The 55,846-nt window shown below is 70.8% G+C and carries 54 protein-coding genes, 1 tRNA gene and 1 other RNA gene (2 of these 56 only partly in view); 27 read left to right on the top strand and 29 right to left on the bottom strand.

What is annotated here, in order from left to right:
- From H7I87_RS12915 to ctaC, 3 genes are all read right to left on the bottom strand, one after another.
- Window positions 1-715, bottom strand: partial view of an MmpS family transport accessory protein gene (locus tag H7I87_RS12915; protein WP_033713330.1) — the 5' portion only. Its footprint begins 248 nt before the window's first position; only the first 715 of its 963 coding nucleotides appear in the window; its start codon is at window positions 713-715; its stop codon lies off the left edge, out of view.
- Between the two features lie 189 nt (window positions 716-904).
- Complete coding sequence (locus H7I87_RS12920; protein ID WP_003872269.1) at window positions 905-1,324, bottom strand: cytochrome c oxidase subunit 4; 420 nt, start codon at window positions 1,322-1,324, stop codon at window positions 905-907.
- 13 nt (window positions 1,325-1,337) lie between these two features.
- Window positions 1,338-2,420, bottom strand: coding sequence for an aa3-type cytochrome oxidase subunit II (gene ctaC / locus H7I87_RS12925; RefSeq protein ID WP_033713329.1), 1,083 nt, complete (start codon window positions 2,418-2,420; stop codon window positions 1,338-1,340).
- Window positions 2,421-2,541: 121 nt separating this feature from the next.
- Here ctaC and asnB point away from each other — a divergent pair, with 121 nt between their 5' ends.
- The gene (gene asnB, locus H7I87_RS12930; RefSeq protein ID WP_033713328.1) at window positions 2,542-4,473 is read left to right on the top strand and encodes an asparagine synthase (glutamine-hydrolyzing); all 1,932 of its coding nucleotides are present in this window, start codon (window positions 2,542-2,544) and stop codon (window positions 4,471-4,473) included.
- A 21-nt stretch (window positions 4,474-4,494) separates the two neighbouring features.
- On the opposite strand, the gene H7I87_RS12935 is transcribed toward asnB, so the two are convergent.
- The gene (locus tag H7I87_RS12935; RefSeq protein ID WP_009976513.1) at window positions 4,495-5,469 is read right to left on the bottom strand and encodes a carbohydrate kinase family protein; all 975 of its coding nucleotides are present in this window, start codon (window positions 5,467-5,469) and stop codon (window positions 4,495-4,497) included.
- A gap of 179 nt (window positions 5,470-5,648) precedes the next feature.
- On the opposite strand from H7I87_RS12935, the gene H7I87_RS12940 reads away from it, so the two are divergent.
- Window positions 5,649-6,326 carry an Rv0361 family membrane protein gene (locus tag H7I87_RS12940; protein WP_003872273.1) on the top strand — a complete coding sequence of 226 codons (678 nt, stop codon included), beginning with the start codon at window positions 5,649-5,651 and terminating at the stop codon, window positions 6,324-6,326.
- Window positions 6,327-6,352: 26 nt separating this feature from the next.
- Here H7I87_RS12940 and H7I87_RS12945 read toward each other — a convergent pair whose 3' ends face one another.
- Both H7I87_RS12945 and H7I87_RS12950 read right to left on the bottom strand, forming a co-directional pair.
- On the bottom strand, window positions 6,353-6,709 hold the full coding sequence (locus H7I87_RS12945; protein ID WP_003872274.1) for a HesB/IscA family protein: 357 nt from the start codon (window positions 6,707-6,709) through the stop codon (window positions 6,353-6,355).
- A gap of 97 nt (window positions 6,710-6,806) precedes the next feature.
- Window positions 6,807-7,883, bottom strand: coding sequence for a glycerate kinase family protein (locus H7I87_RS12950; protein WP_003878146.1), 1,077 nt, complete (start codon window positions 7,881-7,883; stop codon window positions 6,807-6,809).
- Between the two features lie 191 nt (window positions 7,884-8,074).
- Between H7I87_RS12950 and H7I87_RS12955 the strand changes: the two genes are divergently transcribed.
- From H7I87_RS12955 to H7I87_RS12970, 4 genes are read left to right on the top strand one after another with little or no spacing between them, the layout of a single operon-like run.
- Complete coding sequence (locus tag H7I87_RS12955) at window positions 8,075-8,767, top strand: DUF3043 domain-containing protein (RefSeq protein ID WP_009976511.1); 693 nt, start codon at window positions 8,075-8,077, stop codon at window positions 8,765-8,767.
- Between the two features lie 27 nt (window positions 8,768-8,794).
- Window positions 8,795-9,331 (top strand): bifunctional adenosylcobinamide kinase/adenosylcobinamide-phosphate guanylyltransferase, encoded by a 537-nt coding sequence (locus H7I87_RS12960; RefSeq protein WP_011724706.1) that lies wholly within the window; start codon window positions 8,795-8,797, stop codon window positions 9,329-9,331.
- Window positions 9,328-10,380 carry a nicotinate-nucleotide--dimethylbenzimidazole phosphoribosyltransferase gene (cobT, locus tag H7I87_RS12965; RefSeq protein WP_179868808.1) on the top strand — a complete coding sequence of 351 codons (1,053 nt, stop codon included), beginning with the start codon at window positions 9,328-9,330 and terminating at the stop codon, window positions 10,378-10,380. The genes H7I87_RS12960 and cobT overlap by 4 nt, the downstream gene beginning before the upstream one ends.
- A complete protein-coding gene (locus H7I87_RS12970; protein WP_033713318.1) occupies window positions 10,377-11,132 on the top strand; it encodes an adenosylcobinamide-GDP ribazoletransferase in 756 nt (251 codons plus the stop codon). Before cobT ends, H7I87_RS12970 begins: the two co-directional genes overlap by 4 nt.
- A 207-nt stretch (window positions 11,133-11,339) precedes the next feature.
- Here H7I87_RS12970 and H7I87_RS12975 read toward each other — a convergent pair whose 3' ends face one another.
- Both H7I87_RS12975 and gcvT read right to left on the bottom strand, forming a co-directional pair.
- Window positions 11,340-12,455, bottom strand: coding sequence for a branched-chain amino acid aminotransferase (locus tag H7I87_RS12975; protein ID WP_011724704.1), 1,116 nt, complete (start codon window positions 12,453-12,455; stop codon window positions 11,340-11,342).
- A gap of 54 nt (window positions 12,456-12,509) precedes the next feature.
- Entirely contained in the window at window positions 12,510-13,613 is a 1,104-nt protein-coding gene (gcvT, locus tag H7I87_RS12980) for a glycine cleavage system aminomethyltransferase GcvT (protein WP_063966980.1), read from the bottom strand.
- A 50-nt stretch (window positions 13,614-13,663) separates the two neighbouring features.
- Between gcvT and H7I87_RS12985 the strand changes: the two genes are divergently transcribed.
- Window positions 13,664-15,211, top strand: a complete 1,548-nt coding sequence (locus H7I87_RS12985) for a leucyl aminopeptidase (RefSeq protein WP_024637207.1) — start codon at window positions 13,664-13,666, stop codon at window positions 15,209-15,211.
- Window positions 15,212-15,410: 199 nt separating this feature from the next.
- Here the strand turns inward: H7I87_RS12985 and H7I87_RS12990 are convergent, their stop codons facing one another.
- On the bottom strand, window positions 15,411-15,860 hold the full coding sequence (locus tag H7I87_RS12990; protein WP_011724700.1) for an SRPBCC family protein: 450 nt from the start codon (window positions 15,858-15,860) through the stop codon (window positions 15,411-15,413).
- Window positions 15,861-16,008: 148 nt separating this feature from the next.
- Between H7I87_RS12990 and H7I87_RS12995 the strand changes: the two genes are divergently transcribed.
- Window positions 16,009-16,350, top strand: a complete 342-nt coding sequence (locus H7I87_RS12995; RefSeq protein ID WP_003878156.1) for a hypothetical protein — start codon at window positions 16,009-16,011, stop codon at window positions 16,348-16,350.
- Between the two features lie 44 nt (window positions 16,351-16,394).
- Here the strand turns inward: H7I87_RS12995 and H7I87_RS13000 are convergent, their stop codons facing one another.
- A complete protein-coding gene (locus tag H7I87_RS13000) occupies window positions 16,395-18,173 on the bottom strand; it encodes an SDR family oxidoreductase (RefSeq protein ID WP_011724699.1) in 1,779 nt (592 codons plus the stop codon).
- Between the two features lie 223 nt (window positions 18,174-18,396).
- On the opposite strand from H7I87_RS13000, the gene sucB reads away from it, so the two are divergent.
- The 5 genes from sucB to H7I87_RS13025 are packed head-to-tail and all read left to right on the top strand — an operon-like array spanning window position 18,397 to window position 23,579.
- Complete coding sequence (gene sucB, locus H7I87_RS13005; protein WP_011724697.1) at window positions 18,397-20,187, top strand: 2-oxoglutarate dehydrogenase, E2 component, dihydrolipoamide succinyltransferase; 1,791 nt, start codon at window positions 18,397-18,399, stop codon at window positions 20,185-20,187.
- Between the two features lie 16 nt (window positions 20,188-20,203).
- A complete protein-coding gene (locus H7I87_RS13010) occupies window positions 20,204-21,127 on the top strand; it encodes a TIGR01777 family oxidoreductase (RefSeq protein WP_003872327.1) in 924 nt (307 codons plus the stop codon).
- Between the two features lie 49 nt (window positions 21,128-21,176).
- Entirely contained in the window at window positions 21,177-21,878 is a 702-nt protein-coding gene (gene lipB / locus H7I87_RS13015) for a lipoyl(octanoyl) transferase LipB (protein WP_011724696.1), read from the top strand.
- On the top strand, window positions 21,875-22,798 hold the full coding sequence (lipA, locus tag H7I87_RS13020; RefSeq protein WP_011724695.1) for a lipoyl synthase: 924 nt from the start codon (window positions 21,875-21,877) through the stop codon (window positions 22,796-22,798). The genes lipB and lipA overlap by 4 nt, the downstream gene beginning before the upstream one ends.
- A 28-nt stretch (window positions 22,799-22,826) precedes the next feature.
- Window positions 22,827-23,579 carry a DUF4191 domain-containing protein gene (locus tag H7I87_RS13025; protein WP_009976486.1) on the top strand — a complete coding sequence of 251 codons (753 nt, stop codon included), beginning with the start codon at window positions 22,827-22,829 and terminating at the stop codon, window positions 23,577-23,579.
- A gap of 58 nt (window positions 23,580-23,637) precedes the next feature.
- Here the strand turns inward: H7I87_RS13025 and H7I87_RS13030 are convergent, their stop codons facing one another.
- Window positions 23,638-24,060: an RDD family protein gene (locus tag H7I87_RS13030; protein WP_009976485.1), complete on the bottom strand. Its 423-nt coding sequence runs from the start codon at window positions 24,058-24,060 to the stop codon at window positions 23,638-23,640.
- A gap of 244 nt (window positions 24,061-24,304) precedes the next feature.
- Here H7I87_RS13030 and glnA (H7I87_RS13035) point away from each other — a divergent pair, with 244 nt between their 5' ends.
- Window positions 24,305-25,741 (top strand): type I glutamate--ammonia ligase, encoded by a 1,437-nt coding sequence (gene glnA / locus H7I87_RS13035; RefSeq protein ID WP_003872332.1) that lies wholly within the window; start codon window positions 24,305-24,307, stop codon window positions 25,739-25,741.
- 167 nt (window positions 25,742-25,908) lie between these two features.
- Here the strand turns inward: glnA (H7I87_RS13035) and H7I87_RS13040 are convergent, their stop codons facing one another.
- The 7 genes from H7I87_RS13040 to H7I87_RS13070 form a co-directional block, all read right to left on the bottom strand.
- Window positions 25,909-26,769, bottom strand: coding sequence for a TIGR03619 family F420-dependent LLM class oxidoreductase (locus H7I87_RS13040; protein WP_019733333.1), 861 nt, complete (start codon window positions 26,767-26,769; stop codon window positions 25,909-25,911).
- The gene (locus H7I87_RS13045; RefSeq protein WP_023861489.1) at window positions 26,766-27,410 is read right to left on the bottom strand and encodes a PaaI family thioesterase; all 645 of its coding nucleotides are present in this window, start codon (window positions 27,408-27,410) and stop codon (window positions 26,766-26,768) included. Before H7I87_RS13045 ends, H7I87_RS13040 begins: the two co-directional genes overlap by 4 nt.
- Window positions 27,407-30,403 carry a bifunctional [glutamine synthetase] adenylyltransferase/[glutamine synthetase]-adenylyl-L-tyrosine phosphorylase gene (locus H7I87_RS13050; RefSeq protein WP_009976481.1) on the bottom strand — a complete coding sequence of 999 codons (2,997 nt, stop codon included), beginning with the start codon at window positions 30,401-30,403 and terminating at the stop codon, window positions 27,407-27,409. The genes H7I87_RS13045 and H7I87_RS13050 overlap by 4 nt, the downstream gene beginning before the upstream one ends.
- 65 nt (window positions 30,404-30,468) lie before the next feature.
- Entirely contained in the window at window positions 30,469-31,809 is a 1,341-nt protein-coding gene (gene glnA / locus H7I87_RS13055) for a type I glutamate--ammonia ligase (RefSeq protein ID WP_003872336.1), read from the bottom strand.
- 82 nt (window positions 31,810-31,891) lie between these two features.
- Window positions 31,892-33,460, bottom strand: coding sequence for an alpha/beta hydrolase (locus H7I87_RS13060; protein ID WP_033725164.1), 1,569 nt, complete (start codon window positions 33,458-33,460; stop codon window positions 31,892-31,894).
- Between the two features lie 150 nt (window positions 33,461-33,610).
- On the bottom strand, window positions 33,611-35,173 hold the full coding sequence (locus H7I87_RS13065) for an alpha/beta hydrolase (RefSeq protein ID WP_019734527.1): 1,563 nt from the start codon (window positions 35,171-35,173) through the stop codon (window positions 33,611-33,613).
- Between the two features lie 51 nt (window positions 35,174-35,224).
- On the bottom strand, window positions 35,225-36,616 hold the full coding sequence (locus tag H7I87_RS13070; protein WP_033725902.1) for a WS/DGAT/MGAT family O-acyltransferase: 1,392 nt from the start codon (window positions 36,614-36,616) through the stop codon (window positions 35,225-35,227).
- 150 nt (window positions 36,617-36,766) lie between these two features.
- Here H7I87_RS13070 and panB point away from each other — a divergent pair, with 150 nt between their 5' ends.
- The gene (gene panB, locus H7I87_RS13075; protein WP_023861483.1) at window positions 36,767-37,624 is read left to right on the top strand and encodes a 3-methyl-2-oxobutanoate hydroxymethyltransferase; all 858 of its coding nucleotides are present in this window, start codon (window positions 36,767-36,769) and stop codon (window positions 37,622-37,624) included.
- 201 nt (window positions 37,625-37,825) lie between these two features.
- A complete protein-coding gene (locus tag H7I87_RS13080; RefSeq protein WP_023881491.1) occupies window positions 37,826-39,001 on the top strand; it encodes a glycoside hydrolase 5 family protein in 1,176 nt (391 codons plus the stop codon).
- Between the two features lie 12 nt (window positions 39,002-39,013).
- On the opposite strand, the gene H7I87_RS13085 is transcribed toward H7I87_RS13080, so the two are convergent.
- Complete coding sequence (locus tag H7I87_RS13085) at window positions 39,014-39,430, bottom strand: heme-binding protein (RefSeq protein ID WP_023861481.1); 417 nt, start codon at window positions 39,428-39,430, stop codon at window positions 39,014-39,016.
- Between the two features lie 189 nt (window positions 39,431-39,619).
- Between H7I87_RS13085 and H7I87_RS13090 the strand changes: the two genes are divergently transcribed.
- Both H7I87_RS13090 and H7I87_RS13095 read left to right on the top strand, forming a co-directional pair.
- Window positions 39,620-39,871, top strand: a complete 252-nt coding sequence (locus H7I87_RS13090; protein WP_003872343.1) for a hypothetical protein — start codon at window positions 39,620-39,622, stop codon at window positions 39,869-39,871.
- A 115-nt stretch (window positions 39,872-39,986) separates the two neighbouring features.
- Window positions 39,987-41,627, top strand: a complete 1,641-nt coding sequence (locus tag H7I87_RS13095; RefSeq protein WP_011724672.1) for a CYTH and CHAD domain-containing protein — start codon at window positions 39,987-39,989, stop codon at window positions 41,625-41,627.
- Between the two features lie 28 nt (window positions 41,628-41,655).
- Here the strand turns inward: H7I87_RS13095 and rnpB are convergent.
- Window positions 41,656-42,049: RNase P RNA component class A (gene rnpB / locus H7I87_RS13100), an RNA gene on the bottom strand.
- An 85-nt stretch (window positions 42,050-42,134) separates the two neighbouring features.
- On the opposite strand from rnpB, the gene H7I87_RS13105 reads away from it, so the two are divergent.
- Window positions 42,135-42,845, top strand: a complete 711-nt coding sequence (locus H7I87_RS13105) for a 2OG-Fe(II) oxygenase (RefSeq protein ID WP_024637506.1) — start codon at window positions 42,135-42,137, stop codon at window positions 42,843-42,845.
- Here H7I87_RS13105 and H7I87_RS13110 read toward each other — a convergent pair.
- A complete protein-coding gene (locus H7I87_RS13110) occupies window positions 42,830-43,480 on the bottom strand; it encodes a class I SAM-dependent methyltransferase (RefSeq protein ID WP_009976469.1) in 651 nt (216 codons plus the stop codon). The genes H7I87_RS13105 and H7I87_RS13110 overlap by 16 nt on opposite strands.
- A gap of 46 nt (window positions 43,481-43,526) precedes the next feature.
- On the opposite strand from H7I87_RS13110, the gene H7I87_RS13115 reads away from it, so the two are divergent.
- The 3 genes from H7I87_RS13115 to H7I87_RS13125 are packed head-to-tail and all read left to right on the top strand — an operon-like array spanning window position 43,527 to window position 45,530.
- The gene (locus H7I87_RS13115) at window positions 43,527-44,096 is read left to right on the top strand and encodes a helix-turn-helix domain-containing protein (protein WP_011724660.1); all 570 of its coding nucleotides are present in this window, start codon (window positions 43,527-43,529) and stop codon (window positions 44,094-44,096) included.
- 47 nt (window positions 44,097-44,143) lie between these two features.
- A complete protein-coding gene (locus H7I87_RS13120) occupies window positions 44,144-45,313 on the top strand; it encodes a cytochrome P450 (protein WP_011724659.1) in 1,170 nt (389 codons plus the stop codon).
- A gap of 7 nt (window positions 45,314-45,320) precedes the next feature.
- Window positions 45,321-45,530 (top strand): ferredoxin, encoded by a 210-nt coding sequence (locus tag H7I87_RS13125; protein WP_019734319.1) that lies wholly within the window; start codon window positions 45,321-45,323, stop codon window positions 45,528-45,530.
- 25 nt (window positions 45,531-45,555) lie between these two features.
- On the opposite strand, the gene H7I87_RS13130 is transcribed toward H7I87_RS13125, so the two are convergent.
- The 4 genes from H7I87_RS13130 to cobC are packed head-to-tail and all read right to left on the bottom strand — an operon-like array spanning window position 45,556 to window position 49,599.
- A complete protein-coding gene (locus H7I87_RS13130; protein WP_019734318.1) occupies window positions 45,556-46,707 on the bottom strand; it encodes a bifunctional RNase H/acid phosphatase in 1,152 nt (383 codons plus the stop codon).
- Window positions 46,704-47,441: a zinc ribbon domain-containing protein gene (locus H7I87_RS13135; protein WP_019734317.1), complete on the bottom strand. Its 738-nt coding sequence runs from the start codon at window positions 47,439-47,441 to the stop codon at window positions 46,704-46,706. Before H7I87_RS13135 ends, H7I87_RS13130 begins: the two co-directional genes overlap by 4 nt.
- A complete protein-coding gene (locus H7I87_RS13140) occupies window positions 47,438-48,574 on the bottom strand; it encodes a Nif3-like dinuclear metal center hexameric protein (protein ID WP_063967061.1) in 1,137 nt (378 codons plus the stop codon). The genes H7I87_RS13135 and H7I87_RS13140 overlap by 4 nt, the downstream gene beginning before the upstream one ends.
- Entirely contained in the window at window positions 48,571-49,599 is a 1,029-nt protein-coding gene (cobC, locus tag H7I87_RS13145) for an Rv2231c family histidinol phosphate aminotransferase CobC (RefSeq protein WP_063967060.1), read from the bottom strand. Before cobC ends, H7I87_RS13140 begins: the two co-directional genes overlap by 4 nt.
- A gap of 90 nt (window positions 49,600-49,689) precedes the next feature.
- Here cobC and H7I87_RS13150 point away from each other — a divergent pair, with 90 nt between their 5' ends.
- From H7I87_RS13150 to H7I87_RS13160, 3 genes are read left to right on the top strand one after another with little or no spacing between them, the layout of a single operon-like run.
- A complete protein-coding gene (locus tag H7I87_RS13150) occupies window positions 49,690-50,358 on the top strand; it encodes an HAD-IA family hydrolase (protein ID WP_176217699.1) in 669 nt (222 codons plus the stop codon).
- A complete protein-coding gene (locus tag H7I87_RS13155; RefSeq protein WP_003878184.1) occupies window positions 50,351-50,842 on the top strand; it encodes a low molecular weight protein-tyrosine-phosphatase in 492 nt (163 codons plus the stop codon). The genes H7I87_RS13150 and H7I87_RS13155 overlap by 8 nt, the downstream gene beginning before the upstream one ends.
- Entirely contained in the window at window positions 50,842-51,672 is an 831-nt protein-coding gene (locus H7I87_RS13160; protein WP_011724657.1) for an SURF1 family cytochrome oxidase biogenesis protein, read from the top strand. The genes H7I87_RS13155 and H7I87_RS13160 overlap by 1 nt, the downstream gene beginning before the upstream one ends.
- Here the strand turns inward: H7I87_RS13160 and H7I87_RS13165 are convergent.
- A complete protein-coding gene (locus H7I87_RS13165) occupies window positions 51,654-52,598 on the bottom strand; it encodes a cobalamin biosynthesis protein (protein ID WP_011724656.1) in 945 nt (314 codons plus the stop codon). The genes H7I87_RS13160 and H7I87_RS13165 overlap by 19 nt on opposite strands.
- 52 nt (window positions 52,599-52,650) lie before the next feature.
- Here H7I87_RS13165 and H7I87_RS13170 point away from each other — a divergent pair, with 52 nt between their 5' ends.
- Window positions 52,651-53,466, top strand: a complete 816-nt coding sequence (locus tag H7I87_RS13170) for an oxygenase MpaB family protein (RefSeq protein WP_011724655.1) — start codon at window positions 52,651-52,653, stop codon at window positions 53,464-53,466.
- Between the two features lie 6 nt (window positions 53,467-53,472).
- Here H7I87_RS13170 and H7I87_RS13175 read toward each other — a convergent pair whose 3' ends face one another.
- A complete protein-coding gene (locus H7I87_RS13175) occupies window positions 53,473-54,591 on the bottom strand; it encodes an epoxide hydrolase family protein (RefSeq protein ID WP_011724654.1) in 1,119 nt (372 codons plus the stop codon).
- A gap of 89 nt (window positions 54,592-54,680) precedes the next feature.
- Between H7I87_RS13175 and H7I87_RS13180 the strand changes: the two genes are divergently transcribed.
- Entirely contained in the window at window positions 54,681-55,481 is an 801-nt protein-coding gene (locus tag H7I87_RS13180; RefSeq protein ID WP_062895295.1) for an adenosylcobinamide amidohydrolase, read from the top strand.
- Here H7I87_RS13180 and H7I87_RS13185 read toward each other — a convergent pair.
- A tRNA-Val gene (locus tag H7I87_RS13185) sits at window positions 55,441-55,512 on the bottom strand. The two genes, H7I87_RS13180 and H7I87_RS13185, sit on opposite strands and share 41 nt — an antisense overlap.
- A gap of 47 nt (window positions 55,513-55,559) precedes the next feature.
- Window positions 55,560-55,846, bottom strand: partial view of a peroxiredoxin gene (locus tag H7I87_RS13190; RefSeq protein ID WP_009976451.1) — the 3' portion only. Its footprint extends 175 nt past the window's final position; 287 of the gene's 462 nt are visible here — the last part of the coding sequence; its start codon lies off the right edge, out of view — the gene reads right to left on this strand; its stop codon occupies window positions 55,560-55,562.

Here is a 55,846-nt window from a genome sequence, read left to right on the forward strand (position 1 = left end):
CCGAGTAGGTGACCTGGCGCGGACCCGTCGGGGTGGTGGGCGGCGGCGGGGCCGCGGCCGTCGAGGTGGCCGGCGGCGGGGCCGGGGCGGGCGCGGGCGGGGGCGGCGGTGCCGGAGAGGGCGTCACCGTCACAGTCTGGGTCTCCGTTGCAGTCGGGGGCGGCGGTTCGGTCGTGGGTGGCGGCGGCGGGGGCGGTGGGGGCGGCGACGGTTTGGTGGTGGTGATCTCGTCCTGCAGCGGCGGCGTGGACGCGGTGGTGGTGTTCGGGTTGGCCAGCTTGGTGGTGTCGGTCCGGGCGAACAGCAGCGACACCGACACCACCAGCGCGATGGCGGCCACGATGGCCGCCACCCCGACCACCCACGGCCAGCGGGCGGTGCCGTGTTCCTCGTCCAGCTCGGCCGGTTCGTCGTAGTCGTCGTAGTCGTACAGGCGCAGATCGGCCGGCACGTAGGGGCCGCTGGTGAAATGCTCGGACTCCGGGGCCGAATAGGCCCGCGAGTAGGCGTCGGTCTGACCCGTCTGGTCGGCCGCGTCGAATTCGACGCTGTCGTCGAAGGGTTCGACCGCGTCCTCGTGATCTCCCCCGGCCGGGAAGTCCTCACCCGGGAACTCGTCGACGGGCGGGCCGCCGGGATCCGGCTGGTGGTCGATCGGGTCGGCAGCAGGATCGGGTTCCTCAGGTTCCCATCCCGGGGGTCTAGACCCGCTCATCTCTGCCTTTGCCTACCCTGTTCGAACTGCATCGCCTGCGCGTAAAACTCCGCGGTCACTTCATTGCGGGCGCGCCGGGAAACTTCCCATTTGCCTGGGCAAAACACTACCCAACCGCAAAGGGGCAGAGACGCCGTGGCGAACTGCGCAGCCGATCACGTGATCGGATTGTGACCTTTATGCCGCGAATCAGTGCTTCTCAGGACCCAGGTAGTACTCGAAGACCAGCCCGGCGACCGACGACAGGATGAACATCACCCCGGCCACGATCAGCCAGGGCAACCACAGCGCGATGCCCACCGCGGCCACCGAACCCGACAGCGCGATCAGGATCGGCCACCAGCTGTGCGGGCTGAAGAAGCCCAATTCGCCTGCTCCGTCGCTGATCTCGGCGCCCTCGTAGTCCTCGGGGCGGGTGTCGATGCGGCGGGCCACGAAGCGGAAGAAGGTGGCCACGATGAGCGCCAGGCCGCCCGTCAGCGCCAGCGCGGTGGTCCCCGCCCACTCCTCGCCGCCGGTGGCGAACAGCGCGGTCAGCACGCCGTAGAGCAGTGCGGTCAGAAAGAAGAACCCGGCGATGAACTCGAACAGCCTGGCTTCGATATGCATGTGGTGTCCTAACCTACTGGCTTCCGGCCAACTGACCGCGCTTGGAGTCGAACGGGTGCGTGGTCACCGCCACCGGAGACTGACCAATCGCCTGCAGCGCCTCGGCGTTGCTCTTGCCGTCCATCCGCTGCTGCAGGTAGGCCTTGAAGTCGTTGGGCGACACCACACGGACCTCGAAGTTCATCATCGAGTGATAGGTGCCGCAGAACTCGGCGCAGTGGCCGACGAACGCCCCGGGCGAGTTGATCTCCTCGACCTGGAACACGTGGATCGAGTTGTTCGCCTCGGCGTTGGGGATGACGTCGCGCTTGAACAGGAACTCGGGCACCCAGAAGGTGTGCACCACGTCCGCGGACGCCAGGTCGAATTCGATGCGCTTGCCGGTGGGCAGCACCAGCACCGGGATTTCGTCGCTGGAGCCCAGCGTCTCGACCTTGTCGAAGTTCAGATAGGTGCGGTCCGAGGTGTTCAGCCCGCGGACGGCCCCGACCCGCTCCTCGCCGTGCGCGTCCTTGCCTTCCGGCTTGGACACCATCGCCTTCTTGCGCTCCGGGTCGGCGCCGTCGTAGGTCAGCGTGCCGTCTTTGAAGTTGACCTTCTGATACCCGAACTTCCAGTTCCACTGGAAGGCCGTGACGTCGACCACCACCTCGGGGTCCTTGGCGATGTGCAGCATCTTCTCCTGCACCACCACGGTGAAGTAGAACAGCACCGAGATGATGAGGAACGGCGTCACCGTCAGCACCAGCTCCAACGGCATGTTGTAGCCGAACTGGCGGGGCAGCTCGGTGTCGGTCACCTTCTTGCGGTGGAACGCCGACGCCCAGAAGATCAGCCCGTACACGATGGCCCCGACCACCAGCGAGGCGATCACGGCGCCGATCCACAGCTCCCGGTTGAGGTGGGCCTGCGGGGTGATGCCCTTCGGCCAGCCCAGCGCCAGCGCGTCGGCCCAGCTGCTGCATCCGCTCAGCACGATCGCCAGCACACCCAGCGTCACGGCCAGCGCCAACGGCCGCAGCACCCTGCGCCCGACGCGGCCCGGAAACCTACCCTGCGACAAAGGTTGCGAACGGTCCTGCTCGCGAGGGGTCACGTCGGCGCCTCCTGCTCGGATATCGAATACTACGCAGCGTAGACCACGCGTCTGAACCGGGCGACGAAACCCCGGCCCGCCAGTCGGTCCCCGCGTTGGACGTGCGGCATACTGAGGCGCCGTGTGTGGTCTGCTGGCGTTCGTCGCCGCCCGAGCCGGTGCCGTCGGCGCCGACGACGCGATCGCGCGCGCCTCGCACCTGATGCGCCACCGCGGGCCCGACGAGCCGGGCACCTGGGCCGGCGCCGACGGCTCCGTCGTGTTCGGCTTCAACCGGCTGTCGATCATCGACATCGCCCATTCGCACCAGCCGCTGCGCTGGGGCCCGCCCGAGACGCCGGACCGCTACGAGCTGGTGTTCAACGGCGAGATCTACAACTACCTGGAGCTGCGCGACGAGCTGGCCGCCCACCACGGCGCGGTGTTCGCCACCGACGGGGACGGCGAGGCCATCGTCGCCGGCTTCCACCACTGGGGCACCGATGTATTGACCCGGCTGCGCGGCATGTTCGCGTTTGCGTTGTGGGACACCGTCACCCGCGAATTGTTCTGTGCCCGTGACCCTTTCGGCATCAAACCGCTGTTCGTGGCGACCGGCACCGGCGGCACCGCGGTGGCCAGCGAGAAGAAGTGCCTGCTGGAGCTGGCCGAGTTGATCGGGTTCGACACCGCGATCGATGAGCGCGCGGTGCAGCACTACACCGTCCTGCAGTACGTGCCGGAGCCCGAGACGCTGCACCGCGGGGTGCGACGGCTGGAATCGGGCTGTTATGCCCGGATCCGGCCCGGCGCGGCGCCCGACATCACCCGCTACTTCGTGCCCCGGTTCGCCGCCGTGCCCATCACCCGCGACACCGAACAGGCCCGCTACGACGAGATCACCGCGGTGCTCGAAGATTCGGTGGCCAAACACATGCGCGCCGACGTCACCGTCGGGGCGTTTCTGTCCGGCGGCATCGACTCGACCGCCATCGCGGCGCTGGCCATCCGGCACAACCCGCGGCTGATCACCTTCACCACCGGTTTCGAGCGCGAGGGATTCTCCGAGATCGACGTCGCGGTGGCCTCGGCGGAGGCGATCGGCGCCCGGCACATCGCCAAGGTGGTGCACCCCGACGAGTTCGTCGCCGCCCTGCCCGAGATCGTCTGGTACCTCGACGAGCCGGTGGCCGACCCGGCGCTGGTGCCGTTGTTCTTCGTCGCCCGGGAGGCCCGCAAGCACGTCAAGGTGGTGCTGTCCGGGGAGGGCGCCGACGAGCTGTTCGGCGGCTACACGATCTATCGGGAGCCGTTGTCGCTGCGGCCTTTCGACTACCTGCCGCGGCCGGTGCGGCGCTCGATGGGCAAGGTGTCCAAGCCGCTGCCGGACGGGATGCGCGGCAAGAGCCTGCTGCACCGCGGGTCGCTGACGCTCGAGGAGCGCTATTACGGCAACGCCCGCAGCTTCTCCGATGCGCAGCTGCGCGACGTGCTGCCCGGCTTCCGCGCGGAATGGACGCACACCGACGTCACCGCCGCACTGTACGCGCAGTCGATCGGCTGGGACCCGGTGGCGCGCATGCAGCACATCGACCTGTTCACCTGGCTGCGCGGGGACATCCTGGTCAAGGCCGACAAGATGACGATGGCCAACTCGCTGGAGCTGCGGGTGCCGTTCCTGGATCCCGAGGTGTTCGCCGTGGCGTCCCGGTTGCCGGTGGAGGCCAAGATCACCCGCACCACCACGAAGTACGCGTTGCGGCGGGCGCTGGAGCCGATCGTCCCGGCGCACGTGCTGCACCGGCCCAAGCTCGGCTTCCCGGTCCCGATCCGGCATTGGCTGCGCGCCGGCGAGCTGCTGGAGTGGGCCTACTCGATGGTGGCGTCGTCTCAGGCCGGTCACCTGGTGGACCTGGGCGCCGTGCGCCGGATGCTCGACGAGCACCGCAACGGCGTCAGCGATCACAGCCGCCGGCTGTGGACGGTGCTGATCTTCATGCTCTGGCACGCCATCTTCGTCGAGCACAGCGTGGTGCCGCAGATCGGCGAGCCGGTGTACCCGGTGCAGCTCTGAGCGCGTCTGCTCGGCAAAACGTCAGGCCAGCACCGCGGCGATCTCGGCGGCCGCGTCCTCGCCGTACGCGCCGGCCAGCCGGCTCTTGGCGACCTCGTGGTCCCAGGACCACTCCTGGGTTCCGGTGGATTCCAGCACCAGCACGGCGACCAGCGAGCCCAGCTGCGCCGAGCGTTCCAGGTTCAGCCCGGCGCTGCGCCCGGTCAGGAACCCGGCCCGGAATGCGTCGCCCACGCCGGTGGGGTCGGTTTGGCTGGTCTCGGGCACCACGCCGACGCGGGTGGTGGTGCCGTCGCGCTCGACGATGTCGACACCCTTGGCGCCCAGCGTGGTCACCCGCAGCCCGACCTTCTGCTGCACGTCCGCCTCCGACCAGCCGGTCTTGGACAGCAGCAGCTCCCACTCGTAGTCGTTGGTGAACAGGTAGGCGGCGCCGTCGACCAGCTTGTCGATCTCTTCGCCGGACAGCCGGGGCAGCTGCTGGGACGGGTCGGCGGCGAACGGCAGGCCCAGCTTGCGGCACTCCTCGGTGTGCACCACCATCGCCTCCGGGTCGTTGGCGCCGATGATCACCAGCTCCGGCTTGCCCAGCGACGACACCAGGTCGGCGAGCTTGATGTTGCGGGCCTCCGACATGGCGCCCGGATAGAAGGAGGCGATCTGGGCCATGTCCTGGTCGGTGGTGCACACGAACCGGGCGGTGTGCGCGGTCTGCGAGATCAGCACGTGGTCGCAGTTGACGCCGTGGCGCTGCAGCCAGTCGCGGTACTCGCCGAAGTCGTCGCCGGCCGCGCCGACCAGCGCGACGTCGCCGCCCAGCACCCCGATCGCGAAGGCGATGTTGCCGGCCACGCCGCCGCGGTGAATCACCAGGTCGTCGACCAAGAAGCTGAGGGACACCTTCTGCAGGTGCTCGGCCAGCAGGTGTTCGGAAAACCGGCCGGGGAAGCGCATCAGATTGTCGGTTGCAATCGACCCTGTCACCGCGATCGTCACGAAATCTCCATCCTTCGTTAGTAAGGTTATCTAGCTTACTCAGGTGTTTCGACCGTCGCTGCGTGCACGGTCGGTGCATGGTCTGCGCTAGCCTCCCTTAGGAACGACTTTGGGAACGGCTCAGCAACTCGACGGGCCGAACCCGCTCGCAGTCCCGTCACCACCGTAGGAGAACCACGATGGCAGGTCCGCACTCGCCGAACCACACCGTCGGCGGCCAAGGACCAACTCCCCCAAGCGAATCCCAGCCACTCGAGTTCCCGGACCACCCCAACGCCGGCGATACCGGCTACGCCGCGGCCCCGCAGGCGCCACCCGGTTCAGCCAATTATGCCGGTCCCCCACCCGCGCCCGCGCCGTACCCGCCGCGGCGATCCAAGCGGCGGCTGATCGTCGGCCTGGCGCTGGCCGTTGCGCTGGTCGCGGTGATGACGGTGGCCATCGTGTACGGGGTGCGCACCAACGGCGCCAACACCGGGGCGACGTTCTCCGAGGGCGCGGCCAAAACGGCGATCCAGGGCTATCTGGACGCGCTCGAGCATCGCGACATCGACGAGATCGCCCGCAACGCCCTGTGCGGCCTCTACGACGGCGTCCAGGACAAGCGGTCCGACCAGGCGCTGGCCAAGCTCAGCAGCGACGCGTTCCGCAAACAGTTCTCCGAGGTGCAGGTGACCTCGATCGACAAGATCGTCTACCTGTCGCAGTACCAGGCGCAGGCGTTGTTCAGCATGCGGGTGTCCCCGGTGAGCGGCGGCCCGGCGCGCGGGCAGGTGCAGGGCATCGCCCAGCTGCTGTTCCAGCGCGGCCAGATCATGGTGTGCTCGTACGTGCTGCGCACCGGCGGCTCGTACTAGAGGGCCTTCGCGATCAGCCGAAGGGTCTAGTTGAACGAGTCGCCGCAGGCGCAGGAGCCGGTGGCGTTGGGGTTGTCGATGGTGAACCCCTGCTTTTCGATGGTGTCCACGAAATCGATGGACGCGCCCTCGACATAGGGCGCGCTCATCCGGTCCACCGTCAGCGTCACACCCCCGAACTCCGCGGTCAGGTCGCCGTCCAGCGACCGGTCGTCGAAGAAGAGGTTGTAGCGCAGCCCAGCGCACCCACCCGGCTGGACCGCGATGCGCAGCGCCAGGTCGTCCCGGCCCTCCTGGTCCAGCAGGGACTTTGCCTTGGTGGCGGCGGCCTCGGTCAGGATCACGCCGTGGGTCTTGGCGTTCGACTCGTTTTGCACCGTCATTGCTTCTCCTACATGCCTCATCGTTGGGTGGCTTCGATCGGGCCCGGTATCGCCGGCGTGCGCACTGCGACCCGGACTTGGGCGAAAGTCCACTGCTTCAACGGTACCTTGACGGACCGCTATTCCCGAGTCGCGCCGCCGCAACCGAGGCCAGACCCATCAGCTGATTGGCGGCGTCGGCCTGGGCCAGCCGCGCCGATCCGGCGTGTTCGGCCATCGACAGCGCGGCCATGATGCCCGCCGAGCGCACGGTCGCGGTGTCCAGATCGACCTGGCCGGCCAGCACGATCACCGGAATCCCGCGCGGCCGGGCCGCGTCGGCGAGGAAACCCACCACCTTGCCGTGCAGCGACTGCTCGTCGAATCGGCCCTCGCCGGTGACGATCAACTCCGCCGTGTCCAGGTCGTCGGACAGCCGGGTGTGTTCGGCGATGATGGCCGCGCCCGACTCGCACCGGCCGCCCAGCGCCAACAGCCCGGCCCCGATGCCGCCGGCGGCGCCCGCGCCCGGCTCGGCGCTGACGTCGCGCCCGGCGACCGCCTCCAGGATCAGCGCCCAGGCCTGCAGCCGGACTTCCAGCGCCGCGACCGTGGCGGTGTCGGCGCCCTTCTGCGGCCCGAACACCCGGGCCGCCCCCCACGGGCCCAGCAGCGGGTATTCGGTGTCGGAGGCGGCGATCAGTTCGACGTTGCCCAGTTGCCGGCGGGCGGTGTCCAGGCCGCCGAGTTCGGCGATCATGCCCTGGCCGCCGTCGGTGCACGCGCTGCCGCCGAGTCCGACCACGATCCGGGTCGCCCCTACCCGCAGCGCCTCGGCGATCAGCTGGCCCACGCCTTTGCTGTGGGCCGCCATGGCGGTCTCCGGGGTGGGTGGACCGCCGAGCAGCGCCAACCCGCACGCCTGCGCGCACTCCAGGTAGGCGGTCGCCGACCCCCGATCGAAGACCCATTCGGCCTCCACCATGGCTTTCAGTGGCCCGGACACCCGCAGCCGGCGCGTCTCGCCCAGCCGGCTGGCCAGTACCTCGACGAAACCGGGACCGCCGTCGGACTGCGGGGCGACGATGAACCGGTCGCCGGGACGCGACCGCGTCCAGCCGGTCGCGATCGCGGCGGACGCCTCCAGCGCCGACATGCTGTCGGCATAACAGTCGGGCGCCACCAGAACTTGCATCGCGGGTAATTGAAGGCGGCCGGGGGCCAGGCTGGAGGCAGCATCATCCGAGGCCATCGACCCGTCGTCCATCAAAGGCAGCCGTTCATCACGTGTAAGAGTAGGGCCAACTGAGGCACTAACGCAGGTCTAATAGCAAGGCATTCCAGGCGAATTCCGGCGCGACCCGGCCGCGAAGTAACCTGGCCCCTGTGAAGCTGTTGGGCCGAAAGAAGGACCAGGACGAAGACCTCGACGAGCAGACCGCCGCGTCGGGCGGATCCGACGTTGCTGGCGCCGCGGACGCCGCGTCCCGCGAGCCGCGCCGGACCGGCCCGAAGGGTCGCCCCACCCCCAAGCGCAGCGAGGCCCGCCGCAACGCGCGCAAGGGGCCCGTCGCACCCGCACCGATGACCGCCTCCGAGGCGCGGGCCCGCCGCAAGACGTTGGCAGGCCCCAAGCTCAGCCGCGAGGAGCGCCGCGCCGACAAGGCCGCCAATCGCGCCCGCATGTCGGAGCGGCGGGAACGCATGATGGCCGGCGAGGAGGGCTACCTGCTGCCGCGCGACCAGGGCCCGGTCCGACGCTACGTGCGCGACATCGTGGACTCCCGGCGCAACCTGCTCGGCCTGTTCATGCCGTCGACGCTGTTCTTGATGTTCATCATGTTCGGCGTCCCGCAACTGCAGCTCTACATCTCTCCCGCAATGCTGGTGCTGATGGCAGTGATGAGTATCGACGGCCTGATCCTGGGCCGCAAGGTCAGCAGGATGGTCGACGCCAAGTTCCCCAACAACACCGAAAGCCGTTGGAAGCTAGGCCTTTACGCGGCCGGTCGGGCCTCGCAGATGCGGCGGTTGCGGGCGCCGCGGCCCCAAGTCAAGCACGGCAGCAGTGTCGATTAGACCTCACCCGAAAGCCGGCTGACACCGGTGCGCACTTTGGTGCTCGGCGGGATCAGGTCAGGCAAGTCGCAGTGGGCGGAGGAAGCCGTCGCCGACGGGCTGCCGGCCGGCCGGCGGGTTCGTTACCTGGCGCCCGGGCCGCCCGGCGTGCACGATGCGGCCTGGGCGCACCGGGTCGCCGAGCATCGCGACCGGCGCCCCGCGCACTGGTCGACGATCGAAACCGACGACATCGCAACCGAATTGCGCCGCTGTCCGCAGGTCCCCACCCTGGTCGACGACCTGGGCGGCTGGCTGACCGGCATGCTGGACCGGCACGACGGATGGCAGGGCGGCTCGGTGACCGCCCCGGTCGACGACCTGCTGGCCGCGGTCGCCGAGTTCGCCGCCGCGCTGGTGCTGGTCAGCCCGGAGGTGGGGCTGACTGTGGTGCCGGCCACCGCGTCCGCGCGCCGGTTCGCCGACGAGCTGGGCAGCCTCAACCAGCGCCTCGCGCGGCTGTGCGACCGGGTGGTGCTGGTGGTGGCCGGCCAGCCGGTGCCGATCAAAACGCCGGGGGTCTGATGGAATTCGCGACCGTCTCGCCGCCCGACCCGGGCGCGGCCGCCGCCGCCCGGGCGCGGCAGGACACCCTGACCAAACCGCGCGGCGCGCTAGGCCGGCTGGAGGATCTGTCGGTGTGGATCGCGGCCTGCCAGGGGCAGTGCCCGCCGCGGCAGTTCGAGCGGGCCCGGGTGGTGGTGTTCGCCGGTGATCACGGCGTCGCCCGGTGCGGCGTCTCGGCCTACCCGCCGGAGGTGACGGCCCAGATGGTCGCCAACTTCGACGCGGGCGGCGCCGCGATCAACGCGCTGGCCGGCGTCGCCGGGGCGAGCGTGCGCGTGGCGGACCTGGCGGTGGACGCAGACCCGCCCGACGATCGGATCGGCGCGAACAAGGTCCGCCGCGGTAGCGGCGACATCACGGTGCAGGACGCGTTGACCGCTGAGGAGACCGAGCGGGCGCTGTCCGCGGGTGCGGCCATCGCCGACGAGGAGGTCGACGCCGGCGCGGACCTGCTGATCGCCGGCGACATGGGGATCGGAAACACCACGGCCGCAGCGGTATTGGTGGCGGCGCTGACCAACGTCGAGCCGGTCGTGGCGGTGGGGTTTGGCACCGGCATCGACGACGCCGGGTGGGCGCGGAAGACGGCCGCGGTGCGCGACGCGCTCTTTCGGGCGCGACGGGTATTGCCCGACCCGGTCGCGCTGCTGCGCTGCGCCGGAGGCGCGGATCTGGCTGCGCTGGCGGGTTTTTGCGCGCAGGCCGCGGTGCGGCGCACCCCGCTGCTGCTCGACGGCATGGCGGTGACGGCGGCCGCGCTGGTCGCCGAGCACCTGGCGCCGGGCGCCCGGCTGTGGTGGCAGGCCGGGCACCGCTCCACCGAGCCGGGTCATGCGCTGGCGCTGACCGCGCTGGATCTGGAGCCGATTCTCGACCTGCGCATGCGGCTCGGTGAGGGCACCGGCGCCGCGCTGGCGCTGCCCATCGTGCGGGCCGCGGTGGCGGCCCTGTCGTCGATGGCGACCTTCGCCCAGGCCGGCGTGTCCGACCCGTCGACTCACCCGTGATGCGTTCGCTGGCAACGGCTTTCGCGTTCGGCACGGTGCTGCCCATGCCGGCCGGCGGCCGCGGGCCGATGGGCCGCGGCGCCATGACGGCGCTGCCGGTGGTGGGCCTCGCGCTGGGGGCGCTGGCCGCCGCCGTGGCGTGGGGCGGCGCGGTGGTGTTCGGCCGGTCCAGCCCGCTGGGCGGGCTGCTCGCCGTGGCCGCGCTGCTGTTGATCACCCGCGGCCTGCACATCGACGGCGTCGCCGACACGGCCGATGGCCTGGGCTGCTACGGCCCCCCGGACCGCGCGCGGGCGGTGATGCGGGACGGCTCGACCGGACCGTTCGGCGTGGCCGCCGTCGTCGTGGTGGTGATCGCGCAGGCGCTGGCGTTCTCCGCGCTCGCGGCGGGGCGGCCGGTTCCGGTCGGGGTGGCCGTGGCGGTGTTCGCCGGCCGGGTCGCCGCGGTGCTGGCCTGCCGTCGGACGGTGCCGGCGGCCGCCGGCAGCTCGCTGGGCGCCGCCGTCGCCGGCAGTCAGCCGGCGGCGGTGGCGGCGGCCTGGGTCGCGGTGCTTCTCGGCATGTCGCTGGTGGCCGGGCCGCGGCCGTGGCACGGACCGGTCGCGGTGCTGCTGGGCCTGGGCTGCGGCGGGGTGCTGGTGCGGCATTGCGTGCGCCGCTTCGGCGGCATCAGCGGTGACGTGCTGGGCGCGGCGATCGAGCTGACCGCGACGGTGAGCGCGGTAGCGCTCGCGGCCCTGGTGCGCGTCTAGCCCGCGCCGGCTCGGCTCGGCCGGCCGGCCGTGCCGGCTCGGCGGCTCAGCAACCCGCCGAGCGTGAAACTAGCTTCACGGTCGGAGCCCAGCGTGAAACTAACTTCACGCTCGCGGGCGAGCCGACAGTCGCGGGCGAGCCGACAGTCGCGGGCGGGGCGCCGACAGTCGCGGGCAGCCGGCGCCCGCGGGGCGCGAGCCCGCAAATCAGCCGAGCCGGGTCATCCAGCCGTGGGTGTCGGCGAAGGTGCCCCGCTGAATCCCGGTGAGCGTGTCGCGCAATGCCATCGTCACTTCGCCGGGCTGGCCGTCGGCGATGGTGAACTCCGTCTCGCCGTACTTGACTTGCGACACCGGCGTGATGACGGCGGCGGTGCCGCAGGCGAACACCTCGGTGATCTCACCGGCGGCGGCCTTCTTCTGCCACTCGTCGATGTCGATCTTGCGTTCCTCGACGGCGAAGCCGGCGTCAATTGCCAACTGCAGCAACGAGTCTCGCGTGATACCGGGCAGCAGCGAGCCGGACAGCTCGGGGGTGACCAGCCGCGCCGAGCCGCCGCTGCCGAACACGAAGAAGATGTTCATCCCGCCCATCTCCTCGACGAAGCGCCGCTCGACGGCGTCCAGCCACACCACCTGGTCGCAGCCGTTGGCCGCGGCCTCGGCCTGCGCGGACAGCGAGGCCGCGTAGTTGCCGCCGAACTTGGCCGCACCGGTGCCGCCCGGGCTGGCCCGCACGTACTCCGTCGACACCCAGACGGTGACCGGACTGATGCCGCCCTTGAAGTAGGCGCCGGCCGGGGAGGCGATCAGCAGGTAGCGGTATTGCTTGGAGGGCCGCACCCCGAGCCCGGGCTCGGTGGCGATGACGAACGGCCGCAGATACAGCGCCTCTTCGCCGCCGGCGGCCGGTACCCAGGCGTTGTCGACGGCGATCAGCTGGCGCAGCGATTCCAGGAACAGCTCCTCGGGCAGCTCGGGAATCGCCAGCCGCCGCGCCGAGGACCGCAACCGGGCGGCGTTGGCCTGGGCGCGAAACGACACGATGGAGCCGTCCGCCCAGCGGTAGGCCTTGAGCCCTTCGAAGATCTCCTGCGCGTAGTGCAACACGATCGCCGACGGGTCCAGCTCGATCGGGCCGTACGGGATGACGCGCGCGTCATGCCAGCCCCGTCCGGCCTCGGTCTCGTCGTACTCGATCGACACCATGTGGTCGGTGAAGTATTTGCCGAAACCCGGCTCGGCCAGGATGGTTTCGCGTTCGGCGTCGGTCGCCGGACGTGTCGAGCGCGAAACCGTGAACTCGAGGGAGCCACTGGTCATCCGCTGATTGTATATCCGGGCGTCCGATCCGATTTTGCCCGCGCGACCGCGCCGCTACCGGGTTTTCACCGCGACGAACGGGGGCCGCACCACCTCGCACGTGGCGGCGCGGCCGCGGACGTCGACGGTGACTTTCTGACCGTCCCGCACGTCGGCGTCGGTGTCGATCAGCGCCAGCGCGATCCCGGCCTGCAGCGTCGGGGAGAACGTGCCCGAGGTGGTCACCCCGACCGGCGTGTCACCGACGAGTACCGTCAGCCCGGCCCGCAGCACGCCGCGGCCCACCATCCGCAGCCCGCGCAGCAGCCGTCGCGGCCCGGCCTCCTTCTCGGCCAGCAGCGCGTCGCGGCCGAAGAACGCCTCCTTTTTCCAGCCGATCGCCCAGCCGCATCGGGCCTGTAGCGGCGAAATGTCCGGTGACAGCTCATGGCCGTGCAGCGGGTAACCCATCTCGGTGCGCAGCGTGTCGCGGGCACCCAGGCCGGCCGGTTGGCCGCCGGCCTGCGACACCGCCGCGGCCAGGGCGTCGAACACCACGCCGGCGGACTCCCACGGCGGCAGCAGCTCGTAGCCGTGCTCGCCGGTGTAGCCGGTGCGGCAGACGCGCACCGGCACCTGCCGGAAGGAGGTGTCGGCGTAGGCCATGTAATCCATGTCGCTCGGCAGCCCCAGCTCGGCGAGCACGTCGGCCGAGCGCGGCCCCTGCACGGCCAGCACGGCATACGAGCGATGCAGGTTACTGACGGTCACCCCGGCCGAGGCGGCGCCCTGCAGCGCCTCGACCACGGCGGCGGTGTTGGCGGCGTTGGGCACCAAAAAGATCTCGTCGTCGTCGACGTAGTAGGCGATCAGGTCGTCGATGACTCCCCCGGATTCGTTGCAGCACAACGTGTATTGCGCCTTGCCCGGCCCGATCCGGTTCAGGTCGTTGGTGAGCGCCGAGTTGACGAACCGCGCCGCGCCCGTCCCGCGGACCAGCGCCTTGCCCAGATGGCTGACGTCGAACAGGCCGACGGCGTTGCGCGTGGCGTTGTGCTCGCTGACGGTGCCCGCATACGACACCGGCATCAGCCAACCCCCGAACTCGGCGAAACTGGCGCCCAGGTCGCGGTGGCGGTCTTCCAGCGGTCCGTGCAGCAGGTCGGCTTCGTTGCTCACGACTTCTCACCCTAGCCAGCCGCGACCGGCGGACCGTTAGGGTGATGCGGATGAGCACAGAACCCGGTTACGCCTCCCCCGTCGTCAACGTCGCCTCCTCGCTGCCCCGCCGCGCCGCCGCGTCCACCGTGCTGATCGTGCCCGTCGTCTCCACCGGCGACGACGACAAGCCGGGCGCCGTCGTCGCGCCGGCCGGGTCGTTCCTGTCCTCCGACGCGGTCGCCGAGATCGAATCCGGCCTGCGGGCGCTGGCGGCCACCGGCGGCGCCGAACAACTGCACCGGCTGGTGGTGGGATCGCTGCCGGTGTCCAGCGTGCTGACCGTCGGCCTGGGCAAGCCGCGATCCGAGTGGCCGGCCGACACCGTCCGCCGTGCCGCGGGGGTGGCCGCGCGGTCGCTGTCCAACACCGAGACGGTGTTCACCACGCTGGCGGCGCTGCCCGGCGAGGGCGTGGCCTCGGCCGCCGTCGAGGGCCTGATCCTGGGCAGCTACCGGTTCACCGAATTCCGCAGCGCCAAGACCGCCCCGAAAGACAAAGGGCTGCAAAAGATCACGGTGCTGGCCACCGCCAAGGACGCCAAGCAGGAGGTCGCGCACGGTGCGGCCGTCGCGACCGCGGTCGCCACCGCCCGCGATCTGGTCAACACCCCGCCCAGCCACCTGTTTCCCGACGAATTCGCCAAGCGGGCAAGGGCTTTGGGTGAGTCCGTCGGCCTCGAGGTGGAGGTGATCGACGAGAAGGCGCTGCAAAAGGGCGGCTACGGAGGGATTCTGGGCGTCGGCCAGGGTTCGTCGCGCCCGCCGCGGCTGGTGCGGCTGATCCACCGCGGTTCGCGGCTGGCCAAGAAATCCAAGCAGGCGAAAAAAGTGGCGCTAGTCGGCAAGGGTGTCACCTTCGACACCGGCGGCATCTCGATCAAGCCGGCGGCCTCGATGCATCACATGACCTCGGACATGGGCGGGGCCGCCGCCGTCATCGCCACCGTGGCGCTGGCCGCGCGGCTGCAGCTGCCGATCGACGTGATCGCCACCGTGCCGATGGCGGAGAACATGCCGTCGGGCACCGCGCAGCGGCCCGGCGACGTGCTGACGCAGTACGGCGGCACCACCGTCGAGGTGCAGAACACCGACGCCGAGGGCCGGCTGATCCTGGCCGACGCCATCGTGCGGGCCTGCGAGGACAACCCGGACTACCTGATCGAGACCTCCACGCTGACCGGCGCGCAGACCGTCGCGCTGGGCGCCCGGATCCCCGGCGTGATGGGCAGCGACGAGTTCCGCGACCGGGTCGCGGCGATCTCGCAGCGGGTCGGTGAGAACGGCTGGCCGATGCCGCTGCCCGACGAGCTCAAGGAGGACCTGAAGTCCACGGTGGCCGACCTGTCGAACATCAGCGGGCAGCGCTTCGCCGGCATGCTGGTGGCCGGCGTGTTCCTGCGCGAGTTCGTCGCCGACGGGGTGGGCTGGGCGCACATCGACGTGGCCGGCCCGGCCTACAACACCGGCAGCCCGTGGGGTTATTCGCCCAAGGGCGCCACCGGGGTGCCGACGCGCACCATGTTCGCGGTGCTCGAAGACATCGCCGCGAACGGCTAAGCGCCCCAGCGTGATTCCGCCGCGCCCGTCGAGCGTCATTCCGCCGCGCCTGTCGAGCGTCATTCCGCCGCGCCCGTCGAGCGTCACGCTGGCGTGGCTCGGCCCGCCGGGCGCCACGCTGGCGTGACGCTCGGCGGCCGAGGAAAGCTCGCGAACTACTTCGTCAGCACGACATGGCCACCGCGTCGGAGGCCATGAGCTAGGTCACCTGATTCGGCTCCTGCCGTTCGGCCAGCGCCGCCAGCCGCAGCAGGCACTCCTGGTTTCGGGGGTAAACCGCCAGCAGCGCAAGCTGATTCGGGATCAGCCGTACCGATCCGCGGGCCGGCACTTCGATCATCTCCACCCGGCATCCCACCCGGGTTGCGTGCAGCCGCAAGGTGATTCGCGCGGCGCCCAGGGGTCCCAGGTGGGCGCGCAGCACCAGCTCGTGTGGGGGGTCGGAGCGCTCCACCACCGTCGCGTCGTTGATGACGAGCGGCCACACCCCGACGGAATGCCGGATCGAGGCGCCGGGATTCGGCCAGTCCGCATCCACCGCGCGGGTGCGGCTGTTGCCCACCACCCATTGCGTGTAGGTCCAGCCCTGGGCAATTACCTCCCAGACCCGCTCACACGGCGCGGCGACCTCGCGCGTGGCAGTAATCACCGGCCCACCCCTTCACGTCTTTGGTTTGGGCCGCGGATACCCGCGATTCGGTGGGTTACTCGCCGCCCGGGTCGGGTTTACCGGGGGCACGCGGCGGTTAATCTGCTATCGCTCGGCCCGGACAGGGCCCGACGAGAAAGGCGAAACCATGACGGTGCGACGGCTGATCATCGGTGTGGGCGCCGTGCTGTTGCTGGCCGGAGTCATCGGGCTGCTGGCGCCGGTGTCGGTTTCCGACGGCAACGGCCACTCCATCGGATGCGGGAACGCGGTCGTGACGGATCTTTCCGCGGCCCGCAACGCCAACGACAACAGCGTGGCCAACGTTCCGATCCTCAACCAGATCGTCCCGCACACCGACTATGTGGCGCAGTGCCAGTCCTCGGTGGGCGGCCGGCGCGCGTGGACGATACCGCTGGCGGTGCTGGGCATCATCGCGATCGGCGCGACGCTACTGACCGGGCGCCGCGGCGCGGCCACCGGCGCTTAACCAAAGGACGCTTCGCCTCAGACGTTAGCCTCGGACGTTTAGCCTCAGATCACCCGCAGCCGCGCGGCATTGCGCAACCCCTGCGGCATCACCCGCGAAAGGCCGTACAGCGCATAGGCTTCCGGCGCCACCGGGCGGATCGGCTTCTTCTTCTGCACCGACGACAGGATGGCGTCGGCCACCTTGTCGGGCCCGTAGTGGCGCAGCGCGAACATCTTTCCCAGCTGCCCGCGCCGGTCGTCGACCCGTTCGGCCCGGGCGCCCGCCGGCGCGTCGAATCTGGTGGTGTTGATGATGTTGGTGTCGATCAGGCCCGGGCAGATGGTGGTCAGTCCCACCCCGGCGGCGTCGAGTTCGGCGCGCAGGCAGTCGGAGAACATGAAGGTCGCCGCCTTGGACGTGCAGTAGGCGCTCAGCGACTGCAGCGGGGCGTAGGCGGCCATCGACGATACGTTGACGAGGTGACCGCCGGTGCCGCGCTGCACCATTCGCCGCGCGAACGACCGGCAGCCGTTGACCACCCCGCCCAGGTTGACCGCGAGCACCCGGTCGAACTCCTCGGCGGGGGTGTCCAGGAATCCGCCCGCCTGCCCGATGCCGGCGTTGTTGACGACGATGTCGGGCACGCCGTGCGCGGCGCTGACCCGCTCGGCGAACTCCTCCACCGCCTGCGCGTCGGACACGTCGAGCACGTAGGCGTGCGCGACGCCGCCGCGGCCGGCGATCTCGGCGGCGGTGGCCTTGACGGCCGCCTCGTCGATATCGCTGACGATCAGCTCGGCGCCTTCGCGGGCGAAGGCGAACGCGGTCGCCCGGCCGATGCCGCTGCCGGCGCCGGTGACCGACACCAGGGTGTCGCCGAACGCCTTGCGGGGACGCCCCACCTGCGCGCGCAGCAGCGCGCGGCTGGCCGGCTTGCCCTCGGCCATATCGGCGAAGTCGTGCACCGCCGCGGCCATCACCTGCGGATGCGACATCGGCGAGAAGTGTCCGGCCCGGATGTCGCGACGCCACAGCCGCGGCACGAACCGCGGCGTGTGGTCGTAGCCGTACGGCCGCACGTACCGGTCCTCGGTGTTGACGATCAGCTGCACCGGCACGTCGATGACGGCCACACCCTGTTTGCGGATGGCAAACGAGCGAAAGTAGTTGGCGGGATAGGTTTTCACCGAGCGTGCCGCGTCGGCGGCCAGGCGGTCGGAGTGGTGGATCTGCTCGATGGGAATGTTGTCGACGGCGTTGCGCCGCAGCGCCGGGATCGACAGGGTGAGCCGCAGGGCCAACGGCGCGAGCACCGGGATGGACAGCAGGATCATGTAGCTCAGCCGCAACGCCTGGCCGAGCGCGCGGGCGAACGCGCGCGGCCGCCAGGGCGCCCGCAGTCCGCTGAAGATGTAGTCGACCAGCTGGTCCTGGCTGGGCCCGGACACCGAGGTGAAGGTGGCGACCCGGTCGTTGGCGCCGGGACGCTTGAGGTAGTGCCACACCCCGACCGAGCCCCAGTCGTGGGCCAGCACGTGTACGGGCCCGCCCGGGCTGAGTTCGCCGATCACCGCGGCGAAGTCGTCGGCGAAGCGGTCCATGCGGTAGGCCGACACCGGCTTGGGCGCCGACGACGCACCGACCCCGCGGTTGTCGTAGCGCAGGATCCGGAACCGCTCGGCCAGCAGCGGAACGACCCCGTCCCACAGCACGTGCGAGTCGGGAAAGCCGTGCACCAGCACGACGGTCGGGCCCTCGGGGTTGCCCTCGTCGTAGACCGCGATGCGGGTGCCGTCGGCGCTGTGCACGAAATGCTGGGGCGAGTGTTGTGGTGCCGGCATCGGACCTCCCCGGTCTGGCTCCCGCTGTGGGCCGCGGCGCTGGGGCCGCGGTGGCCACACGGTAGCAAGCGTGACCGGGGTCACCCGAGCCGCGAGCCGGATCTGCCCTGGATGTGTGCCGGCGCGGGCGCAGTGACAGGATAGTTTTGGATTGCGACTTCGCCTTCCGCGAGCGAGCTGATCGACCCGCCCCGACCCACGAGCGATCGAGGAGTCAGAAGAGATGGCCTTCTCCGTCCAGATGCCGGCACTCGGTGAGAGCGTCACCGAGGGGACGGTCACCCGCTGGCTCAAGCAGGAAGGGGACACGGTCGAACTCGACGAGCCGCTGGTCGAGGTGTCCACCGACAAGGTCGACACCGAGATCCCGTCGCCTGCCGCGGGTGTGCTGACCAAGATCATCGCCCAGGAAGACGACACCGTGGAGGTGGGCGGCGAACTGGCCGTGATCGGCGACGCGGCCGACGACGCCGCCGCCGGCGGCGGGGCGCAGGCCCCCAGCCAGCCGAGCCAGCCGCAAGCACCGGCCCAGCCCGAGCCCCAGGCCCAGGCCCAGCCCGAGGCCCCGGCCCAGCCGCAGGCGCCGGCCCAGCCGGCGCCGCAGGAGTCCGGTGGCGGCGCCGCCACCCCGGTGTTGATGCCCGAGCTGGGCGAGTCGGTGACCGAGGGCACCGTGACCCGCTGGCTCAAGAAGGTCGGGGATTCGGTCCAGGTCGACGACGCGCTGGTCGAGGTGTCCACCGACAAGGTCGACACCGAGATCCCGTCGCCGGTGGCCGGCGTGCTGATCAGCATCACGGCCGAGGAGGACAGCACCGTGCCGGTCGGCGGCGAGCTGGCCCGCATCGGCACCGGCGCCCAGGCGCCCGCCCCCGCTGCGCCCCAACCCCCGCCGGCCCCCAAGCCCGAACCGAAACCCGAACCGGCACCCCAACCCCAGGCGCAGCCCGCGCCCCAGCCACAGCCACAGCCACAAGCCCAGCCGGCGCCCGAGCCGAAAGCCCAACCGGCTCAAGCCCAACCGGCTCAAGCCCAGCCGGCCGCCGGCGGCGAGGGCACCCCCTACGTGACACCGCTGGTGCGAAAGCTGGCCGCCGAGAACAACATCGACCTGTCGTCGATCACCGGCACCGGCGTGGGTGGTCGCATCCGCAAGCAAGACGTCCTGGCCGCCGCCGAGCAGAAGCAGCGGCAACAACAGGCCGCCGCCCAGCCGTCGGCCGCACCGGCCCCCGCGGCCGCCGAGGCCCGCAAGCCCGCCGCGCCGACGCCGGCGCCGGCGCTGGCGCACCTGCGCGGCACCACCCAGAAGGCCAGCCGGATCCGTCAGATCACCGCGGCCAAGACGCGCGAATCCCTGCTTGCCACAGCCCAACTCACCCAGACCCATGAGGTCGACATGACCAGGCTGGTCGGATTGCGGGCCCGGGCCAAGGCGGCGTTCGCCGAGCGCGAGGGGGTGAACCTGACGTTCCTGCCGTTCATCGCCCGCGCGGTGATCGACGCGCTGAAGATCCACCCCAACATCAACGCCAGTTACAACGAGGAAACCAAGGAGATCACCTACTACGACGCCGAGCACCTCGGCTTCGCGGTCGACACCGAACAGGGGCTGCTGTCCCCCGTCGTGCACAACGCCGGCGACCTGTCGCTGGCCGGGCTGGCCCGGGCGATCGCCGACATCGCCGCGCGCGCCCGGTCGGGCAACCTCAAGCCCGACGAGCTGTCCGGCGGCACCTTCACGATCACCAACATCGGCAGCCAGGGCGCGCTGTTCGACACCCCGATCCTGGTCCCGCCGCAGGCCGCCATGCTGGGCACCGGGGCGATCGTCAAGCGGCCGCGGGTGATCGTCGACGAGTTCGGCAACGAGTCGATCGGCGTGCGCTCCGTCTGCTACCTGCCGCTGACCTACGACCACCGGCTGATCGACGGCGCCGACGCCGGCCGCTTCCTGACCACCATCAAGCACCGGCTCGAAGAGGGAGCATTCGAGGCCGACCTCGGGCTGTGAGAAGGGCGGTCGAACGTTGGCTCGCGCTGGGCAAAAGGCCGTCATCGCCATTGCGGGTTCGTCCGGCCTGATCGGCTCGGCGCTGGCGGCGGCCCTGCGCGCCGACGACCATCGGGTGCTGCGCATCGTGCGCCGGGCACCGGCGAACGGCGACGAGCTGTCCTGGAATCCCGAGAGCGGCGATCTGGATCCCGACGCGCTGCGCGGCGTCGACGCCGTCGTCAACCTGTGCGGGGTGAACATCGGCAAGCGGCGATGGTCGGGGGCCTTCAAACAGAGCCTGCGCGACAGCCGCATCACCCCCACCGAGGTCCTCGCGCACGCCGTCGCCGACGCCGGGGTGGCGACCCTGGTCAACGCCAGCGCGGTGGGCTTCTACGGCAACACCAAGGACCGCGTGGTCGACGAAAACGACCGCGCCGGAACCGGTTTCCTGGCCCAGCTGTGCCAGGACTGGGAGGCGGCCACGCTGCCGGCGCAGTACGGCGGCGCCCGGGTGGTGCTGGCCCGCACCGGCCTGGTGTTCTCCCCCGCCGGTGGCGCGCTGGGCCGGCTGCGGCCCCTGTTCCGCACCGGCCTGGGCGCCCGGCTGGGCAGTGGGCGGCAGTACATGTCGTGGATCACGCTGGAAGACGAGGTGCGGGCCCTGCTGTTCGCGATCTTCGAGCCCGCGCTGTCCGGCCCGGTGAACATGACCGGGCCGGCCCCGGTCACCAACGCCGAATTCACCACCGCGTTCGGGCGGGCGGTCAACCGCCCGACCCCGTTGATGCTGCCCGGTTTCGCCGTCCGCGCCGCGCTCGGGGAGTTCGCCGACGAGGGCCTGCTGACCGGCCAGCGCGCCATCCCCGCCGCGCTGGAGCGCACCGGATTCGTGTTCCACCACAACACCATTGGCGAGGCGCTGGGCTACGCCACCGCCCGGCCCGCCCACGACTGACCCCGCCCGGATTGGGCCCGACCGGGCCGGGCCGAGTACCGTCGCGAACGTGATCGATTCCATCCGGTCCAGCCGCGCCCTGATCGATGTCCGCCGGCTCGGCACCGTCGACTACCGCGCGGCCTGGCAGCAGCAGCGCGACCTGGCCGACGCCCGGGTCGCCGGCGGCCCCGACACGTTGCTGTTGCTGCAACACCCGGCGGTGTACACCGCGGGCCGGCGCACCGAACCGCACGAGCGGCCGCTGGACGGCACGCCCGTGGTCGACACCGACCGGGGCGGCAAGATCACCTGGCACGGGCCCGGCCAGTTGGTCGGCTATCCGATCATCGGCCTAGCCGAACCGCTGGACGTGGTCGACTACGTGCGACGGCTGGAGGAGGCGCTGATCAAGGTGTGCGCCGATCTGGGCCTGGACACGGTCCGCGTGCCGGGCCGCTCCGGGGTGTGGGTGCCGGGCGACGCCGGCCGGCCCGACCGCAAGGTGGCCGCCATCGGGGTGCGGGTGTCCCGCGCCACCACCCTGCACGGATTCGCGCTGAACTGCGACTGCGACCTGGGTGCCTTCAGCGCCATTGTGCCGTGCGGCATCAGCGACGCCGGGGTGACGTCGCTGACGGCCGAACTGCGCCGCCCGGTCGCGGTCGACGACGTCGTGACGTCGGTCGCCGACCTCGTCTGCGACGCCCTGGACGGGGTGCTGCCGGTGCGTGAGCACTCACCCGGCGCCCGCGTAGCATCGGCGATGTGACTGTCGCACCCGAGGGACGCAAACTGCTGCGCCTGGAAGTGCGCAACGCCGACACCCCGATCGAGCGCAAACCGCCGTGGATCCGGGTGCGGGCCCGGATGGGGCCGGAATACACCGAGCTCAAGAGCCTGGTCCGGCGCGAGGGGCTGCACACGGTCTGCGAAGAGGCCGGCTGCCCCAACATCTTCGAATGCTGGGAGGACCGCGAGGCCACCTTCCTGATCGGCGGCGACCAGTGCACCCGTCGCTGCGACTTCTGCCAGATCGACACCGGCAAGCCCGCCGAGCTGGACCGCGACGAGCCCCGCCGGGTGGCCGACAGCGTGCGCACGATGGGGCTGCGCTACGCCACGGTCACCGGGGTGGCCCGCGACGACCTGCCCGACGGCGGCGCCTGGCTGTACGCCGAGACGGTGCGCGCCATCAAGGAGCTCAACCCGTCGACCGGTGTCGAGCTGTTGATCCCCGACTTCAACGGCCGGCCCGACCGGCTCGCCGAGGTGTTCGGGTCGCGCCCGGAAGTGTTGGCGCACAACGTCGAAACGGTGCCGCGGATCTTCAAACGGATCCGCCCGGCCTTCACCTACCGGCGCAGCCTGGACGTGCTGACCGCGGCCCGCGAGGCCGGGCTGGTCACCAAGAGCAACCTCATCCTCGGCCTGGGCGAAACCCCCGACGAGGTGCGCACCGCGCTGGCCGACCTGCGCGGCGCCGGCTGCGACATCATCACCATCACCCAGTACCTGCGCCCGTCGGCCCGCCACCACCCGGTCGAGCGCTGGGTGAAGCCGGAGGAATTCGTCGAGTTCGCGCGGCATGCCGAAGAGCTGGGCTTCTCCGGGGTGCTGGCCGGGCCGCTGGTGCGCTCGTCGTACCGCGCTGGGCGGCTCTACCGGCAGGCCGCCCGCGCCCGCGCCTAGCCGCCACGGCGCTACGTATTCTTTGACTATGGCTAAATCCCGCTCTGCCGCCGACAACAAGGCGGCCCGCGCGCAGGCGCAGGCCGCCCGCAAGGCCGCCGCGCGCGAGCGCCGCGCCCAGTTGTGGCAGGCGTTCAACATCCAGCGCCAGGAGGACAAGCGCCTGCTGCCCTACATGATCGGCGCCTTCCTGCTGGTCGTGGGCGTGTCGGTGGCTGTGGGCGTCTGGGCCGGCGGGCTGACCATGATCACCTTGATCCCGTTCGGCGTGGTGCTGGGCGCGCTGGTCGCCTTCATCGTGTTCGGGCGCCGCGCGCAGAAATCGGTGTACCGCAAGGCCGAGGGCCAAACCGGCGCGGCGGCATGGGCTTTGGACAATCTGCGCGGCAAGTGGCGGGTGACCCCCGGGGTGGCGGCGACCGGCCACTTCGACGCCGTGCACCGCGTCATCGGCCGGCCGGGCGTGATCCTGGTCGGCGAGGGCTCGCCGACCCGGGTGCGGCCGCTGCTGGCGCAGGAGAAAAAGCGCACCGCCCGGCTGATCGGCGACGTGCCGATCTACGACATCATCGTCGGCAACGGCGAAGACGAGGTGCCGCTGGCCAAGCTGGAGCGCCACCTGACCCGGCTGCCGGCCAACATCACCGTCAAGCAGATGGACACCCTGGAGTCGCGGCTGGCCGCCCTGGGGTCGCGGGCCGGGGCCGCCGTCATGCCCAAGGGCCCGCTGCCCAACGCCGGCAAGATGCGCGGGGTGCAGCGCACCGTCCGCCGCAAGTAGCTCCCGCGCCGATCGCAAAGCGCGGCCGGGCGCGGCGGGTCGCCGCCATCGGCAGAGCTCAGCGCCGCACCACGGCCGTCGCGGTCAGCCGGTCCTGCAGGCCGCGGCCGTCCCAGTCGGTGAACAACGCCGGCACCACCGTCCCGACCAGCACACCGCGCACCACCGCGCGGCCGGTGCCGACCAGCCCCCGCCCGTCCACCGTCACCACCTGCAGCCGCAACACCAGCTGGCCGGGCGTGAAGCCGAACAGCCGCACCGAGACCACCCCCAGCAGAAACCAGATCACCAGCACGCTGGTGGCCAGGGCCGATGCCGAGAACCAGCCCAACCGCATGGCCAGCGCCGCCAGCCCGTAGGAGATCAGCCAGTCGATCATCAACGCACCCAGCCGGGGCCCCATCGGCGCCAACGAGCCGGGCCCGCGCTGCGGCAGGCCGAGCTTTTCGCCCGGATATGCGGATCGCGATTCCGGCGTCATCGCCCCGGACCGGCGTCGCGGCGCCCGGCGGTCCGGCACCGGCGGGACGGGCAGACGGTGCGCCGCGCGAACAGAAAAGATACGATCTTGCGATCCATGGCCCCACAATAGAACCCGCCGCCGACGCGGCCACTTTTTGCGTGTGGCATGGTCACGTAACGTGCGCGCAACATCGGGTTGACTGACGGGCAACATCTGCTCCATAGCGTCAGGCCGCGGATCTCACCAAGTAAAGGAGCATTCTGTGACGGAAACGACGCCCGACGACGTCTTCAAACTCGCCAAGGACGAGAAAGTCGAATTTGTCGACGTCCGGTTCTGTGACCTACCCGGCATCATGCAGCACTTCACAATCCCGGTTTCGTTTTTCGACGAGAGCGTCTTCGAGGACGGCCTGGCCTTCGACGGCTCGTCCATTCGCGGATTCCAGTCCATTCACGAATCCGACATGTTGCTCCTGCCGGACCCGGCCACGGCCCAGATCGACCTGTTCCGCGAGGCCAAGACGCTGAACCTGAACTTCTTCGTGCACGACCCGTTCACCCTCGAGCCGTACTCGCGCGACCCGCGCAACATCGCCCGCAAGGCGGAGAACTACCTGATCTCCACCGGTGTGGCCGACACCGCGTACTTCGGCGCCGAGGCCGAGTTCTACATCTTCGACTCGGTGAGCTTCGACTCGCGCACCAACGGCTCGTTCTACGAGATCGACGCCATCTCGGGCTGGTGGAACACCGGCTCGCCCAACGAGCTCGACGGCAGCCCCAACCGCGGCTACAAGGTCCGCCCCAAGGGGGGCTACTTCCCCGTCGCCCCCGTCGACCACTACGTCGACCTGCGCGACCAGATGCTGTCCAACCTGATCAAGGCCGGCTTCAGCCTGGAGAAGGGCCACCACGAGGTGGGCACCGGCGGCCAGGCCGAGATCAACTACAAGTTCAACACGCTGCTGCACGCGGCCGACGACATGATGCTCTACAAGTACATCGTCAAGAACACCGCGTGGCAGAACGGCAAGACCGTTACGTTCATGCCCAAGCCGCTGTTTGGGGACAACGGCTCCGGCATGCACACCCATCAGTCGCTGTGGAAGGACGGCAGCCCGCTGATGTACGACGAGACGGGCTACGCCGGTCTGTCGGACACCGCGCGGCACTACATCGGCGGCCTGCTGCACCACGCGCCGTCGCTGCTGGCGTTCACCAACCCGACGACGAACTCCTACAAGCGCCTGGTGCCGGGCTTCGAGGCGCCGATCAACCTGGTCTACAGCCAGCGCAACCGCTCGGCGTGTGTGCGCATCCCGATCACCGGCACCAACCCGAAGGCCAAGCGGCTCGAGTTCCGTTGCCCCGACTCCTCGGGCAACCCCTACCTGGCGTTCTCGGCCATGCTGATGGCCGGCCTGGACGGCATCAAGAACAAGATCGAGCCGCAGGCGCCGGTCGACAAGGACCTCTACGAGCTGCCGCCCGAGGAGGCCGCCAACATCCCGCAGGCGCCGACCCAGCTGTCCGCGGTCATCGACCGGCTGGAAGAGGACCACGAATACCTCACCGAGGGAGGCGTTTTCACGCCCGACCTGATCGAGACGTGGATCAGCTTCAAGCGCGAGACCGAGATCCTGCCGGTCCAGGTCCGGCCGCACCCCTACGAATTCGCGCTGTACTACGACGTTTAGAGACGTCGAAGTCGATGCCGCCCGCCCGATCCGATCGGGCGGGCGGTCTCGTCCCCGCCGCCCTGCTGGGTTCCGCGAGACTTAAGCGATGGCGGCCCGCGCCGGCGTGTCGTCGCCACCGGGTAAGTGTCGTGGGGCTCAGCCGAAGCCGGCGCAGGTGTCCAGCCCTACCCGTCCAGCGCGAGGTCCTTGCGGAACCGCTGCATGCCGTCGATCTTGTCGTCCAGCGACGCCTGCGGCCCGGCGTAGAACATCCACGGCATGGTGATGATCCCGGTGATGCCGGCATCCTCGGCGCGCCGGTAATCGGCGGTGGTGAACGCGTCGGTCAGCGGCGTCAGGATGGTGAAATCGTCCATCGTCAAACCGTTTTCGGCGCGCAGCTCGCGCAGCCGGCCGACCGCCTCGATGGCCCGCTCGGTCTTGATCAGGTCGCCGATCCAGCCGTCGTTGCGGGCGGCGCGGCGCAGCGCGATGTCCGACAGCCCGCCCACATACACCGGGATCGGCGGCGGGGTGGGCTGCATCTCCAGCCGCGGCGCGGAGTAGAACTCGCCGTCGAACTCCGTCCAGCCCGGCGCCCACAGCGCCCGCATCAGCTCGATGATCTCGTCGGTGCGTTTGCCGCGCGCCTCGAACCGCTCCCCCATCAACGCGAATTCCTCGCGGCACCAGCCGACGCCGACGCCCAGCTCCACCCGGCCCGACGCCAGAACCGCCGCGGTGCCAATGGCTTTGGCCGCCGAGTACGGGTTGCGCATCGCCGGGATATAAACGGTGTTGACGAACCGCAGCCGGGTGGTGACCTGGGCGAGCGCCCCGATGAGCACCCACGGGTCGGGCCAGTCGGTGAACGGTTGCCAGCGCCGCTGCCCGTCCCTGGTGTACGGGTAGGGGGTGTCCAGCGTCTCCAGGTTGACGACATGGTCGGGGATGCCGATCCCGTCGTAGCCGAGTTCATCTGCGGCCCTAGCGATCTCGACGATCTCCCGGGTGTTCAAGAAGGCGCTGCTGACGTAGAACCTCACTGCGTCTCCCGCGCCCAGGCCGGCTCGATGAACACGCCGTCGGCTTCGACGGTGACTCCCGCGGCATCCGAAATGGTGCCTCGGGCAAAGACTTTGACACCCTCGCGGCGGTCGATCCAGGCGTCGCAGCGCAGCGGGCCCAGCGGCGTGCCGCGCAGGTATTTCACGGTGATGGTGCCGGTGAACCGCGCCTTGGACAGCCCTTCGCTGGCCGCCTCACCGAGCATGTGGTCGAGCACCAGGGCGCTGACGCCGCCGTGCACCAGCCGCGGCGGCCCCTCGTAGGCCGAGCCGAGGACGAACTCGCTCCAGCAGCGCCCGTCGCCCTCGTGGTGCACGACGATCGGCGGGGCGATCGGATTGCACACGCCGATCGCGGCGTTGCCCAGCGGCAGCGGCCGGCCGTCGACCCGGTAGCTCACCCCCACCGGCCGGGTCCGTCGCCGCAGCGACGCGGTGACCGCCTCGATCGCCGAGCGGGCTTCGGCGACGACGGCGTCGTCAACCTCGGTCCGGATGGTGGCGTCGACGAGCTCGCGGACCGCATCGGCCAACGGGGCATACAGTGCGGTCACCCGTTCGGCCTCCGCCGCGTCGAGCACCTCGAATATGGCGTCCAACGCGCCGGCCTCCTGACTCAACTTCCGAACACCTTGCGCACGACCGCTTTTGCGCGTCGCGTCACCCGTAGATAGTTGTCCAAGAACTCCCCGCCCTCGTCGGTGGGCCAGCCCGCGGCGACGGCGACCGCGTTCAGCTGACGCCCGGGCCCGGGCAGCTGGTCGGTGGGCTTGCCGCGGACCAGCACCAGCGCGTTGCGGGCCCGGGTGGCGGTCAGCCAGGCCTGCCGCAGCAGGTCCACCTCGTCGGCGGGAACCAGGCCGGCCTCGGCGATCGCGTCCAGGCACTCCAGCGTCGACGTGTTGTGCAGCGCCGGCACCTCGTGGGCGTGCAGCAGCTGCAGCAGCTGCACCGTCCATTCGATGTCGGCCAGCCCGCCGCGGCCCAGCTTGGTGTGCGTGTTGGGGTCGGCGCCGCGCGGCAGCCGCTCGGCGTCCACCCGGGCCTTGATGCGCCGGATCTCGCGCACCGCCTCCGGCGACACCCCGTCGGCGGGGTAGCGCGTCTTGTCGGCCATCAGCAGGAACCGCTGCCCCAGCTCCGCGTCCCCGGCGACCGCGTGCGCGCGCAGCAACGCCTGGATCTCCCACGGCTGCGCCCACTGCTCGTAGTAGGCGGCATAGGACGCCAGAGTCCGCACCAGCGGGCCGTTGCGGCCCTCGGGCCGCAGGTTGGCGTCCACGTCCAGCGGCGGGTCCACGCTGGGGGTGCCCAGCAGGGTGCGAACCTGCTCGGCGACCGAGGCCGCCCAGCGCACCGCCGCCGAATCGTCGACGCCGGGTGCCGGCTCGCAGACGAACATCACGTCGGCGTCGGACCCGTAGCCCAGCTCCGCGCCGCCCAGCCGGCCCATGCCGATCACCGCGATGGCGGCCGGCGCCTTGCCCCGCTGCGGGCCGTCGTCGGGCAGGTTGGCCCGGATCATCGCGTCCAGCGCGGCCTGCAGCACGGCCACCCACACCGAGGTCAGCGCCTTGCACACGTCGGTGACCTCGAGCATGCCGAGCAGGTCCGCCGACGCCACCCGGGCCAGCTCCCGGCGGCGCAGGGTGCGCGCCCCGGCGATCGCCCGCACCGGGTCGGAGTACCGGCTGGCCGAGGCGACCAGCGCGCGGGCCACCGCGGCCGGGTCGGTCTCGAGCAGCCGGGGCCCGGACGGCCCGTCGCCGTAGTCCTGGATGACCCGCGGCGCGCGCATCAGCAGGTCGGGCACGTACGCCGAGGTCCCGAGCACATGCATGAGCCGCCGCGCCACCGCGGGCTTGTCGCGCAGCGTGGACAGATACCAGCTCTCCCCGGCCAGCGCCTCCGACAGCCGGCGGTAGGCCAGCAAGCCGCCGTCCGGGTCGGGCGCATACGACATCCAGTTCAGCAGCCGCGGCAGCAGCACCGACTGCACCCGGCCGCGCCGGCCGCTCTGGTTGACCAGCGCCGACATATGCTTCAACGCGCTCTGCGGGCCCTCGTAGCCCAGGGCCGCCAGCTGCCGCTCGGCGGCCTCGGAGGTCATGCCGTGCCGGATCTCCAGCCCGGCCGGGCCGATCGATTCCAGCAGCGGCTGGTAGAAGAGCTTGGCGTGCAGCTGCGAGACCCGCAGGTTCTGGTGCCGCAGCTCCTCGCGCAGCACCCCGGCCGCGTCGTGGCGGCCGTCCGGCCGGATGTGGGCGGCCCGGGCCAGCCAGCGCACCGCCTCCTCGTCGTCGGCCTCGGGCAGCAGGTGGGTGCGCTTGAGCCGCTGCAGCTGCAGCCGGTGCTCGAGCAGCCGCAGGAATTCGTAGGAGGCGGTGAGGTTGGCCGCGTCCTCGCGCCCGATGTAGCCGCCCTGCCCCAGCGCGGCCAGCGCGTCGACCGTCGAGGCCACGTGCAGCGACTCGTCGCTGCGGCCGTGCACCAACTGCAAGAGCTGCACGGCGAATTCGACGTCGCGCAACCCGCCGCTGCCCAGCTTGATCTCGCGGCCGCGGACGTCGGCGGGCACCAGCTGCTCGACGCGCCGGCGCATCGCCTGCACCTCGACCACGAAGTCCTCGCGTTCGCAGGCCACCCACACCATCGGCATCAGCGCGTCCAGGTAGCGTCGGCCGAGCTCCGCGTCGCCCACCGCCGCACGGGCTTTCAGCAGCGCCTGGAACTCCCACGTCTTGGCCCAGCGCTGGTAGTAGGCGATGTGCGACTCCACGGTGCGGACCAGCTCGCCGCTGCGGCCTTCCGGTCGCAGCCCGGCGTCGACCTGGAAGAACGCCTCGGACGCCAGCCGCATCATCTCGCTGGCCACCCGGGTGGTGACGGTGTCGGCGCGCTCGCCGACGAAGATGACGTCGACGTCGCTGACGTAGTTCAGTTCGCGGGCACCGCATTTGCCCATCGCGATGACCGCCAGCCGCGGCGGTGTCCGGTCGCCGCACACGTTGTGCTCGGCCACCCGCAGCGCGGCGGCCAGTGCCGCGTCGGCCAGGTCCGACAGGTGGGCGGCCACCACGGTGAACGGCAGCACCGGTTCGTCCTCGACGGTGGCGGCCAGGTCGAGCGCGGCCAGCACCAGCAGCCGGTCCCGGTACAGGGTGCGCAGCCGCACCATCGCCGAGCCGGGGTCGGCCAGCGCCTCGTCGACGCAGCCGGTGAACATCGCGCACAGCTCGTCGTGGGTGGGCAGAGAGACGTTGCCGCGCAACAGTTTCCAGGATCGCGGCTGGGCGACCAGGTGGTCGCCCAGGGCCAGCGAGGAGCCGAGCACCGCGAACAGCCGTCCCCGCAGCGGGCGTTCGGTGAGCAGGGCGGCGCCCAGTTCGTCCCACCCGGCGTCGGGGGTCTCGGCCAGCCGGACCAGGGCGAGCAGCGCGGCGTCGGGGTCCGGCGCCCGGGACAGCGCCCACAGCAGATCGACGTGGGCCTGGTCGTCATGGTCGTACCAACCCAGCTGCGCCATCCGTTCGGCCGCTTGGGGATCGACCAACCCGAGCCGGCCGACGCTGGGCAGCCGGGGGCGCTGCGTCGCGGGTTTGGTCACGACCACGACGGTAGCGCAACCCTACGCCGCGCCGGCGCACCCGGGACGGGAAATGCGCTACGGCGCCGGGGCTACAGCGACAGGTAGGTGCGCAGTTCGTACGGGGTGACGTGGCTGCGGTAGGTCGCCCACTCGGTGCGCTTGTTGCGCAGGAAGAAGTCAAAGACGTGCTCCCCCAACGTCTCCGCGACCAGCTCCGAGGACTCCATGGCGCGCAGCGCGCTGTCCAGGCTGGTGGGCAGTTCGCGATAGCCCATCGCGATCCGCTCCTCGGGAGTCAGGTCCCACACGTTGTCCTCGGCCTGCGGCCCCAGCACGTAGCCCTTCTCCACCCCGCGCAGGCCGGCGGCCAGCAGCACGGCGAAGGTCAGGTAGGGGTTGCACGCCGAGTCGGGGCTGCGCACCTCGACGCGCCGCGACGACGTCTTGTGCGGCGTGTACATCGGCACCCGCACCAGCGCCGAGCGGTTGGCCGCCCCCCAGGACGCGGCGGTGGGGGCCTCGCCGCCGCCCACCAGCCGCTTGTAGGAGTTCACCCATTGGTTGGTGACGGCGCTGATCTCGGAGGCGTGCTCGAGGATGCCGGCGATGAACGACTTGCCCACGTCCGAGAGCTGCAGCGGGTCGTCGGGGCTGTGGAAGGCGTTGACGTCGCCCTCGAACAGGCTCATGTGGGTGTGCATCGCCGAGCCGGGGTGCTGCCCGAACGGCTTGGGCATGAACGAGGCGCGGGCGCCGTTCTCGATCGCGACCTCCTTGATGACGTAGCGGAACGTCATCACGTTGTCGGCCATCGACAGGGCGTCGGCGAAGCGCAGGTCGATCTCCTGCTGGCCGGGCGCGCCCTCGTGGTGGCTGAACTCCACCGAGATGCCCATGAACTCCAGCGCTTCGATGGCGTGCCTGCGGAAGTTGGAGGCGGAGTCGTGGATGGCCTGGTCGAAGTAGCCGGCGGTGTCGACGGGGACGGGCGGCGTGCCGTCGTCGGGCCCGGGCTTGAGCAGGAAGAACTCGATCTCGGGGTGCACGTAGCAGGAGAAGCCCAGGTCGTTGGCCTTCTGCAGCTGGCGGCGCAGCACGTGCCGTGGGTCGGCCCAGGACGGCGACCCGTCCGGCATGGTGATGTCGCAGAACATTCGCGCCGAGTGGTGGTGGCCGTTGGGCGAGGCCCATGGCAGCACCTGGAAGGTGGACGGGTCGGGGTTGGCGACGGTGTCGGATTCCGACACCCGGGAGAAGCCCTCGATCGAGGAGCCGTCGAAGCCGATGCCCTCCTCGAAGGCGCCTTCGAGTTCGGCGGGGGCGATGGCGACCGACTTGAGGAACCCGAGCACATCGGTGAACCACAGCCGAACGAAGCGGATGTCCCGTTCCTCGAGGGTGCGCAGGACGAATTCCTTCTGTCGATCCATATCTCGAACAGTAGGCAACCGCTGTTAATTCTGTGTTACCGATGCCCGCTCAGAACCGTTGCGGTGGGGCGTGCGGCGCTGGTCAGGACTGGCAGCGATACGACGCCGGCGGCGGCGTGCCGGCGACGAAATAGCGCACCACGGCGTTGTCCACGCACTGGTCGCCGTTGAACACCGCGGTGTGCTGCGTCCCGTCGTAGGTGATCAGCGGGCCGCCGAGCTGGCGGGCCAGATTCACCCCGGCCTGATACGGCGTGGCCGGGTCGTGCGTGGTGGAGACGACGACGACCTTGCCCGCGGGCATCGGCGGGGCGGCGTGCGGCGCCGACGTCGCCGGCACCGGCCACAGCGCGCACAGGTCGCGGGGCGCGTTGCCGGTGAACGGCCCGTAGCTCAAAAACGGCGCGGCCTGGCGGATCTTCTGGTCGGCGCTCACCCAGCTGGCCTGGTCGGTCGGATTCGGGGCGTCGACGCACCGGACCGCGTTGAACGCGTCCTGGTCGTTGGAGTAGTGGCCGTTGCGGTCGCGACCCTGATAGTCGTCGGCGAGCGCCAGCAGATCGCCGGCGTCGGTGCCGCGCGCCAGCCCGAGCAGACCGCTGGTCAGGTACTTCCAGTGCGCCGGCGTGTAGAGGGCGTTGATGGTGCCGGTGGTGGCGTCGGCGTAGCTCAGCCCGCGCGGGTCGGCGGTGCGGCCCGGCCGGGTGACCAGCGGGTCGACCAGGGCGTGGTAGCGGTTGACGAACTGCGCCGGGTCGGTGCCCAGCGGGCAGCCCGGCGAGCGGGCGCAGTCGGTGGCGTAGTCGTTGAAAGCCGTTTGGAATCCGGCCATTTGGTTGATGTTCTCGTCGACCGGCCCGACGGTCGGGTCGATGGCGCCGTCGAGCACCATCGCCCGCACGTGGTTGCTGAACTTCTCCAGGTACGCGGTGCCCAACTCGGTGCCGTAGCTGTAGCCCAGGTAGTTGATCTGCTCGTCGCCGAGCGCCTGGCGCACCGCGTCCATGTCGCGGGCGACCGAGGCGGTGCCGGCGTTGGCCAGGAACACGGTGCCCATCCGGTTGACGCACTGCTGGGCAAGCTGCCGGTAGAGCTGCTCGATGTGGGCCACCCCGGCCGGGCTGTAGTCGACCATGGGTTCGCGCCGGTAGGCGTCGAACTCGGCGTCGGTGCGACACCGCAGCGGCGGTGTCGAGTGGCCCACCCCGCGCGGGTCGAAGCCGACCAGGTCGAAGCTGCGCCGGATGGCCGAGTTGTCCATGTCGGAGGCCATGGCGGCCACCATGTCGACGGCCGAGCCGCCCGGGCCGCCGGGGTTGACCAGCAGCGAGCCCAGCCGCTGCCCGGTCGCCGGTACCCGGATCACGGCGAGCTTGGCCTGCCCGGCGCCGGGGTTGTTGTAGTCGATCGGGACCGACACCGTGGTGCACTGCGCGGTCGGGATATCGCTTGTGTCCGTGACGAATTGGCTGCAGCTCCCCCAGCCCTGCGGCGCCGCGGCCGCCGGCGGATTCGGCGCCGGGGTCTGGCCGGCGCCGGGCTCCGGGGTGGCGCCGGCCGCCGGCAACCCGGCGCCCGACGTTCCACCGAGGACGAGGCCGAATGAGAGCAGCGCCGAGCTCAACGATCTCAGGCGCGACATGGCTGTCATCGTTGCAGCCCCGGATACCCGTGGCAGCGCGAAACGGTTACGCCTTGGTCTCGGGCCGGACCGCCGAGCCGGCCGCCGCCGAACGTGCACTCAGCACGAAAAATCCGCGAGAAGCTCGCCGCCAGTGCACGTTCGGCGAAACCTGGGGCGTCAGCACTTGGCGCCGCTGGGCGGGATGGTGCCGCCGACCAGATAGGCCGTCACGTAGTTGTCGATGCAGCCGTCACCCTGGAACACCACGGTGTGCTGCGTTCCGTCGTAGGTCAGCAGCGAGCTGCGCAACTCGTTGGCCAGATCCACCCCGGCCTTGTACGGCGTCGCCGGATCGTGCGTCGTCGACACCACCACCGTGGGCGCCAGCCCGGGCGCGGAGATGGTGTGCGGCTTGCTGGTCGGCGGCACCGGCCAGAACGCGCAGGTACCCAGCGGCGCGTTGCCGGTGAACTGCCCGTAGCTCATGAACGGCGCGATCTCCCGGGAGCGGCGGTCTTCGTCGATCACCTTGGCGCGGTCGGTGATCGGCGGCTGGTCCACGCAGTTGATCGCCACCCGGGCGTCGGTGGCGTTGGTGTAGTGGCCGTGCGCGTCGCGGCGCATGTACATGTCGGCCAGGGCGAGCAGGGTGTCGCCGTGGTGGTCGACGAGTTCGGACAGCCCGTCGGTCAGGTGGTGCCACAGGTTGGGTGAGTACAACGCCATGATGGTGCCGACGATGGCGTCGCTATAGCTCAGTCCGCGTGGGTCATTCGTCGGGATGGGCCGGCCGATCATCGGGTTGTCGGGATCGACCATCGGGTCCACCAGGCTGTGGTAGACGTCGACGGCTTTGGCCGGGTCGGTGCCCAGCGGGCAGTTCGGTTGCTTGGCGCATTCGGCGGCGAAGTTGTTGAACGCGTCCTGGAATCCCTTGGCCTGCCGCAGATCGGCTTCGATCTGGTCGGCGTTGGGGTCGACGGCGCCGTCGAGGATCATCGCCCGCACGTTGTGCGGGTAGGCCTCGGCGTAGGCCGAGCCGATCCGGGTGCCGTAGGAGTAGCCGAGGTAGGTCAGCTTGTCGTCGCCCAGCGCCGCGCGGATCGCGTCGAGGTCGCGGGCGACGTTGACGGTCCCGACGTTGGCCAGAAACTTCTTGCCCATCTTGTCGACGCAGCGGCCGACGAACTGTTTGGTTTCGTCCTCGATGTGGGCCACCCCGGCCGGGCTGTAGTCGACGTTGGGCTCGGTGCGCAGCCGGTCGTTGTCGGCGTCGGAGTTGCACCAGACCGCCGGGCGCGACGCACCCACCCCGCGCGGGTCGAAACCGACCAGGTCGAAGCGTTCGCGGACCCGCTTGGGCAACGACTGCACGACGCCCAGCGCCGCCTCGATGCCCGACTCCCCCGGCCCGCCGGGGTTGATCACCAGCGAACCGATCTTGTCCCCGGTGGCGGGGAAACGGATCATCGCCAGCGTCGCGACGTCGCCGTCGAGGTGGTCGTAGTCGACCGGGACGGCCAGCTTGCCGCACAGCGCGCCGGCGGGCAGTTTGACCTTCGGGTTGGCGGCCCGGCACGGCGTCCACTCCACGGCCTGGCCCAGCTTGGGCCCGGACATGACGGCGCGTCCCACCACCACCCGGACGCAGCCCGCCAACAGCAACGCGACCGCGGCGATCGACATCCAGATCAGCAGCGTGCGCGCGCTCTTACCGCGACGAGACAGGCCCATGCCCACATATGCTGCCAGAGGAAACTTGGGATCCTGATCAGCGGCACCGCGGCCCGGCTACCGCGCCGCCGCCCGCAGCTCCTCCATCGCCACCGCGAACTCGTCGGCCAGCTCCCACAGGTCGGGCACCAGGTCCGGGCAGCCGATCAGCCCGACGTCCAGCTTGCCCCGCAACGACATGGCGGTGATGTTGAGCCCCGAGCCGTGAAAGATCGGCCCCAGCGGATACATCGCCTTGACCTCGCAGCCCAGCAGGTACAGCGGAACCTGCGGCCCGGGCACGTTGGAGACCACCAAGTTGTGCACCGGCATGCTGTCGGTGAACCGGGTCCGCGCGTAAAGCCGCATCGCGATGCCGAACACCGCCGGCGCCGCGAATTGCGTCCAATCCTGCAGCAATGACGCCCCGATGGCCGAACTGTGTTCTTTGGCAACCGAATTCGCGTGGGCGATCGCTTTCAGCCGCTGCACTGGGTCGGCGATTTCGGTGTGCAGGGACGCGAACATGGCCGACACCTGATTTCGGCCGGGCCGGTCGGATTTGCCGTGCACGGAAATCGGGACCGACGCCACCAGCGACGAATCCGGCAATGCGTTTCGCTCCGCCAGATATTGGCGCAGCACGCCGGAAACCAGGGCCATCACCACGTCGTTGACTTTGACGCCGAAATGGTTCTTCACCGCTTTGACGTCGTCGAGATTCAATTCGGCATACGCGATGCAGCGCCGGTTGCTGATCCGGGCGTTGAACACCGTCGTCGGCGCCGCGAACGGGCGGGCCATGGCCGCGCCGTCGAGCGCCCGTCGCACCGTGGCCAGCACCGACGCCGCGGTGTCGGGCACCACGCTGGCCAGCCGCAGCGGCCGGGCCGCGAACCTGACCAGGCCGCCGGCGGCGATCCGCCACCCGGCGCCGCCGCCGACGCCCGCGGCCGGTTCCGGCGGCGCGGCGTCGGGCTCGGTCGCGCACAGCTGCGACATCAGGTTGGCGCCGGTCACCCCGTCGACGCCGGCGTGGTGCACCTTGGTCATCACCGCCAGCCGCCCGTCCCGGTGACAGTCGGTGCCGGCCACGCCCTCGATCACCCACATCTCCCACAGCGGCCGGCGGCGGTCCAGCGGCGTCTGGGCGATGTGGCCGCAGATCTGCGACAGCTCGGCACGCCCGCCCGGCGCCGGCACGGCGATGCGGTGCAGATGACGGTCGACGTCGAAGTCCTCGTCGTCCACCCAGACGGGATGGTCCAGATTCAGCGGGCTGTCGGCGAGCTTTTCCCGAAACGGCGGAACCGCCCGGATGCGGCGCACCAGGGCGTCACGCAGCCGCTCGAAGGTGTAGCCGCCCGGCACCGTCGAGGTGTCCAGCTCGATGATCGAACACACATGCATGGGCTGCGACGAGGTCTCCAGGTACAGGAAGCTGGCGTCGAGTCCACTCAGCCGCTGCATGCGCAGCATGGTATGTCTCACACCGCCGCGGCGGTGCGACTGCGCAAAAGAAATGGCAGAATGACACCGTCAGACGAACCCGGGGACCCGCTCAGGATTTTCCGAAACTGAGGGCCACGAGGATCGACCCGACCACCCACTAGGACAACGATGTCTGAGCACAATGTTTACGGTGCCGCCCAGCCCGCCCAACCGGCCCAGCCCGCCCAGCCGCGCACCAGGATTCGCACCCACCATCTGCAGAAGATGAAGGCCGAGGGCCACAAGTGGGCCATGCTGACGGCGTACGACTATTCCACCGCCCGCATCTTCGACGAGGCCGGCATCCCGGTGCTGCTGGTGGGCGACTCGGCGGCCAACGTCGTCTACGGCTACGACACCACGGTGCCGGTGTCGATCGACGAGCTGATCCCGCTGGTCCGCGGCGTGGTGCGGGGGGCCCCGCACGCGCTGGTGGTCGCCGATCTGCCGTTCGGCAGCTACGAGGCCGGGCCGGCCGCCGCGCTGGCCGCCGCCACCCGGTTCATGAAGGAGGGCGGCGCGCACGCGGTGAAGCTGGAGGGCGGCGAACGGGTGGCCGAGCAGATCGCTCACCTGACCGCGGCCGGCATCCCGGTGATGGCGCATATCGGCTTCACCCCGCAGAGCGTGAACAGCCTGGGCGGTTTCCGGGTGCAGGGCCGCGGCGACGCGGCCGAACAGACCATCGCCGACGCGATCGCCGTTGCCGAGGCCGGAGCGTTCTCGGTGGTGATGGAGATGGTGCCGGCCGAGCTGGCCACCCAGATCACCGGCAAGCTCACCATCCCGACCATCGGGATCGGCGCCGGCCCCAACTGCGACGGCCAGGTTCTGGTTTGGCAGGACATGGCCGGCATGAGCAGCGGCAAGTCCGCCCGCTTCGTCAAGCGCTTCGCCGACATCGGCGGCGAATTGCGCCGCGCCGCAACGCAGTATGCGCACGAGGTGGCCGCCGGGGTCTTCCCGGCCGACGAACACTGCTTCTGAGGCGGTCGTTGGGGCCCTCGCCCCGCTGCGCTACTGTGACGGCGTAGCAAGGGTTTTAGCGCGCACCGCAGCCGTCCCGGTCACAGCCCGACGGCCGGTGTGGGCTGAAAGTTATTGTGTGGCAACGATGTACGATTGCCGAAGACGGATTGTCTAGCGCAAGGGTGGGACCACATCGACCGGGGGAATCGTGGTGACTTAGTGCACCGTCGACTGGTGTTCAAGTTGCCGCTGCTATTGGCAGGAGGCATGGCTTTGGCCCGAGCACCGCACGCGTCCGCGCAGCCGCCCCGCACGTCGCCGCAGGCAAGCCGGTGGTCGCCCGAGCGGGCCAACCGCTGGTATCAGGCGCAGGATTGGCCGGTCGGCGCGAACTACATCACCTCCAACGCCATCAACCAGCTGGAGATGTTCCAGCCGGACACCTTCGACCCCCGCCGCATCGACACCGAGCTGGGCTGGGCCCGCCGCAACGGGTTCAACGCGGTGCGCGTCTTCCTGCATGACCTGCTGTGGGAACAGGACCACCGGGGGTTTCAGGGCCGTCTGGCCCGGTTCGTCGACATCGCGGCCCGACACGGCATCAAGCCGCTGTTCGTGTTATTCGATTCGTGCTGGGATCCGTTTCCCCAACCGGGTCCGCAGCGGGCGCCCCGGCCCGGCATCCACAATTCCGGCTGGGTGCAAAGCCCGGGCGCGGCGCGGCTGGACGACCACGGCTACCTGCACACCCTGCGCGGCTACGTCACCGGGGTGCTGTCGCAATTCCGCACCGACGACCGCATCCTGGGCTGGGACCTGTGGAACGAGCCGGACAATCCCGCCGACGCCTACGCCTCGGTCGAGCGCACGGACAAGCTGGACCGGGTCGCCGAGCTGCTGCCGCAGGTGTTCGCGTGGGCCCGCTCGGTGGATCCCTGCCAACCGCTGACCAGCGGCGTGTGGCAGGGCGAGTGGGCCGACCCGGCACGGCGCAGCGTCATCAGCGGCATCCAGCTCGACAACTCCGACGTCATCACCTTCCACTGCTACGGCGAACCGGCGGCGTTCGAGAAGCGCATCGCCGATCTGGTGCCGCTGGGGCGCCCGATCCTGTGCACCGAGTACATGGCCCGGCCGCTGGGCAGCACGGTGCAAACCATTCTGCCGATCGCCAAGCGCGCCAACGTCGGCGCGTTCAACTGGGGCCTGGTCGCCGGGAAAACCCAGACGTTTTTCCCGTGGGATTCCTGGGAGCATCCGGATCCGGCGATGCCCCGGGAATGGTTCCACGACCTGCTGGATCCCGACGGGCGGCCGTTCCGGGACAGCGAGATTCAGACCATCCTCGAGCTGAGCGATCTGGCGATGCATCTGCAGCCGCCGCCGGCCGGCTGACCGGCAGGGCCGTCAGCGGCAGCGGTCCTGGAAATCGGTGAGCGGCTGGCGGATGCCCTCCAGGTCGGCGTGGGTCTGCGGGTTGGCGTCCATGTACTGCTTGAGCTGCGCGCGCATCTCGTCGCGGGGCTGGCCCTTCAAGCTGGTGAAGTAGGCGTTGACGTCCGGGTGACTGAACAGATACGCCGACGTGGCTGCGGCGACGCCCGCCGACACCTGGGCCAGGTCGGCCGCCGTGCAGTTCGGCAGCGACGCCGGCGCCGGTTCCGGATCGTCCATCGGCGAGTCGGCCGCCGCCGGTCCCGCCGTCAGCACAAGCGTCGCGACAAGGCCGGCGACGGTCATTGCCACCCCGGCCGCGCCGGCCGCGATTCTTTCGCCGATGACTCGGGGTGCCGAGCGAGCAAAAGGCGCCATGGAACGCTCCATTCGTCGGTTTTGCGAAAGGCGGCGGGTGTGCGTATGGCAAACCATAAGGGTTTCCTCGCCGCGCGGGCGCCGATTCGCGGCGAAGAATTGCGCGGCCGCCAGGCGATTATTTCCGATTCCCGCCCGCCGCCGGCTCACGACGGCACAATGCAATCAGGTGGCAATCAAAGCGTCGGAAGGAGAGCGCGGATGAATGCGCGCCGGTGCCGTGCGGCGTTGCTGGTGCTCTGCGGTCTGGCCGCGGTGCCCGCGATCTTGGTCGCCGTGCCCGGCGCCGATCGCGCGGACGCGACCGTGTGCGTGGGCGCCGGCCGGCGCGTCACGGTGAGCGGGTGCACCAACATCGGCGACAACATCGCCCGCTACGCCCCGCCGCCGGCCGTTTACGCGCCGCTGCCCGAAGACGACACCTCGACTCCCCCGCCGCCTCCACCGCCGTAACGCCGTCACCGCGGTATGGCAGGCTATGGGTGCTCATCCGCCCCTGTCCACCATGTTGACGGCCGCGCCCGGCGCCCCCGACGCGCCTCCGACGCGCCTCCGATGGAGCCCGAAGATGCCTGCACAAGCGCCGCAGACCTCGCGTCATCTCGAGGTGGAGCGCAAGTTCGACGTGGTCGAGTCCACGGTGATGCCCTCGTTCGAAGGGATCGCCGCGGTCGCCCGGGTCGAGCAGTCGCCGACCCAGATCCTGGACGCGACGTATTTCGACACGCCCGCACATGACTTGGCGCGCAACAAGATCACCCTGCGCCGGCGCACCGGCGGCTCGGACGCCGGATGGCACCTGAAGCTGCCCGCCGGGCCCGACGCGCGCACCGAAGTCCGGGCACCGCTGGACGCCTCCGACGCCGACACCGTGCCCACCGAGTTGGTCGATGTGGTGCTGGCGATCGTCCGCAACCGTCCGCTGCGGCCGGTCGCGCGGATCACCACCGAGCGTGACACGCAGGTGCTCTACGACGCGGCGGGCCAGCCGCTAGCCGAGTTCAGCAACGACCACGTCACCGCGTGGGCGACGCCGAGCGCGCCCGAGGGCCCCGACGACGGTTCCGGCGGTGTCGACGAGGGTTCCGGCGGTTTCGACGACACCGCCGCGTCGCCCACCGATCAGGCGCCCACCCAAAACCCGCCCACCCGACATCCGCCCACCCAACAGGAGTGGCGGGAATGGGAATTGGAGCTGCTCGGCGGCAACGGGCACGCCGAGGGCGCCGCCGGCGCCGAGCTGCTGAACCGGCTGAGCAACCGGCTGCTGGACGCCGGAGCGGTGCCGGCCGGCCACGGCTCCAAGCTGGCGCGGGTGCTGGGCCGCGCGCCGTCGCCCAACGGCGCGCGGCCGCCCGAGGATCCGCTGCAGCGCGCGATCGCCGAGCAGGTTCGCGAGCTGCTGGTGTGGGATCGCGCCGTGCGCGCTGACGCCTTCGACTCCGTCCACCAGATGCGGGTCACCACCCGCAAGCTGCGCAGCCTGCTGCGCGACTACCAGGATTCGTTCGGGTTGGGCGACGACGCGTGGGTGCTCGACGAATTGCGGGAGCTGGCCGGCATTTTGGGGGTGGCCCGCGACGCCGAGGTGCTCGCCGAGCGCTACGAGCGCGACTTGGGCGCGCTCCCACCGGAATTGGTGCGCGGGCCGGTGCGCGAACGTCTGGTCGGGGGTGCCCGGCGCCGCTACCAGGTCGGGCTGCGCCGCTCGTTGATCGCCATGCGGTCGCAGCGCTACTTCCGGCTGCTCGACTCCCTGGACGCGATCGCGGCCCGGCGCCCCGGCCTCCCCGGGGCCGAGGAACAGGCGCCGGTGACCATCGACACCGCCTACCGCAAGGTCCGCAAGGCCGCCAAGGCCGCCGCCCGGGTGGACCGCGAGCACCCCGGCGACCGACACCTACGCGACGAGGCGATACATCGAATCCGCAAGCGCGCCAAGCGACTTCGATACACTGCGACGGCGACCGGAGCGGCGCGGGTGGCCGAGCGGGCCAAGGCCGTGCAGTCACTGCTGGGCGATCACCAAGACAGCGTGGTCAGCCGCGAACACCTGAGCCAGGAGGCGCAGGCCGCGCACGCCGCCGGCGAGGACACCTTCACCTACGGGCTGCTCTATCAGCGCGAGGCCGATCTGGCGCAACGCTGCCGTGACGAACTCGACGACACGCTGCGCAAACTCGGCAAGGCGGTGCACAAGGCGGATTAGCCCGCAACCGCCCGCAACGAAGCCGGGGCGGACGAGTTGGCCTGTAAGCCGGATTCTGTTCCGCGCCGCCGGAAAACCGGCGGCGCGGCGGCGACCATCCATCTGGACACACCGTCACCGGGTGCCTCGAGCGGCCTACCCGCAGGCTCGGGCGAGCAACCCTCGGACGCCTGCGCGGCCGTGCCGGCGGCACGGCCTTCTTGGCCTTGCTTCGGGTGGGGTTTGCCGAGCCACCCCGGTCACCCGGGGTGCTGGTGCGCTCTTACCGCACCGTTTCACCCTTACCACCGCGAGGGTGGCGGTCTGTTTTCTGTGGCACTTTCCCGCGAGTCACCTCGGATTGCCGTTAGCAATCACCCTGCTCTGTGAAGTCCGGACTTTCCTCGACTCGGGATACGAGCCGCGGCCGCCCGGCCAACTCGTCCGCGACGATCCACGGTACCCGCTGCGCCCGGCCGGTGCCAGCAACGCCCTCGCCGCGGGCGGGCGGGCCCTATCGTGGACCTGATGGACCGATGGCACAGGCGCGTCGACTCCGGCGATTGGGACGCCATCGCCGCCGCGGTCGGCGAATTCGGCGGGGCGCTGCTGCCGCGGCTGGTCACGCCCCGGGAAGCCGCACGGCTGCGCGAACTCTACGCCGACGACGGCCTGTTCCGGTCGACCATCGACATGGCCCCCAAACGCTACGGCGCCGGGCAGTACCGCTACTTCCGCGCGCCCTATCCCGAGCCGATCGAACAACTCAAACAGGCCCTCTATCCCCGGTTGCTGCCGATCGCCCGGGACTGGTGGGGCAAACTCGGCCGTGACCCCGTGTGGCCGGACCGCCTCGACGACTGGCTGGCGGCCTGCCACGCGGCCGGCCAGCAACGGTCCACCGCCCTGATGCTCAAATACGGTGCCGGCGACTGGAATGCGCTGCATCAGGATCTCTACGGGGACTTGGTGTTTCCGCTTCAGGTGGTGATCAACCTGAGCGATCCGCAGACCGACTACACCGGCGGCGAATTCCTGCTTGTCGAGCAGCGGCCGCGCGCCCAATCCCGCGGCACCGCAACGCAATTACCTCAGGGCCATGGCTATGTCTTCACCACCCGGGAACGTCCGGTGCGCTCGGCCCGCGGCTGGTCCGCGGCGCCGGTACGCCACGGGGTCTCGGTGGTGCGTTCCGGCCAGCGCTACGCGATGGGCTTGATCTTTCACGACGCCGCGTAGGCCTGTTCGGTCCGCCGCAACATCATGATGTTGTCCATCAACGTCCCGACTTCTCCGTTCGGACCGGTCATTTCGCGCCCCGCGGCCTCGGCCCGCAGCCGGGTCCACCCGTCCGGATCCAGCCGCAGCGACCCGAGCACCTCCTCGACACCCGGAAAGTGGTGACCGTCGTGCTGCGCCCACGGTGGCGCCGCGCCGTGGTCGACGATCAACAGCACACCGCCGGGCTTCACCCGGGTGGCCGCCCGGCGCAGCACGGCGTCCCGGTCGAGGTGCACCGGCGAGTGGAAATACTGGGCGGAGATCAAGTCGAACATCCCTTCCGGGAAGCTCTCGTTGAGGTCGTGGCGCTGAAAGTCGATCCGCGCCAATAATTTCCGCGACGCTGCTGCCTCGGCGGCGCGGCGTAGCGCGGTGGCCGAGATGTCCACCGCCAGTACCGTCCAGCCGCGCTGCGCCAGCCACAGCGCGTCGGCACCCTCCCCGCAGCCCAGATCCAGCGCCCGCCCCGCCGGCAAGTCGGCGGCCAGTTCGGCCAGCCGCGGATTGACCCGCCCGCTCCACACCCGCTCGGCGCCGCGATAGCGTTCTTCCCAAAACCGCCCGGCCTCACCGGGTTCGCACGAAGTGTCCATACCGCGAGCTTGCCCAGCCGCCCAAGTTTTGCCAAGCTTGTTTGCCATGCAGGCAAACACCGACATCGACGTCCAGGTGCGCCGGCGGCTGCGGGAGCTGCGCGTGCAGCGCGGCCTGACGTTGCAGGAGGTGGGTGCGCGGGCGGGGATCGACGTGTCGACGCTGAGCCGCCTGGAGTCCGGGAAGCGCCGGCTGGCGCTGGATCACCTGCCGCGGCTGGCCCGGGCGCTCTCGGTCAGCACCGACGAGCTGTTGCAGCCCGCGCAGGCGCCCGACCCGCGGGTGCGGGGGTCGGCGCACACCCACCACGGCGTCACCTACTGGCCGCTGACCCGCCAGGGCCCCGCCGGCGGCCTGCACGCCTTCAAGATCCGGGTCAGCGCCCAGCGGCGCACCCCGCCCGCCGAGCTGCCCGTGCACGAGGGACAGGACTGGATGTACGTGCTGGCCGGCCGGATGCGGCTGATCCTGGGCGACCGGGACTTCACCATCGATCCCGGCGAGGCGGTCGAGTTCTCGACGTGGACTCCGCACTGGTTCGGCGTGGTCGACGGGCCGGTGGAGGCCATCGTCATCTTCGGACCGCACGGCGAGCGGCTGCACCTGCACAGTTAGCCGGCCACGCCATTGCCTGGCGCCGACGATGGTGCCAGGCTGACCCAATGACCGAAGCCGGAGGTTTCGTCGACCAGACCGTCACCGGAGTCGCGGAGCCGCAACCGATGTACAAGGCGCTGCGCGAGTCCAACCCGGTGTTCCGGTCCCCGCAGGCGGTGGTGCTCAGCCGCCTCGCCGACATCGAGATGGCGCTCAAGCACACCGAACTGTTTTCGTCGAACATGGACGCGGTCGACCTGGGCAACGTGCGGCCGCTGATCCCGCTGCAGATCGACCCGCCCGAGCATGCCAAGTACCGCCGCATCCTCGACCCGCTGTTCACCCCGCGCGAGATGGCCCGCCGCGAACCGCTCGTCACCGAGCTGGTCAACGAGATGATCGACCGGTTCGCCGCGCGGGGCGAATGCGACTTCCACGCCGAGTTCGCGGTTCCCCTGCCGTGCACGGTGTTCCTGCAGCTGCTGGGTCTGCCGCTGGAGGACCTTGACCGATTTCTGCTGTGGAAGGACGGGGTGATCCGCCCGGCGGGAGACTCGGGGTTCGACCGCCGCCACGAGAGCTCCGCCGGTGTGGCCCAACAGATCTACGAGTACTTCGACAAGGCCATCGACGAGCACATCGCGGTCCCGCGTGACGACGTGCTGTCCGCGATGATCGCCGCCGACGTGGGCGGGCAGCCGCTGTCCCGCGAGGAGCTGCTCGACATCTGCTTCCTGTTCCTGATCGCCGGCCTGGACACCGTCACCGACTCGCTGGACTGCTTTTTCGTCTACCTGGCGCGCCACCCCCAGCACCGTCGTCAGCTTGTCGAGCGGCCCGACGTGCTGCCCGGCGCCGTCGAGGAGCTATTGCGTTGGGAGACACCGGTTCCCGGTGTCGCTCGCGTCGCAACGCAAGACGTCGAGGTCGGCGGCTGCCCGATCAGCAAGGGCGAACGGGTCAGCCCGCTGCTCGGCGCGGCCAACACCGACCCGGCCGAGTTCCCCGACCCCGAAACCGTCGACTTCACCCGCAGCCCCAACCGGCACCGGGCCTTCGGCGGCGGCCCGCATCGCTGCCTCGGCTCTCATCTGGCCCGCATGGAGTTGCGCGTGGCGCTTCGCGAATTCCATAGGCGCATACCGGATTACGAGATCAAACCGGGCACGCAGCTGACCTACACCGCCGCGCTGAGGTCGGTGGAGTCGCTGCCGCTGGTCTTCCCAGTGCGATGAGGGCGCGATGAGGCGCGTCGTCGTCGACGCCGAGCGCTGCACCGGTCACGGACGCTGTTACACCCTGGCGCCCGACGTCTTCGACGCCGACGAGTTCGGCCACTGCGTGGTGCGGGCCGGGCGGGTCTCCGGTGAGCTCGAGGCGCAGGCCGGCGTCGGCGAGCAGAACTGCCCGGAGCAGGCCATCACCGTGCACCCGCCCGCCGGCGACGGCTAACCCAGCCGGCGGGCTTCCCGGCGTCCTACAGGTATCCGGTCTGGTTGACCAGCCGCACCGAAGCGGCTCCGTCGGAATAGAACTCGGCGATGCTCAGCGAGGCGAGGTCGAGATGCAACCGGTACAGGATGCCCGGCCCGGCGTCCAGCGCCTCCCGCAGCAGCATCTTGATCGGCGTCACGTGCGACACCACCAGCACGGTGCTGCCCTGCTGTGCGGCGATGATCTTCTGGCGAACCCGCGACACCCGCTCGGCCACCGAGTCGAAGCTCTCCCCGCCGGGCGGAGCGGTGCTGGTGTCACGCAGCCAGCGCCGGTGCAGTCCGGGGTCGCGCTCGGCGGCCTCGCCGAACGTCAACCCCTCCCAGGCCCCGAAATCGGTTTCGATCAGGTCGTCGTCGACGGTCACGTCCAGGCCCAGCGCCTTGGCGGCGACCGCCGCGGTGTCGTAGGCCCGTTGCAGCGGGGAGGCGAACACTGCCGAAATCCCGCCGCGCGCGGCCAGATAGCGTGCCGCCGCGTCGGCCTGCCGCCGTCCCGTCTCGGTGAGTGCGGGGTTGCCGCGCCCGGAATAGCGGCGCTGCACCGACAATTCGGTCTGCCCGTGTCGCAGCAACAGCAGCCGGGTCGGGGTGCCGCGCGCGCCGGTCCACCCGGGCGCCGCCGGTGACGGCGCCGCGGCGGTATTCCCGGCGTCGACGGCGGTCGGATCGGATTGTTCGGCCCGCCCGGGCTTTTCCGCCGGCTCGGGCCTTTCCGCCGTGCCGGTGGCCGCGGCGGCCGCGTCCATCGCCTCGTTGGCCAGCCGGTCGGCGTGCGAGTTGCGCTCGCGGGGAATCCACGAGTAGCTGATCCTGTCGAACCGCGCCGCCAGGCCTCGGGCCTGGGCGTGCAGTTCGATCAGGTCGGGGTGTTTGACCTTCCACCGCCCCGACATCTGCTCCACCAACAGCTTGGAATCCAGGTAGACCTCGGCCTCGGTGGCGCCCAGCTTCAGCGCGTCGTCCAAACCGGCTATCAGGCCGCGGTATTCGGCGACGTTGTTGGTGGCCCGGCCGATGGCCTGCTTGTTCTCGGCCAGCACGGTGCCGCGGTCCGGTGTCCACACCACAGCGCCGTACCCGGCGGGGCCGGGGTTGCCGCGCGATCCGCCGTCGGCTTCGATGACGACCTTCACTGACCGGACCCCTTGACCCGCAGCAGTATTGCCCCGCATTCCGGGCACCGCACCACGTCGTCCTCGGCCGCCGCCGAGATCCGGGACAGCTCCCCGCGGTCGATTTCCAGCCGGCAGGCGCCGCACCGCCGTCCCAGCAGCTGCCCGGCGCCCGGCCCGCCCCGGGCGCGTTGCCGTTCGTAGAGGGCGAACAGCTCGGGGTCCAGTTCGGCGCTCAGCGCGTCGCGCCGCGACGAATGCAGCGCACGGGACTCGCTGATCTCGCCGCGCGCGGCGTCCAGATCGCGCCGCGCGGTGGCCATCTCGGCCTCCAGCTCCTTGAGCGTCTGCTGCTCGCCGTCCAGCTGGGCCTGCAGCTCCTCGCGCCGCTCCATCACCTCCAGCAGCGAATCCTCCAGGCTGGTCTGGCGACGCTGCAGGGTCTCCAGCTCGTGCTGAAGGTCGGCCAGCTGCTTGGCGTCGATCGCTCCGGACTGCAGCAGCGAGCGGTCGCGGTCTTCGCGCTGGCGCACCGCGTCGACCTCGGCTTCCAGCCGCCGCACGTGAGCATCGATGTCTTCCAAGGCGATTCGCACCGCCCCCAGCCGGTCACCGGCGGCGTCGTATTCCTGCTGCATCCGCTCGCAGGCCTGCTGCTCGGGCAGATGCTCGGCCCGGTGCGCCAGCCGGGACAGCTCGGCATCCACGTTCGCCAGCTCCAGTAGTGAACGCTGCTGTGCCACATCGGCTTTCATCGTCCCTCACCCCCGTCGTGCTCGACATTCCACGGGTCGGTGCGAATCGAGCTCACCCGCACGTCGAGCCGTCCGCCGAACTGGGACCGCAGCAGGTCGGCGGCCTGGGCGCACCACGGGAATTCGCTCGCCCAGTGTGCCACGTCGATCAGGGCCACCTCGGAGGCCCGGCGATGCTCGTCGGCCGGGTGGTGGCGCAGGTCGGCCGTGAGGTAGGCCTGCACCCCGGCGCCGGCCGCGGCGGCCAGCAGCGAATCACCCGCCCCGCCGCACACCGCGACCCGCGACACCGCCAGCTCCGGGTCGCCCGCCGCCCGCACTCCCCAGGACGTCGCCGGCAGCGCCGCGTCGACCCGAGACACGAAGCGCCGCAACGGCTCCGGGTGCTCCAGCCGCGCGATGCGGCCCAGCCCGGCGTCGCCGGGCGGGGGCAGCAACGCGAAGATGTCGAACGCGGGCTCCTCGTAGGGATGGGCGGCGCGCATCGCCGCCAGGACTGCGGCCCGGGCCCGTGCGGGGGCCACCACCTCGACCCGTTCCTCGGCCACTCGTTCCACCCTGCCGACACTGCCCACCGCGGGCGAGGCGCCCTCGTGCGGCAGGAACTGCCCGAGGCCGGTGACGCTCCAGCTGCAATGCGAATAGTCGCCGATATGGCCCGCGCCGGCGGCGAAGACGGCTTCCCGCACCGCGTCCGCGTTCTCGCCGGGCACGTAGATGATCCACTTGTCCAGATCGGAGGCGGGCCGGGCCGGTCCCAGCACGGCCTCCACGGTCAGGCCGAGCGCATCGGCCAGCGCGTCGGAGACCCCGGGCGATGCCGAGTCGGCGTTGGTGTGCGCGGTGAACAGCGACCGCCCGGTGCGGATCAGCCGGTGCACCAGCGCACCCTTGGGCGTGCTGGCCGCGACGGTGTCCACCCCGCGCAGCAGCAGCGGGTGGTGGGCCAGAAGCAGCCCGCCGGCCGGGACCTCGTCGACCACCGCGGGTGTCGCGTCCACCGCCACGGTCACCGACTCCACCGGTTCGTCGGGGTCCCCGCAGACCAGCCCCACCGAATCCCAGGGTTCGGCCAGCCCCGGCGGGTAGGCCTCGTCGAGCACCGCGATGACGTCGGCGAGTTTCACGCTCACCGCTGCACCTCCGCGATCGCCTGCACCAGCAGCGGCCACTCCGGGCGCACCGCGGCGCGCAGGTACCGCTCGTCCAGGCCGACGAACGTGTCACCGCGACGGACGGCGATCCCCTTGTCGTGCAACAGCTTTCGGACCCGGACCGCATCCGGCATCCGGAACAACACAAACGGCGCCCGCCCGTCGAGCACATCGGCGCCCACCGACGCCAGCCCGGCCGCCATCTTCTCGCGCAGCCGGCTCAACCGCTCCGCCCCGGCCGCCGCGTCGGCGACGGCCCGCCGGCCGCAGCAGGCCGCCAGCGCCGTCAGCTGCAGCGTGCCCACCGGCCAGTGCGCCCGCTGCGCGGTCAGCCGCGCCAGCACCTCCGGCGCGCCCAGCGCGTAGCCCACCCGCAGCCCGGCCAGCGCCCATGTCTTGGTCAGGCTGCGCAGCACCAGCACGTCGGGCAGCGCGTCACCGGCCAGCGATTGCGGCTCGGCGGGAATCGCGTCGGCGAACGCCTCGTCGACCACCAGGAGCCGTCCGGGCCGGCGCAGCGCCAGCAGCTGCTCGCGGCCGTGCAGCACCGCGGTGGGATTGGTGGGATTTCCCACCACCACCAGGTCGGCCTCCTCGGGGACGGCCACGCCGCGCAGACCGAACGGCGGCTCCAGCACGACGTGGTGCACCGGCACCCCGGCCGCGCTCAGCGCCGCGGCCGGCTCGGTGAACGACGGCGCGATGACCGCCGCCCGCTTCGGGCGCAGGTTGCTCAGCAGCGCGAACGCCTCGGCGGCCCCGGCCAGCGGCAGCACCTCGTCGCGGCGGCGGCCGTGCCGTTCGGCGGCGGCGTCCTGCGCCCGGTGCACGTCGTCGCCGCCCGGGTAGCGGGCCAGGTCGGGCAGCCGCGCCGCCAACCGATCCAGCAGCCACTGCGGCGGCCGGCTGTGCCGGACGTTGACGGCGAAATCCAGCATCCCGGGTGCGACGGCCTGATCACCGTGGTAGCGCGCCGCCGGCGGGCTCAGGTTCAGACTCGCCATCCGTAAAACATTAGTGGCCAGCCCGGCGGCCCGAAGCAGCACCGAGCAACACCGTCCCGGACCGCCGCGGCCATCGAGGACAATGGTGAGGTGACAGGCACAACGTCAGCCGATCCCGCCGCCCCCGCGGCGCAGCTGGTGATCTTCGATCTGGACGGCACGCTGACCGACTCCGCGGAGGGCATCGTGGCCAGCTTCCTGCATGCGCTGGAGTCCATCGGCGCGCCGGTGCCCCCGGGCGACCTGGTCGCGCAGATCGTCGGCCCGCCGATGGACGACACGTTCCGGTCCATGCAACTCGGCGAGGACGCCGAGGCGGCGATCGCGGCGTTCCGCGCGGAGTACGGCGCCCGCGGCTGGGCGATGAACACGCTGTTCGACGGGATCGAGGCGCTGCTGGCCGATCTGTGCGCCGCCGGGGTGCGGCTGGCGGTGGCCACCTCCAAGCTGGAGCCGACGGCGCGGCGCATCCTCGCCCATTTCGGGCTCGACCATCACTTCGAGGTGATCGCCGGGGCCAGCCCGGACGGTTCCCGCAAGGCCAAGGTCGAGGTGCTCGCGCACGCGCTGGCGCAGCTGGAACCGCTGCCCGAGCGGGTGCTGATGGTCGGTGACCGCAGCCACGACGTGCACGGCGCGGCCGCGCACGGCATCGACACCGTGGTGGTCGGCTGGGGCTACGGCCACGCCGACTCGCACCCCGACGGCGTCACCCGCGCCGCCACCATCGACGAGCTGCGGAGGGCGCTGGGTGTCTGAACCGCTGCACGTCACGTTCGTCTGCACCGGCAACATCTGCCGGTCGGTGATGGCCGAGAAGATGTTCGCCGACCAGCTGCGCCGCCGCGGCTTGGCCGATGCCGTGCGGGTGAGCAGCGCCGGCACCGGCAACTGGCATGTCGGCGAGTGCGCCGACGAGCGGGCCGCCGGCGTGCTGCGCGCCCACGGCTACCCGACCGAGCACCGCGCCGCGCAGGTGGGCGCCGAGCATCTGTCCGCCGATCTGGTGGTGGCCCTGGACCGCAACCACGCCCGGATGCTGCGGCACCTGGGCGTCGACGAGGACCGCATCCGGATGCTGCGGTCGTTCGATCCGCGCACCGGCGCGCACACCCCCGACGTCGACGACCCCTACTACGGCGACAGCAAAGACTTCGAACGCGTCTACACCGTCATCGAGGCCGCGCTGCCCGGCCTGCACGACTGGGTCGACGAACGGCTGGCGCAGAACGGATCGTCGTGATGCCCCGGTGGCTGCGCGGCTTGTCGTTTCTGCTGCGACCGGGCTGGGTCGTGCTGGCACTGGTGGTGGTCGCGTTCGCGTACCTGTGCTTCACCGTGCTCGCGCCCTGGCAATTGGGCAAGCACAGCAGGACCTCACAGCAGAACCACCAGATCGAACACTCCCTGACCACCCCGCCCGTCCCGCTGAAAACCCTGCTGCCGCAACAAAACTCGGCCGCCCCGGCCGAGCAGTGGCGGCAGGTGAGCGCCACCGGCCACTATCTGGCCGACGTGCAGGTGCTGGCCCGGCTGCGGGTGATCGACTCCAAACCGGCGTTCGAGGTGCTGGCGCCCTTCGTGGTCGACGGCGGGCCCACCGTCTTGGTCGACCGTGGTTACGTGCGGCCGTTGGAGGGGTCGCGGGTCCCGCCGATCCCCCGCCCGCCCGCCGACACGGTGACCATCACCGCCCGGCTGCGCAACTCCGAGCCCGCTGCCGCCGGCAAGGACCCGTTCGTGGGAGACGGTGTGCGGCAGGTGTATTCGATCGACACCGAGCAGATCGCGGTGCTCACCAAGGTGCCGCTCGCCGGGTCCTATCTGCAGTTGGTCGACGGTCAGCCCGGCGGGCTGGGGGTGGTCGGGGTGCCGCAACTGGACGCCGGCCCGTTCCTGTCCTACGGCATCCAGTGGATCGCGTTCGGCATCCTGGCCCCGATCGGGGTGGGTTATTTCGCCTACTCCGAGCTGCGGGCCCGCCGCGCGGAAAAGCAACCGGCCGCGCCGGCAGCCGAAGCCCCGCAGTCGGTGCAGGACAAGCTCGCCGACCGCTACGGACGCCGCCGGTAGGCGGCCAGCAGCCCGGCCGCCAGGGCCACGGCGGCGGCCTGCACCGCCGCCGACAGCCGCACCGCCCGGCGCAGGTCGGTCACCGTGGGCTCGCGGCCGGCGCCGAGCGTCGGCCGGATCTGCAGCTGGTGCCGGTACTGGGTGGGCCCGCCCAGCCGCACGCCCAGCGCCCCGGCGAACGCCGCCTCCACCACGCCGGCGTTGGGGCTGGGATGGCGGGCGGCGTCGCGGCGCCAGGCCCGCGCCGCGCCCGACGGGGAGCCGCCGACCACCGGCGCCAGCAGCACCGTCAGCGACGCGGTCACCCGCGCCGCCGGGTAGTTGGCGATGTCGTCCAATTTCGCTGCCGCCCAACCGAATCGGAGATAGCGCGGCGAGCGGTGGCCGATCATCGCGTCCAGCGTGTTGATGCCGCGATACGCCAGCACCGCGGGCACCCCACCGGCCGCCGCCCACAACAGCGGCGCCACCTGCGCGTCGGAGGTGTTCTCCGCGACCGATTCCAGCGCGGCCCGGGCCAGCCCGGCGGCGTCCAGCGCCGCCGGGTCGCGCCCGCACAGCGACGGCAGCAGCCGACGGGCGGCGTCGACGTCGCCGCGCTGCAGCAGCTCGGCCATGGCCAGCCCGGTGCGGGTCAGCGAGGATCCACCCGAGCAGACCCATCCGGCCGCGGCGGTCGCCGCGATCGACCAGCGCGGACCGGCGCGCGCGGCGGCCCGGTGCACGGCCAGCCCCAGCAGGCCCACCGCCCCGATCGACACCGCGACGTGCAGCGCGCCGGCGACCCGGCCGTCGCGGTAGCTGAGGTTCTCCAGACCGGCGGCGGCGCGGCCGAACAGCGCCACCGGATGACCCCGGCGCGGGTCGCCCAGCGCGCGGTCGGCCAGGTAACCGATCAGCACGCCGACGGGGTGCGTCGCCAACACCTGCGCAGCGTCTCATACTGGGGTTCATGGAATCGACGAGGCGGGGCCCGCAATGAAGCGGCCCGCGACGCGGGTCGCCGACCTGCTGAATCCGGCGGCGACGTTGCTGCCCGCCGCCAACGTCATCATGCAGCTGTCCCTGCCCGGCGTCGGCTACGGCGTGCTGGAAAGCCCGGTGGACAGCGGCAACGTCTACAAGCATCCGTTCAAGCGGGCCCGCACCACCGGCACCTATCTGGCCGCCGCGACCATCGGCACCGACTACGACCGGGCGTTGATCTGCGCGGCGGTGGACGTCGCCCACCGGCAGGTGCGGTCCAGGCCGTCAAGCCCGGTGTCCTACAACGCTTTTGACCCCAAGCTGCAGCTGTGGGTGGCGGCGTGCCTGTACCGCTACTTCGTCGACCAACACGAGTTCCTGCACGGCCCGCTGGATGAGGCCTCGGCCGACGCGGTCTATCGCGACGCCGCGCGGCTGGGCACCACGCTGCAGGTGCCCGAACGGATGTGGCCGCCGGACCGGGCCGCCTTCGACGAGTACTGGAAACGCTCGCTCGACGAGCTGCGCATCGACCCGCCGGTGCGCGAGCACCTGCACGGGGTGGCGTCGCTGGCCTTCCTGCCCTGGCCGCTGCGGGTGCTGGCCGGGCCGTTCAACCTGTTTGCGACGACGGGGTTCTTGGCCCCCGAGTTCCGCGAGATGATGCAGCTGGACTGGACGCCGGGCCAGCAGCGCCGGTTCGGCTGGCTGCTGTTCTCGTTGCGGCTGGCCGACCGGTTGATCCCGCACGGGGTGTGGATCCTCGGCTATCGAATTTACTTGTGGGACATGCGATCCCGGGCGCGCCGGGGCCGCCGGGTGGTCTAGCCGCCCTCAGCGTACCGTCGCGAAGAACACGCGCAGATCCTCGACGAACAGCTCCGGCTGCTCGAATGCGGCGAAATGCCCGCCGCGCGGCATGTCCGTCCAGTGCGTGATGTTGTAGGCCGGCTCGCACCAGGAGCGCGGCGCCTTGAGCAGTTCGCCCGGGAAAGCCGCGACGCCGGTGGGCAATTCGACCCGGTCCCCGCCGCCCCACGCCGAGAAGCTCTCCCAGTACAGCCGGGCCGAGGAGGCGGCGGTGTTGGTCACCCAGTAGACCATCACGTTGTCGAGCAGCTCGTCGCGGCTCAACGCGTTCTCCGGATGCCCGTCGCAATCGGCCCAGTCCCAGAACTTTTCGACGATCCAGGCCAGCTGACCCACCGGTGAATCGGCCAGGCCGTAGCCCAGCGTCTGCGGCCGGGTGGACTGCTGCTTGGAGTAGCCGGTGCCCCGCTTGCGGTGATTCGCCAACGCGGCCAACGCCGCTCGCTCCTGCTCGGTGGGGTTGGTCAGCGCCTCCTGGCCGGGCCTGCCGATCGGCATGTTGAGGTGGATGGCCACGCAGTGGCCGCGATTGCGGCCGATCTGGGTGGTCACCGCCGCGCCCCAGTCGCCGCCCTGCGCGCCGTAGCGCTGATAGCCCAGCCGCAGCATCAGCGTTTCCCAGGCCCGGGCGATCCGCTCCACGCCCCACCCCGCGCGGGTGGGTTTCCCGGAGAAGCCGTAGCCCGGCAGGGACGGGCACACGACGTGGAAGGCGTCCTCGCCGCGTCCCGACGCCGGGTTGGTCAACGGCTCGATCACCTTGTGGAACTCCACGATCGAGCCCGGCCAGCCGTGGGTGATCAGCAGCGGGAACGCGTCGGCGTGCGGCGAGCGCTGATGGATGAAATGGATGTCCAGGCCGTCGATCTCGGTGACGAACTGGTCGAACCGATTCAGCGCCGCTTCCCGCGCGCGCCAGTCGTAGTCGTTGGCCCAGTAGTCGGCCAGTTCGCGGGTGTAGGCCAGCGGCATGCCCTGGCTCCAGTCGTCCACGCATTCGGCCTCGGGCCACCGGGTGCGGGCCAGCCGCGCACGCAGATCGTCGAGAACGTCGTCGGGGACATCGATGCGGAACGGTTTCACGCGTTCATAGTGCGCGAGCGTGGGCCCACCGCGACTGCCGGGGCCCGAAATCGCGGCCTGGTGATGTTCGCTGGCGCCCGCCCGCGAGGATGAGACCCGTGCATCCCCAGTTGACCGCGCGCGTCGAACACGGCCGGTCGCTGCCGGTGCTGGTCTGGCCGTTCACCGAGCCACGCCTGTGCATCTCGTCGGGCCCGCTCGGCGGCGGCATCGGCGCGCGGGACTGGTTGGTCAACGCCACGGTCCCGCTCGATTACGACCGGACAGACCCCGACCGCCACCTGGGCGAGATCGGCGCCGCGCTCGGGCTCGCCGGCGCCGGCTGCGGGCTGCTCACCGCCGTCGACGTGACCCGCCACCACCTCGGCGCCGACGGCGGCGCGCAGGTGACCGCGACGGTCGGGCTCTCCAGCCCCGCCTGGGCGGCGGCGCCCGACCACCACTTCCGCCGCGAGGCGCCGCACCGGGTGGGGACGATCAACATCGTGGTGGCGGCGCCGGTGCGGCTGTCGGAGGCGGCGTTGGTCAACGCCGTGGCCACCGCCACCGAGGCCAAGGCGCAGGCCTTGCACGAGGCCGGGATTCGGGCCACCGGAACCGCCTCGGACGCGGTCGTCGTGCACTGCCCGACGGACGGGGCGGCGGAGGCGTTCGGCGGGCCGCGCTCGACGTTCGGCGCCCGCATCGCGCGGGCGGTGCACGCCGCCGTGCTCGTCGGCGCCCGGTCCTGGATCTCGGGGCACGCCCACCGGCCGCCGGCCGGGAGCCCTACGCCGCCAAGGCATTTCGAGCCGGCTTCGGCGGCCGGCTCGGCACCGCGCGCGGCCGACGGCCGGGCCGGTCATCGGGTGGGCGCGGACGGTATCGAACCGCCGACCGCTGGTGTGTAAAACCAGAGCTCTACCACTGAGCTACGCGCCCCTGTGCAGGCCGCAGGCTACACGCCCGCCGGCCGGGACCCCAAACTTTCAGGCCTTCAGCGCCGCCAGCGCGTCGGTCCACAGCCGCTGGTCGCGGGACTCGCCGGGCTGCTTCATCTCGGCGAAGCGAATGATCCCGGACCGGTCGACGACGAACGTTCCGCGGTTGGAGTAGCCGGCCTCGTCGTTGAACACGCCGTAGCTCTGGCTGACCGCGCCGTGCGGCCAGAAATCGGACAGCACCGGGAAGGTGAAACCGCTCTCCAGCGCCCAAATCCGGTGTGTGGGTGGTGGACCCACCGAGATGGCCAGCACCGCACTGTCGTCGTTCTCGA

This window comes from Mycobacterium timonense, from assembly GCF_025821985.1.
GTDB lineage: Bacteria > Actinomycetota > Actinomycetes > Mycobacteriales > Mycobacteriaceae > Mycobacterium > Mycobacterium avium.

Excerpts from the sequence above, each read along its gene's own strand:
- H7I87_RS13105 (WP_024637506.1), top strand. The coding sequence starts at position 42,135 with ATGGACCGATGGCACAGGCGCGTCGACTCCGGCGATTGGGACGCCATC.
- panB (WP_023861483.1), top strand. The coding sequence starts at position 36,767 with ATGTCTGAGCACAATGTTTACGGTGCCGCCCAGCCCGCCCAACCGGCC.
- H7I87_RS13090 (WP_003872343.1), top strand. The coding sequence starts at position 39,620 with ATGAATGCGCGCCGGTGCCGTGCGGCGTTGCTGGTGCTCTGCGGTCTG.
- H7I87_RS13070 (WP_033725902.1), bottom strand. The coding sequence starts at position 36,616 with ATGCAGCGGCTGAGTGGACTCGACGCCAGCTTCCTGTACCTGGAGACC.
- H7I87_RS12950 (WP_003878146.1), bottom strand. The coding sequence starts at position 7,883 with ATGCAAGTTCTGGTGGCGCCCGACTGTTATGCCGACAGCATGTCGGCG.
- H7I87_RS13160 (WP_011724657.1), top strand. The coding sequence starts at position 50,842 with ATGCCCCGGTGGCTGCGCGGCTTGTCGTTTCTGCTGCGACCGGGCTGG.
- H7I87_RS13110 (WP_009976469.1), bottom strand. The coding sequence starts at position 43,480 with ATGGACACTTCGTGCGAACCCGGTGAGGCCGGGCGGTTTTGGGAAGAA.
- cobC (WP_063967060.1), bottom strand. The coding sequence starts at position 49,599 with ATGGCGAGTCTGAACCTGAGCCCGCCGGCGGCGCGCTACCACGGTGAT.
- H7I87_RS13025 (WP_009976486.1), top strand. The coding sequence starts at position 22,827 with ATGGCTAAATCCCGCTCTGCCGCCGACAACAAGGCGGCCCGCGCGCAG.
- sucB (WP_011724697.1), top strand. The coding sequence starts at position 18,397 with ATGGCCTTCTCCGTCCAGATGCCGGCACTCGGTGAGAGCGTCACCGAG.
- H7I87_RS13095 (WP_011724672.1), top strand. The coding sequence starts at position 39,987 with ATGCCTGCACAAGCGCCGCAGACCTCGCGTCATCTCGAGGTGGAGCGC.
- glnA (WP_003872336.1), bottom strand. The coding sequence starts at position 31,809 with ATGGATCGACAGAAGGAATTCGTCCTGCGCACCCTCGAGGAACGGGAC.
- H7I87_RS13085 (WP_023861481.1), bottom strand. The coding sequence starts at position 39,430 with ATGGAGCGTTCCATGGCGCCTTTTGCTCGCTCGGCACCCCGAGTCATC.
- H7I87_RS13135 (WP_019734317.1), bottom strand. The coding sequence starts at position 47,441 with ATGAAAGCCGATGTGGCACAGCAGCGTTCACTACTGGAGCTGGCGAAC.
- H7I87_RS13030 (WP_009976485.1), bottom strand. The coding sequence starts at position 24,060 with ATGACGCCGGAATCGCGATCCGCATATCCGGGCGAAAAGCTCGGCCTG.
- H7I87_RS13125 (WP_019734319.1), top strand. The coding sequence starts at position 45,321 with ATGAGGCGCGTCGTCGTCGACGCCGAGCGCTGCACCGGTCACGGACGC.
- H7I87_RS13060 (WP_033725164.1), bottom strand. The coding sequence starts at position 33,460 with ATGACAGCCATGTCGCGCCTGAGATCGTTGAGCTCGGCGCTGCTCTCA.
- H7I87_RS13170 (WP_011724655.1), top strand. The coding sequence starts at position 52,651 with ATGAAGCGGCCCGCGACGCGGGTCGCCGACCTGCTGAATCCGGCGGCG.
- H7I87_RS12920 (WP_003872269.1), bottom strand. The coding sequence starts at position 1,324 with ATGCATATCGAAGCCAGGCTGTTCGAGTTCATCGCCGGGTTCTTCTTT.
- H7I87_RS12985 (WP_024637207.1), top strand. The coding sequence starts at position 13,664 with ATGAGCACAGAACCCGGTTACGCCTCCCCCGTCGTCAACGTCGCCTCC.
- H7I87_RS12995 (WP_003878156.1), top strand. The coding sequence starts at position 16,009 with ATGACGGTGCGACGGCTGATCATCGGTGTGGGCGCCGTGCTGTTGCTG.
- H7I87_RS13115 (WP_011724660.1), top strand. The coding sequence starts at position 43,527 with ATGCAGGCAAACACCGACATCGACGTCCAGGTGCGCCGGCGGCTGCGG.
- H7I87_RS13180 (WP_062895295.1), top strand. The coding sequence starts at position 54,681 with ATGAGACCCGTGCATCCCCAGTTGACCGCGCGCGTCGAACACGGCCGG.
- H7I87_RS12975 (WP_011724704.1), bottom strand. The coding sequence starts at position 12,455 with ATGACCAGTGGCTCCCTCGAGTTCACGGTTTCGCGCTCGACACGTCCG.
- H7I87_RS12945 (WP_003872274.1), bottom strand. The coding sequence starts at position 6,709 with ATGACGGTGCAAAACGAGTCGAACGCCAAGACCCACGGCGTGATCCTG.
- H7I87_RS12940 (WP_003872273.1), top strand. The coding sequence starts at position 5,649 with ATGGCAGGTCCGCACTCGCCGAACCACACCGTCGGCGGCCAAGGACCA.
- H7I87_RS13120 (WP_011724659.1), top strand. The coding sequence starts at position 44,144 with ATGACCGAAGCCGGAGGTTTCGTCGACCAGACCGTCACCGGAGTCGCG.
- H7I87_RS13000 (WP_011724699.1), bottom strand. The coding sequence starts at position 18,173 with ATGCCGGCACCACAACACTCGCCCCAGCATTTCGTGCACAGCGCCGAC.